Genomic DNA, 56874 nt, shown 5'->3' on the forward strand with positions numbered 1-56874 from the left:
TACAGCGTGTGTCGGACAACCCAGGATTCGCCGCTAGCCTACCAAAACGACACGCTATTCACACAATGCTTGGCGAGCAGCCCGACCTCATGGAATCGGACTATCTGAAAGCCCGAGAAAAGTTCGCCGTGGCATCGTTCATCGTCGTCGACGCAGGCGATGTTTGCACCACTCAATGCACCTTTGCCAATAGCACTAACCGAATCGACATCTTGCCGGCTTATATCACGATGAATCTGTGCGGGGCATTGAAAGCGAGTATTTACATGTCCGGTCTCATAACGGTAACGCCCGCCGGTTCGGCGTGAACGGATGGGCCGAAATACAAAAAATAGTGACGTGCTTGAGCGAGCAGCCAGCAGCAGCCGCCGGAGCGAATCCGCGCGCACATGCGTCTGTCAGAGCAGCACAGCGCCGCATGAAGTTGAGCTCCGCCTTATCCTGAGCGAGGCCTTCAGACACGTCCCAAGCATCGTGAGATGCCCCTCGGAGCCAGCGTCGCCCGTCAGCCGTTCGCCTCAGGGCGCTAACTTCGCCACGCTGTCTAGTATCTCAAGGCTATCCCACAGTACCGACTGTCCCGCGACGCTGCCGTTGATTTCCGACCGGTCGCGCGGCTGGTCCACGGAACGGACAGCAGTATGTATTCCGCGCAACATGGGTGATGTTTTCGCATTGGACAGACGCGCTCGAAAGTCTGGCTACGAGCGACGACAGAGATTTGCCTGCAAAAAAATTCCGGAAGGGCTGGCGGTTCGCCGCGAGAAGATGAGCGGCGAAGCGAGGAATGACGGACCGACGTGTGCCTGATGATTTTCCGAGAGAGCCGGACCCTGGTTCTGTAACCAGGGTTCAACCAAAACTTCTCGTTCGCGAAGTCGATGGACGCTATGAAAGCGGTCTCTCGGAGGAGCAACTGTGGGTGCGCTATGACGCGTGTGAGGACCTTGCTAGTCAGCTATCCGCGTATGCTTCGCGAAAAATGTCTAGCTCGGGTCTGTCGCAAGACGTGGCGTTGACCCGGGCCGAAAAAGGCGTGAGATTGAAGGTCGACGCTGGCGATTGGGACTTCTCCCGACGTGAGGTTGCTTGGGTCATGAAGCGCACGCGACAACTGCTACTGGATACGACCGATGACTAGCCGGCACACTCGCTGAAGCCCGGCACTTCTGGTTGTGAAGCAATCGGGTTCATAGTCAGTATGGTCGTGCTGCGCATCAGAGAGAGATACGTGAAAGAAGCAGTGTTTGTTTAGGCGCTTGCCTATCACGGAGCGCGACCACCGTCTTCAAAGCCGGGAAAGTATATAAACTCGGATAAGCGTATTGACATCGAGATTGCTCTTCCTTAATCGCTCACCCGAGTAGATGTCGCCATGAATCTTTGTCGTAGCGGTACGACAATCGAAGGCATTCAACGGGCGGGGTAATACCTGCCTGACGCCTAGCCCAAGTGAGAAGCTTTTGATTTCGGCTGGGCAGTTTCCATTGATGTCAGCTCGTGAATGATTCCGCAGTCCTCGACCGGCCGCGCACCCCCACATCTCTCGCGTAGCTTGGTCAATTGCGCCCGAAGTTGTAGCAGTTCATCGATACGCCTGTTCACGTGGTCAATGTGTTCATCGATTAGCGCGTCCACAGCACCACAGCCGATACCCGAGTTGTCGGCGGCCTCGAGCAGCGAACGAACCTCGTTGTGCGTCATGTCCAATGCGCGGCAGTTCCGGATGAAGCGCAAGCGGTCGACGTGGCCCTCGTTATAGGTCCGGTAGTTCGCCTCTGTCCGGTCTGCCTCAGGCAGCAACCCTTCCTTTTCATAGAATCTGATTGTGTCAGCGGTGCAATTAGCCAGTCGCGCCAGTTCACCGATTTTCATGATTTTCTCCTTTCCGCCTTGACCTTGGAGCTACTCCAAGGTGTTTACTACATCATAAATCAAGGATGGAAACCACCATGTCGGATGCAAACGTTTCGAAAAGGCGCCAGGAGCACGGCTCAGACGCCGTAGCCGCACATGAGCAGGACCGCGGTCGCATTGCCAGGGGCGCAGAGCGCCATGATGACCAGGGACACGAACGCGGCTGCTCGAGCGGTCACGCCCACTGCTGCGAAGACGCAGACGACCGAAAGAGTGGCCACGACCGCGACGATAGCCACGCTCGCGAACATTCGGGTGGCAAAAGCTGTTGCGCGCCTTCCACCGCCGACAGCTGTTGTGGCGCCGAGACCCTGACGTTCGGGGCGCTAGCCGAGCCAATCGCGGATGGTTCGAATGAGCAAAAGCGTGTTCATGGTCACGAACACAGCCAAGACCATTGCGAGAGTGACGCTCCCCGACCTGCGGCTGGCAATAGCTGCTGTGCGACTGCCGCTAGCGATAGCTGCTGCGCACCTCTTGCCGTATCTCTCAGCGCATTAGCCGCGCCGACTTCGGTTGGCGGCACGGTTCGGACACAAATCCGCATCCTTCAGATGGACTGCCCGACAGAGGAAGCGTTAATCCGAAAAAAGCTGACTGCCATGCGGGCGGTCACCGCGATGGAGTTCAATCTGATGCAGCGCGTGCTGACGGTTGCTCACAAGCCAGAGGCACTTACCACCGTACTCGAAGCCGTACGGTCGCTGGGCTTCACGCCAGAGCTGGCTAGCGCGGATGCTCAACCTGAGAAGGTGCCGGAACCTGAGCGCAAACCGTGGTGGCCGCTGGCGCTTGCAGGCGTTGTGGCGATTTGCGCGGAGGTCGCCAGTTGGCTCGGGCAGCCTTCTTGGCTCGTCGCCGCACTCGCTTTGCTCGCGGTATTTGGCTCCGGCCTGACGACATACAGGAAAGGTTGGATTGCCGTCCGCAACGGCAACCTGAACATCAATGCACTGATGAGCATCGCCGTCACGGGCGCGCTGCTACTCGGCCAGTGGCCGGAAGCAGCGATGGTCATGGTGCTTTTCACCATAGCCGAACTCATCGAGGCAAAGTCGCTCGACCGTGCTCGCAATGCTATTCAGGGCTTGATGAGGCTGGCGCCGGAAACGGCGACCGTTAGGCAGGCGGATGGGTCGTGGGCTGAAGTCGAAGCGAGCTCCGTCACTCTCGGTGCGGTCGTGCGCGTAAAGCCGGGCGAGCGCATCGGTCTGGACGGCGAAATCACAAGCGGCCGTTCGACCATCAATCAGGCGCCCATCACTGGCGAGAGCCTTCCCATCGAAAAGGCGGAAGGTGACGCGGTGTTCGCTGGAACCGTCAACGAGTCGGGTTCGTTCGAGTACAGGGTGACTGCCGCAGCAAACAACACGACGCTGGCGCGCATCATTCACGCAGTTGAAGAGGCGCAGGGTTCGAAGGCTCCAACACAGCGGTTCGTCGACCAGTTCGCTCGCATCTATACCCCGATTGTTTTCGTCGTGGCGCTCGCAGTTGCGATAGTCCCACCGCTTATGTTTTCGGGCAACTGGTTCGACTGGATTTACAAGGCGCTTGTCCTGCTCGTCATCGCTTGCCCATGCGCGCTGGTTATCTCGACGCCGGTCTCGATTGTCAGCGGCCTCGCGGCAGCGGCGCGTCGAGGCATCCTTGTCAAGGGCGGTACCTATCTGGAACAGGGACGAAAGCTCAAGTGGCTTGCACTGGACAAAACCGGAACCATCACCCACGGCAAGCCGGTCCAGACGGAGTTCGAACTGCGTGTGACGGACATTGATGTCGCACACGTTCGCTCGCTCGCAGCAAGCCTGTCAGGTCGTTCTGACCATCCCGTATCGATGGCCATCGCCCGAGCCGCGGACAATGACGACATAACGCGGTATCTGGTCGAAGAATTTGAAGCAATTCCTGGGAGAGGTGTTCGCGGCGTTGTCGACGGGAAAAATTATTCGCTTGGCAACCATCGGCTGGTCGAGGAACTCGGTCGCTGCTCGGCGGAGTTGGAAGAGCGACTCGATGCCCTTGAACGTCAAGGCAAGACGGTCGTGATGCTGATTGACGACATCCGGGTGCTCGCGCTCTTTGCGCTAGCGGACACAGTCAAGGACAGCAGCCGCGAGGCAATTTCAGAGCTTCACAAGCTAGGCGTACGCACCGCTATGCTGACTGGCGACAACCCGCACACCGCGCAAGCAATCGCGAAGCAGGTCGGAATCGACCAGGCTGACGGAAATCAATTGCCGGAAGATAAGCTGCGCGCCATAGAGCGGCTGTCCGCCAACTCAGTCATGGTCGGTATGGTTGGTGACGGCATCAACGATGCGCCTGCGCTCGCGCGTGCTGATATTGGCTTTGCAATGGGCGCAATGGGAACGGACACGGCAATTGAGACAGCCGACGTTGCTCTGATGGACGACGACCTGCGGAAAATCCCCACGTTTATCCGTCTGTCGAAGGCTACGCATTCCATTCTCGTGCAAAACATCACGCTGGCGCTTGGAATAAAGGCGGTCTTCTTGGTGTTGACGCTCGCCGGCCTTGGGACCATGTGGATGGCCGTATTCGCTGATGTCGGGGCCAGTCTGCTGGTAGTCGGTAACGGCCTTCGCATGCTGCGCAAATGACCACCGACATCACGCTAGTGGCCCTTTAATTCACCACTCAATAACACCCCATCTCCGCGCATCTGTGCAATGCAAGTGCACTAACGAAAAACGGACTCCGCACTGGGAGGCAACCGTCGCCGACCGGTCGGGGTCTATCATCGCCCCAATATCAAAGACAGCGCTGGAGCGGCTACCGATGCCAGTATCAGGCACGGTTCGAATAAAGAGCGCAGCAGCATTTGCGCAGGTCATTTAGAACATTTGGGTTTCGGCGAATACGGCATTCACCGACGTGACCTTGAAGTCGGCTACTTGCCCATGGTTGCTTGCCGATTCGAATCGGCGCTTCGAGTGACACGCCGTAAGTCTCAAGCTCACTGCCGGCAGTCTAACCTAGGGATTCGAGCCGAAGACACGGAGCACTGGCTTACCAGCCACATCTTTTAGCGGAAAATACGAATAATGCGTATCGGCGTCGACTGCCACGACATGCGCATTCGAACCGATATAGCCATCGCCGATTTTGGATATTGCGTCGCGCCCGATGCGGTACATGGACACGACGCCAGCCTCGCCAGCAACATATAGTAAGCCGCGACCTTCATCGTACGCCAAGACGTCAGGGTCCTTTCCTGTCCCAAACATGGCTTTCACCTGCCTCGTTCGTAGGTCCAGTACAACAAGCCGGTCGTTGTCTTCGCAAGCGATGAAGGCCAAGTTCTGTGCCGGGTCGATGAGTAGCCCATGGTTTCCCTTCGCACCAGGCAACGGGATTCGGGCCATTACCTGGTCGCTCTCTGGGTCTACTTCTACCAATTCCGAATGCGTCTGTTCGTTGACGAAAATGTGTTTTGAACCAGAGTCATATTGCGGGTTACCAACCTCTCCCCCAAGAGGAATAGATGCAACCGGCCGATTTGAACTGACGTCGATGACCGTCGCGGTGCCACCGTTTTTGTCCGACACATAGAGCTTGCGTGCTTCAGGTGCATAAGCCATACCATCGGGGTATGCGCCCGTTGGAATGCGCGCTGTCACTCGCAGCGTACCGATGTCGATTGCGACGACTTCGTTCGCGCCCGTGGCTGTCGCATACACGCGCCCTAATTGGGAAATCGCAAGCACGCCATGAACAGATGCGATGTTCGGGATGTGACCAACAACGCGGGAGGTGATGGTGTTGAAAACAATTACCTCGCTGTCACCAAGGTGCGCAATAAACAGCAAATGTCGGCCCGCATCCAGGCTCGCGTAGTCAAAACGTGTGGGGCGACCGCTCAACGGGATGTCAGCTACCTTTTGCAAAGGCAGACGGAGAGGCTTCTGGAGCCGAAACGGAATCGGTGCTCGCACCCAGAATGAGCGCGGTCAAAGCAATTCGACCGAGAACTCGCCAGTTCCTGAATAGCGTCATGTACGTTGCTCTGGCGTTTGGCATGGCGAAACTTATCCAGCAGGTGGCCAACCGTGCACTTCGCTCTGACAGTCGCGACACCAGGCGTAGAGCGCGTCATACATCACCATGCCGTGTGAAAGCATCTCCTGGTCGTGGGGAAAGATTCGAGAAAGACCAAGCGACAACGCCAGTAGCCCCGCCGCCTGCGGAGCGAGGTCGAGCCTCGCCGTATCTGCGCCTCGTACAATGATTGCAAGCCTGGCCAACGCTGGGTCCGACAATTGATACTCTTTTAAGAACGTATCGAAACTGCAAAGGTCGCCGTTATGCGAGAGCTTCACTCCCGGCACATCGAACGGCAAGGCGCCATCGCGCTCGGCGACTGCCAGAACCTGGTCCGCAGGCACAAACAGGAACTCCGCCGAGGAATCCAGGAACCCGCGGACAAGCCAGGGACACGCGATGCGGTCGATTTTCGGCCGTTCTCGGGTGACCCATTTCATGTCAACCTCCGCGTCGACTGTAGGGTGCTGAACCGTTGCGCGGCATTCTCCCAGTTCAACAACGTGAATAGCTGAGTCAGATAGTCGTTGCGTTTGTTTTGGTATCTCAGGTAGTACGCATGCTCGAATACATCGAGCACGAGGATGGGTTGCACGCCCCACGCAGTCAGCTTCTGATGATTTTCACACTGCAACACCATCAGCTTGCCGGTCGCAGGATGGTATCCGACAACACCCCAACCTGAAGCCTCCACGTTCATTGAAGCGGCGAACAGTTGCGCCTTGAACTTCGCATATGAGCCGAAATTCTTATCGATTGCTTGGGCTAGTTCGCCGCCTGGTTCAGCACCTTTACCAGAGATGCTAGTCCAGTAAATCGTATGCAGGATGTGGCTTGAGAGTTGGAAGGACAACTCTTTCTCATAGAACTTCACAAGCGCAAAGTCGTTCGACTCCCGAGCCTTTGCCAACGATTCTTCTGCCTTGTTTGCCGCAACTACAGCTGGCTTGTGATGGAAGTTGTAGTGCACTTCGACGGTACGAGAATCAATAATCGGTTCCAAGGCATCGTATGCAAACGGCAGCGGCGCCGCCGAGTATTTGCCATCAGCATCCACAAGCTCGTCGCTATAGCCGGTTGCCTCCGACGCCTGGAGTCCGATGGCGGTCGAAGCCAATACCAGGCTCGCGCCTACAGTCGCCGCTTTGGTCAGAAACTCTCTTCGTTCCGTCATATGCACCTCCTGTCCTTTGGCGGAGAGGGAACCCGCCCACATGAGACGCACTGGGCTCGGCGTTCGCGGTTCGAAACCGCTTGCTCCTGCGACGGATGGTAGGCGGGAAAGACACGCAGGGCAAAATTTATTTGTAACGCACGTAACAGTAGAGTAGTGTTTGCAACATGAATGATTTGACTCAATGGCTGCTTCTCGTGCTCACCCTCCCGACCGACAATGCCACCGCGCGTATGCGTTACTGGCGCGCGTTAAAAGCGAAAGGGTGCGCTGTACTGCGCGATGGGGTATATCTGCTCCCGGACGAAGAGAGCGCGGGCGTCGAGATGGCCGAGATGTGCGAAAGCATTAGCCAGGTAGGCGGGACGTCTTATTTGTTGAGGTTCCGCAGCCGCGACGGCGCCCAAGATTCGGAATTCCAGCTGCTGTTCGACCGGAGTGACGACTATGGGACGCTGCGCCGGTCACTAGATGAGACCCGCAAAACGCTGACGAGCCTCACACCTGCCGAAATCACCAAACTCCTGCGCAAGACCCGTAAAGAGTTTGAAGCGATTGCGGGGATTGATTTCTTTCCGAACGAGGCATCCGTTCGTGCTCAGTCTGCCTGGCAAGATTTTGTCGCGGCGGCCGATGCCGTGTTTTCCCCAGGTGAGCCACATCAGGCGGACGGCACGATAAAGCTCGTGAAGCGAGCGGACTACCAGGGCAGGGTCTGGGCGACCCGGAGAAAGCTCTGGGTGGACCGCGTCGCCAGCGCGTGGCTCGTCCGGCGATTCATCGACAGCGAAGCGCGATTTCTGTGGCTCGCATCGCCGCAGGATTGTCCAGAAAACGCAGTGGGCTTCGATTTCGACGGCGCGACTTTCTCACACATCAACGACCGCGTTACGTTCGAGGTGTTGGCAGCCAGCTTCGGCATCGAAGATGAGCCTGGCATGGCTGGACTCTCTAGCATGGTTCATTCGCTCGACGTGGGCGGTGTCTCAGTCCCCGAAGCTGCCGGGTTCGAAGCGGTGATGACGGGAGCGAAGCAGCGCGGCCTAACCGACGACGCGCTGCTAACCGAGATGAGCCCGACGCTCGATTCACTCCTCGCTCACTTTGCTGCGCAAGAGAAAGCAGCAGCCAAGCGGCGGCGATGAGCGCACTCGCATGCGTTCTGATACCGGACTGATGGGTCCGTTACGCGTGGTCCGTTCGCCACTGCGATTCGGCCACCCCTGGCTTGCGACGTGCGCTGAGTTGATTGCAGCGAACATGTCCGGGCGTAGCCACTTGCCGACCATCCGTTACTACCGCCTGTGGAGTATCAAGTGCAACAGACCAAGATGGCGCAAGACAACGAAATGAGCAACGAGCGCAACAATGCTGTAGAGGCCGTGAGCTTCGGTGAAGCGCTGTTGTATTGGCTCAAGCTCGGCGTTATCAGCTTCGGAGGGCCAGCGGGGCAGATTGCCATCATGCATCAGGACCTGGTCGAGAGGAAACGCTGGATTTCCGAGAAGCGATTCCTGCATGCATTGAACTATTGCATGGTGCTTCCAGGACCCGAGGCGCAGCAGCTCGCCACCTACATCGGTTGGCTCATGCATCGGACCTGGGGTGGCGTAATTGCAGGCGGCTTCTTCGTCCTGCCGTCACTTTTCATTTTGATAGGGCTGTCCTGGGTCTACATGGCGTTCGGCAGTGTCCCAGCCATTGCAGGCGTGCTTTACGGCATTAAGCCGGCGGTCACGGCCATTGTCGTCTTCGCAGCGTACAGAATTGGCTCTCGCGCATTGAAGAACGCCTGGCTGTGGTCAATTGCAGCGGCCGCATTCCTCGCCATCTTTGTAGCCAATGTTCCGTTCCCTCTCATCGTTTTGGTGGCCGGCATCATTGGTCACTTTGGGGGTAAGTACGCTCCGTCAAGATTCGCGGTCGGCGGCGGACACAGGTCGGGCGACAAGGCGTTTGGCCCCGCACTCATTGACGACGACACGCCCACCCCTCGACACGCGCTCTTTACATGGAAGCGATTCGCCTTCGTGCTTGCGGTCTTCCTGCTGATATGGCTCGCGGCAATCGCGGCGCTTTCGCTCATGTACGGCTGGAGGGGAACGATTACGCAGATGGCCTGGTTCTTCACGAAAGCCGCGTTGCTCACTTTCGGGGGCGCGTATGCGGTGTTGCCGTATGTGTACCAAGGCGCCGTCGATAACTACCACTGGCTTACCGGGTTACAAATGATAGATGGCCTTGCGCTCGGAGAGACGACGCCTGGACCACTCATCATGGTAGTTTCCTTCGTTGGATTCGTCGGTGGCTGGACCAAGGCTGTGTTTGGACCGGACGCAGTTCTCGCCTCCGCTGTCGTCGCATCCGTCGTCGTGACGTTCTTTACGTTCCTGCCGTCTTTCTTGTTTATTCTGCTCGGCGGTCCTTTCATCGAAACGACTCACGGCAATCTGAAATTTACCGCGCCCTTGACAGCCATCACTTCCGCCGTCGTCGGGGTTATCGTCAACCTCGCCGTATTTTTCGCACTTCACGTGTTGTGGCCACATGGCATGCATGGCGGATTCGAATGGCCCTCCTTGCTAATCGGTGTGGTCGCCGGTATTGCGCTGTTGCGGGTCAAGGTCGGGGTGATACCGGTCGTGCTTGCTTCTGGTGTAGTTGGACTCGGACTTAGACTGTTTGTCTTCTAAGGTACTCGCACCTGTATCAGTCACCGATGGTGCCTACGTTGCGGTACGTCAGACGGCATCGCCCGTTCCCGTGTCCGCGCGTCAACGGATATGGCGGTGGTGAATATCGGGGAATTGCGCGTGCGTATCGGTAGCTGCTCAGACCAACCGCTGTTAGTCATGGGCGACAGCGCAATCGCGTAGGCACTGCCGCCTTTCTTCACTGGGAACTCGATTGGCCCTGCTGCTGCGTTTGAGTCTGCTGTTGCACTCGTGGCTTTGCCTGCGCATCCTCCTTCGCTTTCTTGTTAGCCATGTGTCGGCCGATGATACAGCCGCCCGCTGCCCCAAGTACCGCATGACCGCTGCCAACAAAATGGCCGCCCACACCCCCGATTGCGGCGCCTTTAAGGCAACCGGCAGCATTGGCCTGACCGACAGAGAAGCATATTAGAAGCAAAGCAAGAGAGACTTTGATTGTGCGCATAGCACCTCCGGATGTTTGGATGGAGCACATGGGAACGAGTGTCTTAAATGCAAGATAGTTATCTGCAAGGAATCGTTAAAAAGCAGTGGTTACGGCTGAGCGCTCTGCTGCCACGCGCTGTGTAAGTGCTGGTATGGGCGGCTACTCAGGCGGCTTACAGGTCAATCATCGTCATCGTTGTGACGACGGTGCTCCCACCCGCGATGTCGGCCGTTGTCGTGCCACCGGCGTTCCTCACGATAGCCGTTATCGTTTCCGTAGCCGTAGTAGACGGGGGCCGGCGAATAGACCACTGGCGGGGGCGCTTGATAGACGACGGCGGGCTGCTCGACATATAGGGGCGCCGGAGCTCCGAGGAAGACTCCGACGTCGACATGAGCCAGAGCGGCGGTTGATGCACACGCGGTGGCGAGTACTACGGCGAGGAAAAGCGTAGCGCGCTTCATTGTTTTGTCCTATATGCGATGCGTCAACGTGAGCTTCAATATGTATTTCGCTTAACGCCGCCGAGGCCGGATTGGTGCACTCGGCTTATGTACTGGTTTGTAAGCATTTGTACCGCATTGCCTGTGTTGGTTTCGCATCGGCGTACCAAGGCTTACCCAAACGAGGTAAAAATGCGATACCCCCACCCCCTATGGTAGACTTGAGAGGTTTTAATACCCCGTGGGGGTATTTGGAGAGCGCGATGGGTCATACGATTCAGGAGAAGCAGAAACTGCTCAACAGGGTTCGCCGCATCAAGGGACAAGTTGAGGCCATCGAACGAGCGCTTGAGGAAGAGCACGGCTGCTCGGATGTTTTGCAGCGGATTACGAGTTGTCGCGGAGCAATGAACGGCCTTTTGGCGGTTGTTTTGGAAGACCACATCCGGAATCACCTTGTCGATGCGGATAAAGGTGAGGGCCATGGTGGCAGCGCGACGGAACAACTCATCGAAGTTGTGCACAGCTATTTCAAGTAGAGTCAAAAAATGAGTAATTTGAAGGACGCCACGTTCAGCGCAGGACACGACCATATCTTTCTGGGTGCTGGTCATGAAAAGAACGAGCGAAAGACGTGGGGCGTGATTGCGTTGTGCACCGCGATGATGCTGATTGAAATCGTCGGCGGCAGCTTGTTCGGTTCACTGGCGCTTGTCGCCGACGGTTTGCATATGTCGACGCATGCCGGTGCGATGCTGATTGCGGCCATCGCATACACGTACGCGCGCAAGCACGCCAACGACTCTCGCTTCGTGTTCGGTACTGGGAAACTGGGCGACCTCGCAGGGTTCACGAGCGCTATCGTGCTAGCAATGATTGCGCTGCTGATTGGCTACGAAGCGGTCTCGCGTTTCCTGTCGCCGATACCCATTCACTTTGGCGAAGCGATTCCTATCGCGGTGGTCGGCCTGTTGGTTAACCTGGCAAGTGTGTGGCTGTTGAGCGGCGGTGACCACGGACACAGTCACGGGCATAGCCACGGACACGGTCATGGTCACGACGACCATGCTCAATACGAGGTGCAGAAGATTATTACGCCGTCTGGTGTGTTTGTAGTCTCTATCTTCGAAGACGGCGTGCCGCCCGTTTTCCGGATTACACCGACGGCGAAGGGCTCTCGATTGGACGCCTCAACGGTGTCGGTTATGATGCTACGACCCGATGGGACTCAAGAGCTATTCGCGCTGGCAGACCGTAGCGGCTATCTGGAATCGAAGGAGGACGTTCCTGAGCCGCACGCCTTCAAGGCCATTGTGCGGATGCCGGACGGCGAGCATGAGGTGGAATTCGAAGAGCACGGGCACCACGACGATGAGCACGTGGCAACCGCCCGCGACCACAACATCCGGTCCGCCTACGTCCACGTGATGGCGGATGCGGCAGTTTCCGTGCTGGCAATCATCGGCCTCTTGCTGGCGCATGCATTTGGCTGGCTCTGGATGGACCCGCTGGCTGGTGTCATCGGTGCGCTGGTAATTGCAAACTGGTCGTACGGCTTGATGCGAGACACGGGCGCAATCCTGCTCGATATGAGCCCCGACCAACGGATGGCAGAGAATGTGCGTCACGCGATTGAAGGCAACGGCGACAAGGTCGTCGACCTGCATGTTTGGCGAGTGGGCCCGGGTCACATGAGTGCAGTGGTCTCAGTGGCGACGGGTGAACCCAAGCGTGATTCGCGCTTCTATCACGCGGTGCTCGAGCGCTTCAAGGGGCTGTCGCACGTCACCGTTGAAGTGCAATCGGGTGAAGTGGTGGCCTGAACTGTGGCTACTTTAACGCAAGAAGATGCGTCTGACATCGTTCGTAAATCTCGCGAGTCATCGCAGACGAAAAGTCGAGCCGCAGATTGCTGTCAAAGATGGACGCCAGAGCGCTGCCGTTGAGCGTAAGACCTGTCTCGACCTCAATAGCCTCCGCAATCGAAAGCGCACGACTCGCCAACATAACTCTGGTCAGGACATCTCCATCGCGTTGCATTGACTTCGACCAGTAGACCGACGACTCGACCGTGCTCGCGACGGACATCCACCCCCCGGTGGCGAACTTCGTCGCGAGATGGGAGATGACAATGAAGGTCAGCATTTCGGCCTGTGGGCGCAAATCGGCCCGAGCGGATAGTGTCATCTCAAAATTGCCTGGCGTTGTCACGACGACCTTCATTGTAGGATGCGGAACCTTGTTGTCCAAGAAGGCTGTATCGACCGCCTCTTAATGGACCAACACACCATGCTTGCGAGCAATAAGTTGGTTGCGGCTCGCCCGTTCGACAAACGGCAGGCCCTTTCTTTTATGCGATGGCAGCGCTGATACATCGGCGGCGAGCGGCGAAGCTTCGCAGGGTCGGTGCTGAGAAAGACGTCGAGTGCAACTTCAGGCTTGTATGTGCCACTCACAGAGACCTGCAGCTTTCTATCGCCTCAACGTCGTGACTCTTAGGGTTCCGCCACTCCGTGACCGCATAATATTGTCTTCTAAGAACTAGACGCTACGCACACTCGCATCACCGTTAGCACCCGGTATATCGTTCAGCGAGACACGACAGTGACCATCGTGCCCGAGGGCATTACGCAACGCTAAAGCGACTCGGTGTCGTTCAATACGTCTGGTTCTGCATCATTCCCCATGCCGGCGAATTCGACGGGTACGTCCACGACCTGCACCGCGAACAACCAATTCGAGGCTCAAATTCTTGACCTTGTGAAATCGTAGCCATTGCAAAGCTCTTGACCTGCCAAAAGTGAGCGGCTCGCACACCCGAGTGGGCGATGAGAGTCACCGCGACAGGTCCGCGTTCGCACTCCGGGCGACGCCGCGGTCGATACGAGGCATAGACGGCGTAGTCGTCTTCAGTCTTGCCGGCGACTACTGGACGGCTGGCAAACAAACAACTTTGGCTCGCCGAGACGACGTTTTTTGCATGGCGCGACTCCGACCTTAATGGCTCAATCGTCGATAGGCGTTCAAATGTCTAATTAGCCCGCGGCGGTCGCCGCCCTTGTCTAACAAGATGGCGAGGTTGTGATGGGCGTCGGCGTAGTCCGGATTTAGCGCCAGACACTGCTCGTAGCTCCTCCTTGCCTCATCAAGTCGCCCCATCGTGTCGAGCGCCACCGCTCGATTGAAATGCAGCACTGCATCGTCCGGGAAATGCTCAAGCGCTTGGTCGAACACGCGCAGCGCCTCACCGCATTGATGTTCGTCCTCGCACAATAAAGCGCCGAGGTCGACGTACGCAGCGTAAAAGGGCTCGGGGGATAGCTCGATGGCGCGCCTATAGTTCCGCTCGGCAGCGTCCGGGTCAGCCGCCAGCAACTGTTCAGCCAATTCGTAACGTTCCTGTGCCTGAGCAGTTGCCGTGTTTTTGCGCTCAGGCGTCGTGTCAAAGAGAACGACGTCGCCTCCGACCTTGGCCACTTCGAAGTCGAGCAGCATCTGACCTGTTACTGCGTCCCACCGCGACGGCCCCGTCTTGACGACAATCGCGTGTCCCTCGGCAGCGATGCGGATGCCGGACAACGGAAGCTCGTCAGGAAGGTCGCGTCTGAGTCGGGCCAGCGCCTCTCGCAGCTTACGCGGCGTGGTCTTCGCCGTCCGCAATTGCAATGCGGTGCGCAAAAGGACGACATCTTGGAACGTGAAGCGCAACGCGTTGCGAGGTCCTCGGGTAGGCGTCACGAGACCTAACTCGATGAGGCCATCGACGACGCCGCGCGACACGCCAAGCATCGATTGAAGCTTGGCGAGTGAGACGTAGTGCGATACGTCGCGCTTGCTCACTTTCGGGCGCGCACCTTCGCCGGAGTTTCGGCGGCAACTTTTGGCGCTCGTGCGGCAGGTTTGCGGGTCTTCGGAACCGCCGGTTCCTCCACAGCTTTCGACGCGGTCTTCCGCTTCTCTGTGGGCTTTGCCTTCTCGCCGCTCTTGGCGAGACTAGCCCGCAACGCTTCCATCAAGTCAATCACTTCGCCAGTCGGTGCAGCTTCGCCAGCCTCGGGCGCAACAATTTGTTTGCCTTCAATCTTCCGGTCGATGGCTGCCAGGACGCGCTTCTTCTCTTCGTCCTCGTACGCCGATGCGTCGTAGTTGTCTTCGGCACCCTGCTCGATGATTTGCACCGCAAGCTTCAGTTCCGATTCGGAGACCGCGGCATGTTCAATATCGAGGTCTTTAAGAGACCGGACTTCGTCTGCAAACAGAAGCTGCTGGAAGACCATGCCGTCCGGGGTTGGACGAACTTGGACAATGCGAGTCTTTCCCTTGTACGCCCACTTCGCCAACGCGCAACGGCCAGTCCGCGAAAGCGCCTCCTGTAGAAGGCTGTACGGCTTGCCACCGCGCTTGTCGGGAGCGATGAAGTACGCCTTGTCGTAGAAGAGCGGGTCGACCGACTTTTCAGGAACAAACGACACGATTTCTACAACGTGGCTCGCACCTTCCTCCAACGCCTTGAGCTCATCACCGGTGAAGACGACATATCGGTCTTTTTCAAATTGGTAGCCCTTCTGCATGGAAGCCCGCTCGACGACCTTTCCTGTAGATTCGGAGACATACTGCTGCTTAACGCGCGAGCCGTCCGGTGCCAGCATGTTGAACCTGACCTCGGACGAGCTTTCGGTAGCTGAGTAGAGTCGGACTGGAATTGAAACCAGCCCGAAGGAGAGAGAAAGCGACGCAATCGAACGGGCGACCATGACCTTCTCCTAGACGGCGGCGTTATTCGCCTGACGTAACCGGATGAGCGAGTCGTCGACCGCGACTTGCGGGCGGCGGAATGGTCAGAATAGCACTACACGTGCCGGGACATGTCCGCGAAGCGCGCTATGGGCTTTGGTCAACCTGGCGCCAGTGTTGTAGACGGAATGGCGACGACATACCCCAGAGCGGGTCAGCAGCTCCCCGCGGCGCTTTGGCGGCACGCGATTTGCAGTAATCAGCCCATCGAAACGAGGGAAACCGCGATGGTTTCATCCCGCAAACCGGCAGCGCCTGCGCCACTTGAGCGCTATCGGAATAAGCGCGACTTTGGCGCCACGCCTGAGCCGTATGCATCGAAGGCGGGTATGGCAAACGGAACGCCGACTCGATGCGGCAGCTTTGTTGTGCAGAAGCATTGGGCAAGTCGCCTCCACTATGACTTCCGGCTCGAACACAACGGCGTGCTGCTGTCATGGGCTGTTCCCAAGGGGCCGTGCTACGACCCGGCCAAGAAGCAGATGGCGGTCCACGTCGAGGACCATCCCGTGGATTACGCTAACTTCGAGGGCACTATCCCTCCCAAGCAATATGGCGCAGGCACCGTCATTGTGTGGGACCGTGGGACGTGGGAGCCGGTCGGCGACGCTGACAAGGGCATGGAAGCGGGAAAGCTGGTTTTTCGGCTGCACGGTGAAAAGCTCGCCGGCTTGTGGGAGCTGGTGCGCATATCAAAACCGGGAGACAAGGCAGACCAGTGGATGATGTTCAAGAAGCGCGATGAGTGGGCGCGTCCGCTCGCCGAGTACGACGTCATCAAGGCACTCCCCGACAGCGTCATTGCAAATCCCCTCGGACTTTTCGAAGTCCGAGAGCCTCGCACTCCCCAGACTCGGCGCCCCTCAGCGCCGGACATTGACCTTTCGGCTGCGGTTGCGTCCGCGCTTCCAGCTAAGCTCGAACCGCAGCTCGCCACGCTGGCGGCTTCGCTGCCAGCAGGCGGAAACTGGATAGTGGAGTCCAAGCTGGACGGGTACCGCCTGCTAGCTCGTGTCGACAAGAAGCGAGTGAAGCTCCTTACGCGCAATGGACATGATTGGACATCGCGATTCCCTTTGCTCGTAGCCGAACTCAAGGAGCTACAGCTTTCCAATGCATGGATGGATGGCGAAATCGTCGTGCTGAAAAACGGTATCCCGAGTTTTGCCGCTCTTCAAAACGCAGTTGACGGTCAATCGAACAAGGACATCGTCTACTTCCTTTTCGACATAATGTTCCTCGATGGGAAAGACCTTCGGACGGTGCCTCTGTGGTCCAGGCGTGCGTTACTAGCGACGATTGTTGAAAACGCAGGAGCGCGGCTGATGTTCAGCCAGGACTTTGACGCTCCGCCGGCGCAGATGTTCGAAGCGGCAACAGGATTGGGGTTGGAAGGGCTAATGCTCAAGCGGCGAGACGCACCGTATGAGTCGGGGCGTACGCAAACTTGGCTGAAGGCAAAAGCACGGCTGCGACAGGAACTCGTCATCTGTGGCATGACCGCGCGTGCCGGCAACGACGGAGAGGTCGGCAGCTTGCTGCTCGGCTATTACGTGGGAAGCAAGCTTCATGACGCAGGGAGTGTCGGAACCGGTTGGGATTCGAAGACTGCGCGCGACCTATGGAAACAACTCACACCGCTTGAGGTCGACGCAACGCCATTCAACACGCCGCTCAAGAAGCCAGGCAGATGGTCAAAGCGAGTGGTCGGGAGCGAGAGATGGGTAAAACCTGTGCTGGTGGCGGAGGTAGAGTTCACTGAGTGGACCGCTGATGAAGTGATTCGGCAAGCGTCGTTCATAGGCTTGCGCCTTGACAAGGACGCTCGTGGCGTAGTCCGCGAAGGCGGGACGACGCAGGCCCCTGAGTCTCTTCCCCAACTGAAGATAACGCATCCCGAGCGCGTGATTGACGTGTCAGCGTCCGTGACGAAAGCCGACCTCGTTCGGTTCTACGCCAGCGTCGCGGAGCGGATGCTGCCTCATCTTAGAGACAGGCCCGTTGCCCTTGTGCGCGCGCCTGAAGGCGTAGCCGGTAAACTCTTTTTCCAGAAACACGCCGAGCGCACAGCGATGCCCGGGCTGAAAGCGCATGCCCGCGACTTGTGGCCGAAGCATCCCCCGTTGCTGACGGTCGACACAGCGGACGCGCTGTTGTCCGCTGCGCAGATGAACACTATCGAATTCCATACATGGAACTCGGTAGTGCGACGGCTCGATGCGCCAGACAGGGTCATCTTTGACCTCGACCCCGGCGAAGGCGTCAAATGGGCTCTTGTCCGAGAAGCTGCTCTCCTCGTCCGGTTGCTGCTGTCAGAGTTGGGCTTGCAAGCGTGGTTGAAGACAAGCGGTGGCAAGGGCTTGCACGTGGTTGTTCCGCTGAACCCTCGACTGGACTACGCCAGGGTAAAGGCATTCTCGAAAACGTTTGTTGCTCATCTCGCAAAGACGATTCCAGAACGCTTCTCGGCGGTCTCTGGTCCTTCGAATCGCGTGGGGAAAATCTTTGTTGACTACCTTCGCAATGGGAAGGGGCAAACTACTGCCGCAGCATTCTCGGCTCGAGCCCGGCCGGGTATGGGCGTCTCAATGCCAGTTGCCTGGGAACAGCTTGCTGACCTCAAGAGCGGCGCGCAATGGAGCGTACAGACCGCTCGCGAGTATTTGAGCTTCCAAATAAGCGACCCTTGGGTCGATTACTGGACGACGAAGCAATCGCTGACTTCAGCGATGAAGCGACTGCCGTAAATCTGTAGTTCAGTCAGTCGCTTCGTACCTACGATGACGCGTTAGTCGTCGACGCGGAATCCTGCTTTCAGGGTAACCTGCCAGTGCGCAATCTTGCCGCCTTCCACATGGCCCCTGGTTTCCGTCACTTGAAACCATTCGATGTTCTTCACGGTCTCCGATGCTTTCTGAAGCGCAACCTCGACTGCTTTATCGGATGACTCGAGTGAAGAGCCAGTGATTTCGATAAGTTTGTAAACATGGTCAGACATACGAGCTCCCAAGACACAATGTGTTTTCACCGTTGGTTGTTGGTCCTGACTTCGATATAGAACTGGGCTTTGGACCGTCACTGCATGCGGTCAAACGGAGAGGCGCCGAAGCCCTTTGTCGAGCTAGCTGCGAGCTTCCGTGCCCTTCAGCTCGTCGTGCTTGTGCGAGTGAGTCGCGGCGTACTTCAACTCGAAATGCGCTCCCTTGCCGCTTCGCGTTGGGGGAAAGTGCTCGCCCTCAACACACGTAACTTCGAACGTATCTTTGCCGTCGTCGTGGACGACGGAGTAGATGCCCGACACCTTCACGCGTTCACCTGGTTTGTATGCGCTGTCGCCAGCCATATTTTGCTCCTCGAATAGATGACGAGCGCTGGACAGCAACTGCCGTACCTTGCCGGCGAGTCGGGCCCGTGTTCGCGTAGATTGCTAATTACGTCGCTTTCAGAGCCGTCGCGACAAGTACCTCTTCGAGTTGCAGCCGCAGATGACGCTGTATCGACTTTCAAAGGAAGGCCGCGGCTCGGATAAACGCGATTTTTCGCGGCCTTGGCTCCAGTTGGCGGCCTGTCACAGAGAGCGCGGTCGCGCCGTCGCTGCTGAACGGATTACTGCGCTTAATCGCGGCCAGGAAGGATGCGAATGTGTGCGGATGGCCGCAGCTGCCTGGCAAGCATCAGTGCCTTCTGTTGCTGGCTGACCACGGCAACAAACATCCCGGGCCCACGAGGAAATTCGATGCGCCACCCGCCGGCATCGCGAGGTCGAATGACGATTTCGGCGTCGTCCGCGCCTTCGAGTGTTTGCATGATGTCCCGCGCCAACCAAGTGGCGGCTCTGCATGTTCATTGTTGCACTCAAGCACTTATACATACGGAGCCTTAAGAATAATTTCTACATGCTCGGGACACGGCCGGTTTTTTTGACCGACTTTTACAATCAAAAGTGCGACAAGTAAAGCCTTGGCTTTTGACTATCCTCATTCGCGTTACGCCGAGCGTGAAATTGATTCGTCGGAGAGGCGCCGCCACTTTCAGATTTGCTCGCACTCAGAGTCACGCCGTGGATGCAGCGGAAAAGCTAGATTCCCCTGTCTGAGAGGACTCTGTGGCTCCCTTCTTGCTGACGGAAGAAAACAGTCGCCATCGGACATTCGTATGACATCCGCTTCTCTCCCTGTCCTCGTTCAACGAGAAGGAATATGGTGCTATGACGGGCGAGTTCTCCTCGACGAAATGGCAGCAATGCAAGCTCTATATTTGGGCACCGGCGAACAGTCGCGCTTCTCGCACGGTGACATAAGCTCCGCCCGAGGGCGCTTCCTCATTGCTCGAACCGCGAAGGGTGAGGCTGTCGGTTGTGGTGCGTTCAAACGGCTCGATTTCGGCGTCGCCGAGCTCGTCTGTATCTATAGTCGAATGCCCAACGCTGGCATCGGGCGCGCCGTGTTGACGGGACTGGAGTCGAATGCCGCGAAAGCGGGCTACCACACGCTCATGGTCGATATGTCGAGAACGAGCCGGTTGGGAAAGCGATTTTTTTGGCGCATGGGATTCGAGCCGGCGTTTTCCACCGGCGCGGACCTGCAGGCGGACCAAGGCCTTTTTCTCGGGAAAAAGGTGGTTTAGCCAAATTTAGCCGCGCCTGCATCCTGTGCAGTTGGTTTAAGGAATCGGCGCTCGAACTAAATCGCACCAGAAAAGGTCGACTAGCGGTCTTCGAAGCGAGCACCAACCAAAGCGTCGAACTCCGCCTCTGGTGTTGCGACAATTTTGCGCATCATCGCGTCCAGTCCCGTGTGGTTCGCTAGTTCACGGACGAGCACTCGTGCAGTGCGTAGCGTGATGGAGTCCGTTCGCGCCTCGGTACCGCCGTTCTCTACTAGAAAGTTGAAACAATGCGATTCTTTGTCCCCATTCTCCGCGGCAGTGTGCGCAGTAATAGTGATTTTCATGGTCAGCCTTCGAGAACACGAGCGCTAACCACGTTCAGCACGACGCGAGCCTGAATGCCGCCAAAGCCTTTACCTGACTTCTCTAGGCAAAGTCATCAACTCCTCGTCGCTTGCTCGCAAGAGGAAGCTCGTCGTGCAGTGTCTCCGAAGACTCCTCGGCGGGAGCAGACAAGTTTGGCCTTTGGGGCATAGTCGTCGTGCTAGCGACAACGCTTCGTCCTGGTCGTTTGCTTCTTTTACCAAGACGCCGCCGTCGCGGGGAACCTCAACACGCCAGGCCCCACCTACGCAGGTCGAATGATGACTTCGGCGTCATCCGCGCCCTCGTTCGTCAACATGTTGACCCGCCTTTCCTCCTCGCCAGTTGTGGTATTTTCCCAGTCAGGAGCAAATTGCAGTCGGCGATACTTGAAAGCACTATCGACTGATTTTTGTCCACGGCGCGCGGAACATTGGAGGACAATCGCGACTCGCGACTGCTCAAAAACGAGCATGAGGCATGCAGCTCCACGTATTGGAGTGCGGCCGAGTTGCAAATGCCGCCCGTATTCGCCACGTGCCTCAGCAAAAATTGCGGCTCACCGTTGTTAGCCCGCCGAGCAAGTGAGACATGTCGACGAGTCTCTGCGCAACAAGATGTCGTACTTCGCCTTCGCACTGCCACGTTCCGTACACCGTGAGTAGCGCCGCGCCAAGCGCTTCACGCCGAAACTTCTCGAGCAGAGAAGGCCAAATAATCACGTTCACATTTCCCGTCTCGTCTTCGAGAGTCACGAACATGACGCCCTTTGCCGTACCTGGCCGTTGCCGCACGGTGACAAGCCCACATCCGCGGGCGAGCCGGCCATTCGGATAGGTCATAAGCGTCGACGCAGGCACAAGACGTTGCTCAAGAAGGGTTGGCCGCAAGAGCGAAAGCGGATGGCGGCCGAGCGTAAGGCTCATCGAGTTGAAGTCAGCAACGATGTCTTCCGCTTCGGACGGTGCGCCGAGCACGGGCGTTTCATCATCCACGCGCGCATCGAGAAGAATGTCGCGGTCTGGCACCGCGGCGACCGCCTGCCAGAGCGCTTCGCGACGATTGCCGGCAAGCGATGAAAGCGCGTTCGCGGCGGCAAGAACCTGAAGGTCCTTCCTGTCCAGTTGAGCGCGTTTTGCCAAATCGCTGACGCTTGAGAACTTCTTAACCGCTCGTGCTGCTTCAATTCGCTCTGCGGCCCCATCCTTCATTCCCTTCAACAGCGAAAGGCCCAGACGCACTGCTGGCTTCGCTCGAGCGTCATGGCTCTCGAGCACCGACTCCCATCCGCTGATAGCAACGTCAGCCGGAAGGACCTTGACGCGGTGACGTTGAGCGTCCTGAATGAGTTGCGATGCCGAATAGAAGCCCAACGGCATGCTATTCAACATCGCTGCAAGGAAAGCCTCCGGCTCATGGCACTTCAGCCAACTGCTCGCGTACACAAGTAACGCGAAAGATGCCGCATGACTCTCTGGGAATCCGTATTCCCCAAAGCCATGAATCTGCTGAAAGATGGACTCAGCAAAATCGCGTTCGTACCCGCGCTCCATCATCCCGTTCACGATACGGTCGTAGTAGCGGTCGAGGCCACCCTTGCGTTTCCATGCTGCCATGGCCCGGCGGAGCTGGTCCGCTTCGCCCGGAGTAAACCCGGCGGCCAGGATGGCGACTTGCATGACCTGCTCTTGAAAAATGGGCACGCCGAGCGTCCGACCGAGGGCGACCTTTAGCGCCTCACTCGGATACGTGACAGGTTCGATACCTTGTCGTCGCCGCAAATAAGGATGCACTGCGCCGCCCTGAATCGGGCCCGGCCGCACGATGGCCACTTCGATGACCAGGTCGTAGAACTCTCGCGGTTTCATGCGAGGAAGCATGCTCATCTGCGCGCGCGACTCAATCTGGAAAACGCCCATGGTGTCTGCACGAGAAATCATCTCGTATGTCGCGTCGTCCTCAGGCGGTATGTCCTGCATCTCGAAGCGTTCGCCGCGTTGCTCGGAGATGATGTCGAGTGTGCGACGAATTGCGGACAGCATGCCGAGCGCTAGTACATCAATCTTCAGAAGACCGAGTGCCTCCAGGTCATCCTTGTCCCATTGAATCGCCGACCTGTCCGCCATTGCTGCGTTCTCGACGGGCACGAGACGCGTGAGCTTGCCGCGACTGATGACGAAGCCACCAGAGTGCTGCGACAGATGGCGCGGAAAGTTGAGGATTTGCGCTGCCAACGACGCCCACAAACCGATGAGCGGATTCTCAGGGTCCAGGCCAGACTCCGCGAACCGTCGAAGAAGGTCCTGCGAATGGTCGAACCACTGATGCGACTTCGCGACTTTATCGACGATTTGCGGGTCGATACCCAGCGCTTTCCCAGTTTCACGGAGCGCACCACGCGGACGATATGTCGAGACAGCTGCTGCAATCGCGGCTCGGTCGCGCCCATACTTTCGATAGATGTATTGAATGACCTCTTCCCGTCGTTGATGCTCGAAATCGACATCGATGTCAGGTGGCTCACCGCGTTCCTTGCTGATGAACCGTTCGAAGAGCATGTTGCCGCGCGACGGGTCCACCTCGGTTACGCCGAGGCAATAACAGACCGCACTGTTCGCAGCTGACCCGCGGCCTTGACACAGGATGTGTTGACTGCGCGCAAAGCGGACGATGTCATAGACCGTGAGGAAGTAGGCCTCATACTGGAGTTCGCGAATGAGTTGTAGCTCATGCTCGATTTGCTCTTGAACCGCGTGCGGAATGCCAGCCGGAAATCTTCGGTGCGCGCCGATGTAGGCTTCTTGACGTAGGTAAGCTTCATGAGTGAAGCCTTCTGGCACGAGCTCATCCGGATACTCGTATCGAAGCTCATCCAGGGAGAAATTGCATCGCTCAAGAATGTTGAGCGTCTCTGACAGGGTATGCGGAGGATACAAATTCGCCAGACGCAGCCGAGACCGCAGATGTCCCTCAGCGTTGGGCGCGAGGTCATATCCGCAATCTGCAACCGGCTTGCCAAGTCGGATTGCCGTCATCGTGTCCTGCATCGGCTTCCTTGAGCGCACGTGCATGACGACGTTTCCTGTCGCTACGACGGGTACCCGGTATTGGTCCGCCACGAACTCGACGGCGCCGCGATGAATGTCGTCCATCGCGCGCTGGTGCAACGTGAGCCCCACCCAAGCACGCTCAGCGAAAACGTCGTTCATCCATTCGAGTTGAACAGCGAGCGCGTCTTCCTTCGCGGGAAAATCGGGCACCAGAATAGCGAGACAATCAGGCATACCTTTGAGATGCGCGTACTCTCTCTCGGGCTTTGAGATGTCATGCGGCGTCAGAAGGTACTCGCCCTTGGCTGCCCGCATGCGCCCTAACGTGATGAGCTCGGAAAGATTGCCGTAGCCGTTGCGATTCTGGGCAAGCAGGATGAGACCGAACGCTGGACTCTTGTCTGCGTTCACAAGCTGAAAGAATGACCCGATGATGAGCGGAAGCTTTTCCTCTTTCGCCTGGACATGAGCGCGGACTACGCCGGCGAGCGAACACTCGTCGGTGACGGCAAGTCCCGAGTAACCGAGTTGCGACGCACGCAACACCAGTTCCTCGCCATGGGAGGCGCCACGGAGGAAAGAGAAGTTAGTGAACGCGAATAGCTCCGCGTAGTCCGGCAACGCCAACGAGGGAAAGTCCACGACGACACCTGCTTATCCGAACAGGCCGTGGAGGAACCAGCGCGTTTCGTCCGACGTCACGCTCGGCCGCTCACGGTAAATCCAATAGCAGCTCCTGTCGGCCGCTTCGGCAACGTAATAGTCGCGTGTAACCAGTTCGCGGTCATGCCAACCGGCTTCAATGCGCTCGCCAGTTGAAACGAGCTTGAGCGGCGAGCCATAGAACGGGCGATGGTTCTTCACCATGAGGCGAACGGGCTCGTCGAGCAACCAGGTTGGCCGTGGCAGTCCTGCCGGCGGCACGGTCGGCTTTGCGTCGCCCTGAACCGGCACCCATCGATTCGCGTGCTCAGGCCTGTGGTCGGAGGTCGGCGCCGGCCGCAACACGTTCTCTGCTCCAAGTCTCGCAACGAGAAGTTCGATGAGGCGGTTGTGGTCTTCAGAAGACCCGCCGGGGTCAGGAAACAGCGAGTCGCTCGGCGGCTCGGCCGGCTCTACTTTGGAGGCCGTCAGTCGAACGGCAAGCACAGCAGCCGGCAGTTCGGTGCGCCCGAGCCGCTCCTTGAGCAAGCGCATGAGGTGCTCTTCATGCCAGGTCGGCTCTGCAAGAGCGATTTCAAGAATGGTGGGCTCGACGGCTTGTCGGCCTCGTTCGTGCTCGAGGGATACAGTGGCGTGTGTCAGTGCGAGTTGCTGCGCGCTCAACCAACCGCAAAGCTGCACGATGAGGCGTCGCGCGGAGAAAAGCACAGCCTCAGCGTGTTCGACGCGGTCGGGCAGTTCGGTTCGGGCGCTGAAGGTTGGAGGCACATCGAGCCACTGATACAACTCGGGCGAAAGACCATAGGCACGGTCCAGAGAGTCGAGCAAATCCACACCGCACCTCTTCTTCAGTCCAGCGCGCGGAAGGCGCCGGATGTCACTCAGGGCTCGGCAGCCGAGACCTTGAAACCAATCCGCGTAGGCGCGAACCTCTTGCACGACCATGAACGGAAGCGCATCGAGATTTCGCTCGAGCGAGCGCATCTTGAGCACGCGGCATCGGCCACGCTTGGCCAGCAGCCATGCGCCCTGCCCTGTCGGCGCAACGCTCGTGCGGGCCGTCACGCCTATCGACTTCACAACGTTTCGCAACTGAGAACAGATACTGCGGATGCCGCCAAACAGACGCAGGCTCGCCGTCACGTCGACTACGATGGTTTCTTCGTCGCAAAGAGCAACCTGCGGCGAGAAGCGCAATAAGCCGAAAGCGACTTCGCGCTGCATCTCCCGCTCGCGCTCAACATTTCGGTCGTAGACCGCCGCGTCAGGCGAAAGCGTTGTCACTCCGCCTCGCTTCATTCCTGGGAGCACCCCAGCTTCTCGCGCTACCGAGTCCATCACAATCACCTTGTCGCGCTCCAGCACGACGCACCCGTGCTCAGTCAGCGGTGACCACCGCGGACGGAACACCTCCAGCGAAAGCCGGGGCAGGAAGATGGCGACGAACACGGCCATAAGGGCTGAGCAGAATCGGTGACGGTTGCAGGGTGACGGACAATGTTTCGGTTCGTGTCGGGCCTCGTCGCTTTACAACATCGACGACGAGGCCGCCGTCAGCCGGTCTGACTCCCAATCGAAGCGTCGCCGGCGACGCGTCTTGGGCGCCGGCCAGCGGCCTGATTAGCACCAGCAAGGTTTCCGTCGCCTGCGCTGCGAGGTGAAGCCGTCGCAGCGCCTCGGCCCGAATGTGCTGCTGCCAGAACACGAGGGCGCCGCAGGTTTTTGCCTGAAGCACGCGCTCGGCGCACCAGAGCGCGTCCGCCGTCTTCGGCGCTCGCAGTCTCATCAGCTTGTTCATCGGCAGCCCGAGAAACGAAAAGGCCAACGCGTTAGGAACGTGCGGAGGCTGCAAGAGCACCACCGGTCGGGCACTCAATTCGGAGAGCGCTGGCCTCAACAACCGCATCTCGCCTGTCCCCGGTTGCTGGACGAGCAACTCCACCAACGCTCCCAGTGGCCAGCCGCCGCCGGGCAGCTCGGCGCTCAGGGCCGCATACCCCGTGTCGACCGTCTTGCCGTATGCACGAGCGAGCTGAGACCCGCGCCAGAGGCTGGGATGAATCGACTCGATGGGTTGGGGCAAGGCGGCCATAGCGCGAAAACACTGTATATTTATACAGTATCGTAACTCAAAATTCGAAGCAGTGAATTGCCCCTTTTAAGTCGCCACCGGAGACGCGAATGGATATGCTTGGGCGGAAGCACCCAATGATTGCGGATTTCGTCGCAAACCTGCGTGAAGCATTCGGCGATGCGACCATTGACGAGGCTGTCGCGCGCGGCAAGGCGGGAGAGCCGAACTTCTTCGAACGGTCGGCACGAGGTCTGTTGACGATTTCAACCTGTGGGTCGCCGACGGTAGCGTGCGCAACCGGCATTATTGCAACGGATGCGACGGCTCATGTGTCGGGACGGGTGTGCGCTGCAGCCAGCGAAGGTGATTGGGCGGCTCCAAGAGGTTGATTCTCGCCGCCTCGTCCGCACCTCCATCGAAATGGAATGAAGCTTGGAACAATCAAGCGGAACGAGCAGCCAGAACAATGGACAAACTGGATATTGACGAAATCCCCGGTGCGCGCGCCGACCTTCTGTGCTTCCTTGTGGCCACGCTCGCTGCATCCCACTCCCTAACGTACGAGTGGCGCGTTGACCACCTCGTCGAGAGCGGTCGAATCTGGCTGGCGCGTAACCTCATCAGGATGCACTGGCTCGACCGAGTGCTTCTCGGGCAGCTTGCACTGAAGATTGCGAAGCGCGAGCTGAAAGACGCCGGCATCGCCGTTCGGCAGAGCGACGTGCAAGCTCTCTTCACTGGCGAGATGACGCTGAACCACGCGAGCACTGTGGTCCAGAAGATGATGAAGTTGTGCAAGGAATCGCTCTGACCTGTCCATCCACCGAATTGATGAACGGAGACATTGCATGTGCTACTCGGCGCAAATCCAGGCGGACTATCGCAAGTACGTCAAGACCTTCGGTGCGCACATGGACATCGAGGAATTTGCGCGCCTTTACTTCGAACGAGCCGAGGGCAGCAAAGCGAAGATTCCGAAGGCGGTCGATGACAGTTTCCGCGACGCACAAACCGACACTGAACGGCAGATAAAGGCGTCCATCGACCGATTCGACGCGGAACAGACGACAAAGCTCGAGCAAGAGCTCTTCAAACAACGGACTCGCCTAGCAGACGCTGAGCGAACTCTGCAGTCCAAGGTGACCAAGGCTGCGACCGAAAGTAAGCGCATCGCAACCGACAAAATCGAAGCCTCGTTGCGACGCCTTGAGGACATCAACCGAACCGAGCCGCAACCAAGAGACTCTCGGATTTTTCCTGGGACCTACGCACCCGTGCTTGTCATGGAGAACGGCAAATACTTGGTTAAGCCGATGCGTTACCAGTGCCGAATAGCTGGCAAACCGGCGAACTACGACGTGAAGTATCCAGGCACCTACAACGCACGACGCGACAATCTTGAAGGGTTCTGGAAGCCATGCTTCGGCTACACGCATGGAGTGATGCTCGTGGACGTCTTCTACGAGAACGTCAGCAAGGCGAAGATGGAAGGCACGCTACTGGAGACTCATGAGAAAGACGAGAATGTCGTCCTCGAGTTTCGTCCGAACAACGGCCAGTTGATGCATGTCGCTTGCCTGTGGTCGCGATGGACCGCGCCAGGGCAACCCGACCTGCTGTCCTTCGCTGCCATCACCGATGAGCCGCCGCCGGAGGTTGAAGCTGCTGGCCACGACCGGTGCATCATCCCCATTAAGCCAGAGAACATCGAAGCTTGGCTCAATCCGAGCGCATCGAGCCTGGACGCGATGTACGCGATACTTGATGACAGGGACCGGCCATACTACGAGCATCGACTGGCTGCATAGTAGCCAGCATATATTTTCATTCGCGTTTCGCAGCTACCGCGTCCGTAGCCCGTCGAAGGAAGACTTGATACTCTCTTGCCTCGTTTTTTAACGATGGCGGAAACGACATGGCATTGTTCGAAATCAGCGGCGACAATTTGCAGGCTATTCCTTTGGGTAGAATGCTCGCGTCGCAGCTGGGTGTTGCGATAGAACACGCGACCGGCAGAGATGTCAACACGGAGCAGCTCGGCGCTCGGGTCATGCAAGCTATCTACGCTCTATGATTCGTGCTTGCGCTGCCTAGTGAGGTGGCGTCGCCGCTCGGCCTTGCCCGCACTGCAAAGTCAGGGTGCCAGACGCCGACGACACTGTTCGCTCGGCGGGTCGCTTTTCATCCTCCAATGCAGGTCAGCCGGATGCTGGCTGCATTAGGCTTACTGGTCGGGCCCTATCCAGCGGAACGCGGCTTAGGCGGTGCAGCGACGCTAATGCGCTCTTCGCAAGTGCTCGGCCAGGACTTACGACGCGGCACGAGCGTTTTCCGTTAGGGCGAGCGCCACGGCCTGCGCCGCAAGCTCGCTATACCGCGAACGCGGATGCACATCCTGACCCAGCCACCGGGGAACGAGATTCCCCTGCGACTTGAAGTGCTCGACGTGAACGACCACGACTTTTCCGTCCGTGTAGGCGACGTCGTTGATGCGCTTCCACTGCCCGCCTCGAGCGTGACGGAACAAGTCGAACGACGCTTCAACGTAGTTGAGGTTCGTGCCCAGTCCGAACATGACGATGAGGCGGGTTCGCGCCGGCAGGTCCTTCAGGAAGCGCTCCGTGCAGTTGCGCGAAACCTCCTTCCCGAATGGAACCATCGTAAATTTGTCGAGCATGCCGCCGCCCGAGCTCTTCCAGCTGCCCTTATCGAACCGCTCGACAGTACAGCGAACGAGCGACCCGAAGTGGAATCGGCCACGCCGGTCAGCGATGAGGCGGTCGACGGTCGGCACCAGCTCGTGCTCCTGCACGCCAGGCAAAAGACCAAGGCGCTTCAGGATTTTGCCGACGTTCTTGCGGCCGCCCTTGTACGCGATGTCGTCGAGAGGCGCGCTTGCAAGCGCGTTTGCCTGCGTCGGGCCCTTCCAGAAGCCTAGAACGACCACCTCGGGCTCAGAGTTCCCCCATGCGAGGGGATTGGCCGTAATGCGCCATTTACCTTCCGTGCGCTTCGTTGCATCAAAGTCGATGGCATCGCAGGAGTTGAAGCAACGTTGGCATTCGACCCGACCGTGGGCAGGCAGGGAGTTGAGTGCTTTGTCCATCGCTTTCCTCTTTTGTTTTAATTGTTGATGGCCGCCTCTGCGTATAAGACGGCAACTCAGGCTACGAACTGCGTCGAGTGGACTCGACGGTCCTGATGCATGACCGTGATCACTTTTTCATCCGGCGACTTAAAGACTGCGAGCTTGTCTAGCCCGTCGAGAGCTCGACGTATTTCTCGAAGCGTCTCCGCTGAAAGACGCGCGAGCGTGCATCCACCTTTCTGATACCGGTGTGAACCGAATGCGGTGATTAGCTGTATTTGCATTTCGGAAACGCCACGTTGCTGCCTACGCTTTTGTGCATGCTCAGTCAGGTTTGCGCTTCGCATTATTCGCCTCCCTCACCGCGGTCTGCGTTCAGAGCGCGCAACTCGTCGCTGAAGAAGACGCGCATCACGCAGTCGAGAAACTTCTTTCGGTCAACCTGGTAGTACGCCGCGAGTGGAAATACAGTATCAAGTGGCAGGGTGAAGAGGCCAGATTCCAACTCCTTGACAGAATCGGCGTTGACGCTGGGGTGGAATACGACCAGCTTATCGGTCTCGCCGCTCAGACCAATACGAGCACGCTGAGCAGCGAGGAAAGCCGCAAATTCGCCAGGGGTGCAGACCTGCTCAAGACTCCGACGCTCCGCATCTGTGCTGGAGACCGTGGGCTTGAAGCCCTTGCGCCCAAGCAACCAGCGCCGCGCCGACTCGTTCTCGATGTACACGCTGTCACCAGTCTTCCGCGACTCAAGCGCGCCGGCGCTGATAGCGTTGCGAACAGTGCGGACGTCCACATTTGCCATCAGGGCCAAGGTCGATAGTTCAACGGATTGCCCGTCGTCCAAGCCGTAGCGTCCGTCGGCCATCTTGACAAGGTGATTCCACTCTTCGGAAGGCCAGAAGTTTTCAGACGTTACTAACTTCAAGACTTGCGCCCCGTCAATGACGATGGCATCCGTGTCGTAGCCCTTTGCTTCAATCCCGTTGACCGCATAGTCCCGCAGTCTTACCAAGGTTGCCCAAGGGTGCGAGGACCGGAGCTTCACCTTTTGCGCATCCTCATTGCCAGTTCCCAGCACTTGCTCGACCACGCCCTTTAGTTCAAACCCGCTCTCCAAAGCGCCCATTGCCTCCCGAGTAAGAACGAAGAATTCCTCGAACAAGCGGTCCATCTGGTCGGTCTTCTTGCCTGCCGCTACTTTTTTGTCAGTTTTTGCCATTTTGTGAGTTTTTCATGGAAATAGTCATCTATGCGTGAAGTATCCGATGGGCAGGCGACGTTGTCAAACGTAAAATGACGTTTTCAAAGAAAAAATCACTGGTCACGAGTAGGCCACATTAAGGGCGAAGGCTGTCGATTTTGCCGCCGATACAGTAATATCAACCGATGGTTTCGCGTAATGCGAAAGGTTGACCGCATCGGCTCGATGACGGTCCGAAAAAACTATCAGTACACGGGGCCAGCGCTCCTTTCACCGGAACACGATATGAAAAAGGAAGACCTGCTACGCATAGTCGCGGAGAGCGGGTACAACGTCGGATTTGGGGCGAAACTGCATTTTGCGACCTTGGACATCGTCGAAAAGGCGCCAGGTTGGGTCAACGTCATTGGTTTCGTGGTGGGGGTGTACAGCCTCATCTTTCCGGCGCTCGCCCTCGCGGGTGTCTCTGCCACGTTGGTGATTGCTTCGTCGCTGACCCTTTACATCAACTTCTACAACTCCGACAAAGAGAAGTACGACAAGGCCGGTACCGCGCTGACGCGCGCCTATCACTCGCTTCGACAACTCTACGCCGAGGTTAAAGCACAACCTGAAAGTGCGGACATGAGCGCATTCGCGCAAAGGCGAATGGACATCGTAGACAGTGCGTCAGGGGTCTCCCTTAGCAAGCAGATTTTCCTTGCCGCTTGGTACGCCCATGTGAAGTTCTTTTGGGAGCATCAGGTTGGTTGGGTCAACGATGAGTTGGAACTCAGCTTCTGGCGGGACAAGGTACCGCTCGGAGCATGGGTGACCTTGGTCATGCTGCTCGGCTTCGGCATGGCCATCTACCTTCATCCCGGTCTTCTGGCTGTCCTTTTCAATTCGCCGCCCTGTAATTCATGAGCTCAGCCCTGTTCGAACAATTCCGGAAAAACATTTCCGTCGGCAATGCGTCTGACATTTCGACGTCTTACCAGAGCATCACAACGCGTCTGAACAAGGACTTTTACGGGTCCGATTCGGATAGTGCTCATTGCCTACAAGTCGGCTCGTACGGCCGCCATACGGCCATCCGTGGTATCAGCGACCTCGACATGCTTTTTGAATTGCCCTGGGACCTCTATGAGCGCTATCGCCAACGCGAGGGCAATGGGCCCTCGCAACTATTGCAAGCGGTGCGCGACTCCCTGAAAACACGCTATGCCAGCACAGAAATAAAGGGTGACGGCCAGGTGGTTGTCGTTCAGTTTCGCAAATTCAAGGTTGAAGTCTTGCCAGCGTTCTATCGCAGAGATACGAACGACTACTATCATCCTGACACCAATAATGGGGGAAGCTGGAAGGTCACTTACCCACAGCAAGAAATGGAGGCGATGCGCGAAATGAACACGCGCACTAATCGCAATTTCCGCCATGCTTGCAAGATGCTCCGGTCGTGGAAGAACGAACACGGTGTGCCGATGAGCGGCATTCTCATTGACACGCTCTGCTACCGATTCTTCGAAGGCTGCAAGGACTTCGACCAAAAGTCGTACGGCGCGTACCCTGAGCTCGTCGCTGCTCTTTTTAGCTATCTCGCGGACCTCGAACAAAAGGATTACTGGCGCGCACCTGGCAGCCAAGCACACATCGCGAGCAAAGGCAATTTCCATCGAAAGGCCAAGAAGGTGGCGCAAACCTGCATCCAAGCGCGGGATGAGAAAGACGAGCGAAAGCGAGCAAAGCTCTGGCGTGAGGTGTTCGGCCGTGAATTCCCGGTCGATGTCAAGGTCGTCAAGGCCGCGGCCACCGAGAGTTTCTCCTTCAAGCGGGACTCCGGAGACGCAGCCGAGGAATTCATCGAGGATAAATATCCCGTGGACATCCGGAGAAAGCTCGAAATCGACTGTGACTATGCGGGCACCACCCAATATGGGCATCTGCGGGCACTCGCCGAGACTTTCCCGTGGCTCAAGCACGGAATGTCATTGCGCTTTCACATCGCAGAGTGCGACGTCCAGGAGCCTTATGAGGTGATGTGGAAGGTGCGAAATGTCGGTGACGAAGCCGTCCGCCGGAACCAGATTCGCGGCCAAATCGTTCGTGACGGAGGCCGTCGCGAACGCAAGGAGACAGCGAACTTCAACGGGCCTCACTATGTAGAATGTTTCGTAATAAAGAACGACGTCTGCGTCGCTCGCGACCGGATTGACGTCCCTATCGAATAGGTTTGCCGCTGATACCGCGCGACTGTAAAAAGGACGTGCGCTTCGCCCTCCGCTGGCCGCAATCGTCACTTTGCTATGTCGCAAGACGCATAATTATTACTGTCGAAGAAGCGGTGCGCTCGCTCCTCGGCAAGCGGCAAGCCGCGCATTCGCGGCGCATGACGAGGCAGCGGGTGGTGAGATTGGAGTCGGCGCCGTTTCTTGATACTGTGTCTTGTGAAAGATAATGCAATGTCGGCTCTTGCCGAGGGTCGCGACGGAACTGGCGCAGGTTGTGTCAACGCAAATAACAATCGAGAGAAGAAGGTGAAAAATGGGCGAAGGGGAGTGGTTTGCTCAGTTTTGCGGTGCGCTTCGCATCAATGCAGAAAAGCGCGGCTCAATTAGTTACCGCACGGGGCGCATCGTTGGCCAGTTGAACTATGACCTCCGGAACAAGCTTGACTCGAAGTCCGCTTATCGGTTTTATGTCGGCTCGTACGGTCGCAGCACTGCCATCCCAAGTGTTAGTGACGTCGACCTGCTCTACGAGCTTCCGTATGCTCTCTACCAAAGGTTCCATGGGCACACCGGGAATGGCCAGTCCGCACTGCTCGCGCTTGTCAAAAACTCAATCCGGAACACCTATCGAGTCTCGGACATGGCTGGCGATGGCCAGGTGGTCGTCATCAATTTCGATGATGGCGTGCGATTTGAAATTCTGCCTGCGTTCGAGAATACCGACGGGAGCTACACGTTTGCAGACGCAAACGGTGGAGGGTCATGGCGCATCTGCAAGCCGAAACATGAGATGAACGCGTTTTCTGCGCGGAATACTGCCTCCAATGAAAATCTGGTCGAGTTGAGCCGGATGGCAAGAGCATGGCGCGACACAAACAACGTTACGATGAGTGGGATGCTAATTGACACGCTCGCCTATCAGTTCATCGCCAACTGGGAGCATCGGTACAAGTCATATGTCTATTACGATTATCTAACCCGCGACTTCTTCAACTATCTCGCGAACCTGGATACGTCGCAGATATATTGGCATGCACCGGGCAGCGGCTCATATGTGTACCGAAGCGATGTATTTCAGTTCAAGGCTCGCTCTGCGGAGCTTAGGGCAATTGAGGCTATCGCCCATCAAGCGAAGGGCGAGAACTGGTCCGCAAGGCAAAAATATCGGGCAATTTATGGCACAGCATTTCCAGCCTAACGATGCACAGGTAGGGCCGGCCACCTCACTGGAAGGGCAGTTGAGGGAGATGTACGCGCGAGCTGCGTACACCCACAAGACCCACGAGAAGATGGCCGACCGATACATCTCGCGTTACAAGGTCATCAAGAACGCGGAAATTGTCCTGTCGGCAGTGACGACGAGCAGTCTGTTGCTGGCAGTTCTTGGGGACACACATCCGTTCACGCTCATTGGTGCAGTGCTCTCGACAGTCCTGTTAGGCTTCACGCTCTATTTCAAAGAGGCCAGTCTCGGAGAGCAGGCACAGAAACATACCATCGTCGCCTCTAAGCTATGGGGTGTCCGCGAAGCGCTTCTGTCGCTTCTGGTCGATATGAACGATGGACGACCCGTGGATGAGATTCGCGCTGCCCGAGACCGATTGAACGAGTCGCTTGAGGACATCTACAAGGCTGCACCGAGGACGAACAGCAAAGCCTACGCAGATGCCCAAAAGGCACTCAAGCAGGCTGAGGAGCTCTTCTTCACTGATGATGAGCTGAACCGACTTCTCCCGAAAGAACTGCGCTCGAAACGTAGCGAGCCGTAGATGCATTGGCTGCTTCGCCGGCCGTTCTTCACCATAAGTGAGACGGAACCCATGACGTACGCCGAGGCGATTCGCCCAATCCGCAACCAGCTCCGGAAATTTTCCTACGGGAGCGTTTTGGCCGAACTGTCACAGTTCATCAAAGCCGAATCGACAGCAGATGATGGGAAGCCACACGCCCCATGGCTCGCCGAGCGCGTCGCAGTTTGGGTGTTGCGCGATGAGCCGCGTATGTATGGTTTTGCGGACATCTCCCAGCAAGCGTTGCGGCGGTGTATCGACCAAGCCTGGAAGCTTGCTGATTTGGCATTCACTGGATTCGGGCCTGGTCGCTCGTTTCATCTTGCGCTTCGGTCGTGGCTTCTCCCGCAGATTCCACACCAACGAGAGCAAGAGCTGGGACCCTTCGCACGTCAGATTGACCTCATCAATCAACTGCAACCGAACTCGCACCTCTACCGTCTGTTCGAAGACAGCTTGGGCATGCCGCCGATTGACTTTCTTGGCATCGCGACCCTCTTTCGCAAACATTCACTCGAAGATATTTCGACAGTCATTGCACCGAGATACCGAGCTGGTCTGCAAGATATGTTTGGCCGAGTTCCTGTCGAGCGTTTCTATCAAACCATGCTCATCCCCCGCGAGGTGACCGCGAAACAGTTCGACGAGGTCAGCACGGACGAATGGTTCCAACCAAACCTGCTTTACAGGTCGCCCTTCACACGGCTGCGCAATGATGCTTGGTATTTTTGGGGGCGCTGTTGCCTTGACCGCAACTTGGGATACGCGTTGAGTGACATCGTTGGTCGCAGCGAGAATCCTGGGATTCGACAGAGCTTCGAAAAGCTATTCGAAGAGTACGTCGGGCGCAGCCTAAATCTGAGCGGCCTCGAGATTCTGAGCGAAGAGCAAGTTCGAACCCGTTTTTCGGTCGGCGGTAAGTGCTGCGATTTCGCCGTTTTAGATGGGGCTGATGTGGTGTTGCTCGAGGTCAAAAACAAAGCCTTGACTCATACGCTTCCCGCTGCTGGAACAGTACGCGATTACGCGTCAAAACTCAGTGCAACCGTGAGGAAGGCGGATGAACAACTGAGGAACGTCGAGACTTTCGTACATAAGGCCAACCCGAACGCAAATGTGCACAAGGTCGTCGTCACCTACGGCGACCTCTTTGCTGCTGAGACGGACCAGCTATTCACTGCGGGGGCAGACCGCTTCGCATCGGGTAACCCGGTCTACATTCTCAGCGTCGACCATGTTGACCGGCTCATTGAAGCCGTTCGCATGAAAAAATGCGGATTCGCAATGTTCTTTGAAGACTACACGAGGCGTCGCAGCATCCCAGAAAAGCGTCTTTTGCTGCTATCCGACCTTCTGAACGAGGCCCCTTACCACAGCCCAGAACTGCCACCTCACCTTTTTGATGTCTACGCTCGGTTTCACGGGAAGTTGATGGAGCGAGCAAAGCAGAAGCAGCTGGCGACAGCTCCCTGACGATGCCGACAGGCGACACTTTCACAGGCACAGGTGGATACAAGGCGATGCCCTGCTAGCGTTCGGGCATACTTTCTTTGATTGCCATAATTGGATTCGAGAAGAACAACGGCCTGGCTGCAGGCGAAAAGGCGCTGGGGTGATTGCCGAACGCGCAGGGACCATATGCAACGTATGAAGACGCCGAATATCCGAACCTTCGACATGAAGCTCGTCGATGACCTATTCGAAATGAATGGCGGGTATGTGCTCAATTTCTCGGACCGCACGATGGCCATCTTCTTCCTCGAAGAGCTCAATGTCGACATTGACGACCCCGCCTACCTTGACAACGGTACATCCAAAGCGAAGCGCCTGAGGTGCTTTCTGAACAAGGTCGACTTGGCCACAGCCGTTACGACGCTCAAGGCGCTGTAGAAATATCGCGAACGCGTTCGGCAGTCGGACGGACGGGACGACTGGGTCACCAACGCGGAAGGACAGTTCCTCTCCCTGATTAACCGTCTCGAGGGTAAGCCCGAGGGCACCGCTAGTCCGAATCCGCCGCCCAAGCCGGCGCTCGATACTGGCCGGATTCTGGCGCTCAAGACCAAGCTTATCGAGCTGTCGTCATTACCTCCGCATCCTCGCGGTTACGCGTTTGAAACATGGCTCAAGGAGGCGTTCGACTGCTTCGCTCTCGAAGCGAGGGAGCCGTTTCGCCATCGCGGAGAGCAGATAGACGGCAGCTTCGCCCTGCAAGGCGAAACCTATCTCGTCGAGGCGAAGTGGCAGTCCGCCCAGACTCCCGCGGCTGATTTGCACGCTTTTCACGGGAAGCTGGAGCAGAAAGCCGCATGGGCACGCGGTCTGTTCGTAAGCAACAGCGGCTTCACCCCGGACGGGTTGGTAGCCTTCGGTCGTGCAAAGCGCGTTATCTGTATGGACGGACTCGACCTGTTTGACGCCCTCGACCGGCAGATTCCTTTGAACCATGTGCTCGAACGGAAGGTTCGACGTGCCGCCGAATCGGGGCTCCCTTTCGAGCGCGTGCGCGACCTCTTTGCCTGACCGCAACTAGATACGAACGGCGCGCCAGCTGCGCGTTGGCGAGCGCCTAATACTTGCGTGGAGTCATCGAATGGAAATCATCGTTGAGACGTACATGCCGTCTGGCGAACCCTCGTCGGCAGGTTTGCGCGTGAGGCCACTTCCTGGACAGGGCGTCAGCCCAGCGCTTAAAGTCGAGTGCAGTCGCTCCATGCGGCAGCAGTATCCGGCCGGCTCGTTGTTCCGGCTCACGGTGAAGCTTACTGACCGAGAAGGCACACAATTTCTCTACGCCCACCATGCCGCGCCGTTCGAGCATGTGAGCCGCGAAGAAGCAAAACGATTTATTTCGACCATGTTCGGTGCGTGACTTGTCGAAGCACCTCCATAGGAACACGAAGACGATGCAGCAGGCCACCTATAAAAATTACGTGCTATGGGGCCATGCCATCGAGCAGCAGGACGAAGTTCTCGCACACGAGCGCTTCGCGCGAGCGGGACAATCACCCGAGACCGGAAATTCGTCGAAGCCTCGGGAGTCCTCGGCGTCTTTGACACCGAGGAAGAGGCGCAGGAAGTCGGACTCTCGTGGGCTAGAGCATGGGTTGACTCGCACGGGTAGCCCAGCGGGCCGCCCGTTGCTCTGTCACTGGCGCTCTACGACTACGACCGCGTCTGGTTAAGTAGCGCAAACTCTACGTGCGCGCGCCGGAATGCGCTCAGGATTACATGGTGTCCAGTTTTGCTTTCCAGATACGCGATAAGCTCGTCGAATCGCGTCTCCGCGACCGGAAAGCCCGTATCTCTCTTGATGTCGTGAGCGATGTCGCCGACCTGGTCCCCACGGTCGGCCTGTGCGACAAGCCATCGATGGAAGGCGCTACGCGAAGCCTCTCGCAACGCAGCCTCAGCGCGGAACCTGCGCACCTCCTCGTCTAGCGCGTTCACAGCATTCGCGGGTCTGCGATGAGTTCGATGCCACCCGGTTGGCCGCGCATCCGCAGTCTCCAGCTGTCGAATATAGCGCTCCACGGTCGTCGGGCCATGCTCGGCCGCGAAGTGCCCCAAGAGAAACGACAAGTCGCAGTGTACGCAGTAGTACAGATTGGCGTCCTCTTCCTTCTGGTCGCCATGAAAATAGTAGCGAACACGGGAATCCGCCTGGACGGACGGTTGCGGCAGGATAGGTTCGCGATTGGGAGTGTGCTTCTTCAACAGCGCCCAGTTCGAGAAACCATGTTGCTGAGCGAGCCGGTCCTGAGCTTCATTCAGTGGAATAGCTTCCCGGCGCGCAAGGCGTTTGGCGTTGCGGCGCAGTTGCTCGAGTTGAGGGGCAGAAAGTGGGTTGCTCATGGCGTTGTCCTTAGCCGCAAGAAGCCTATGCGCCCACACACGGATTCAACTGCAGCCAAAAGAGTCGGCCATGCACCATAAGATTTTTACGCTGCCGCGGCCGGCTTCGCCTATGTGGGCGGGCGAGTCTGCGTCAAAGACTCATTAACGAAGGATAGCACGAGCAACGACAAGCCAAAACCACGGGCGTTCTGTCCTGAAATCGCGAAAAGACATGGGCTGAATGCCCGTACCCGCAACCGAAGTCTCGCCACTCCGTGTTCAAAACGCGGCCGAAGGGATTTTGTCGCAAATAAACAACGAAATACCTTGGCAAAATTGCTATTCCATTTTATACGGGACCAAAAAATAAAATAGGGCTCGAACAAAATCGTTCGATTTTAATTTAGGATTTTTTGAGACAAACCAATTCGATGAGGTGTCTCAAGATGCGGCCCAATCTATATTTTTTCAATTCAAGTCTTTTCGACAAACTCTCCAAGAGAGAACGGACAGAGTTTTTGAAAATGCAGAAAAGCATTGGTCTCCCAGATGGGCATCCATTTTTTTTGGGTGTGGACCTAAGTTTTGATAAGGAGCTGAATGGTTTCTGTCGATTCTTGGTAGTGGGGCCACGCAGACGTAGCTTCCATACTTGGAGAAGCTACGGCTATGCCGGCGCTGAGTACCTCGATTTTTGTGATGCGCGAGGCGTGAATTGGATGACTGCAACTGAGGAGCATCTCACCGACTTCTATACCATCAAAACTGACGGAACGGAAATATTAGCGGGGGTTGATGGAAAATCCTGGAATCAAACCTCGGTGGTGTTAAGTCATCTATACAAGTACGCGAAGCGGAAGAAATTGCGCGACGATATTCCCGTAACTTATCGCCCTTCCCGCTCATCCTACAAACACGATAACGGTGAGACGTCGGAGCTAAATGTCTCAACCACAGATAAACCATTAAATTATATAGCTTTAGACCAATACAAAACACATTGGCGGCCCTTTCTTCTGAACAAGGAGCACGCTCAACGCAACATATCGCTCATCGAACTTCTTATCTGTAGCGGATTCCGTATTGAGGAGGCACTCGGGTTGAACACATACAACATTCCAGACCCAGATTCAGCAGCATATTCGGGGAGGGCCGTTGTACCGGTCACAGTGATTGGGAAGGGAAGGAAGAAGCGCACGGTTCCCGTGCCCAAGCGCATTACCAGAGCCATTCATTTCTACATCGACGAGGACCGAAAGGTCGCTGCCGCAAAGTATCGGTCGGGCAATCGTGGCAAAGAGGCCACCCGGTTGTTCTTGGCAGAGACGGGAGAGCCGCTAAGTAAGCGGATGGTCGAAGAAGTGTTTCAGCAGGCGTCTGAAGCAACAGGCCTCAAGCTCGTACCACACGGGTGCCGTCATACCTACGCAACGATTATGCTCGACGCATTGATTAAGTTTGTGGGTTTGAAGAACGGTATTGCTGACGGCACAGTCGCCGACAAATATGAAAGCATGATTGGCGACCCGTTGCTAATTCTAAAGCAACTGCTGGGACATAAATCGATTGTGACGGTGTTCACCTATCTGGAGCTGACTTCAGAAGCCCAGATGGTGATTGAGGATGCCCTTAATGAATGGACTGCCACCTTAGCTTAACACTCCGCAAGTAGAAACCAAGACGATTTTTTCTACTCGCTTCACTGAAGCGAGTGGCTAATGGCGCCCCTTCACAGTAATACTGACGATTTATGAAAATACGACAATCGAAATTCACGAATCTCCCGCCTGTTGTAACCAATGTTATTACGCTGGGAAGCTTGGTCTTCAATCACCCCAAATTGCAAGGGCCAGGAGCCGTTCTTGATTTAACGAAATTCGAGCATCCTGCTTTTGCTCGTGATTTGGTGGCATCCCTGTACAAGCGAGTTGATGTAGCAAAGATTAAATCCAAAGGGAGTCTCGGTGCGTATTTCGCTTGCGTTCGCGACACATTGGAATACGTTGATTCGGAGAAACTTCCGAAGTCTTTTCGAATGATAGATATAGATGCCGAGTTTCTTCGGCACTTCAAAATATATCTCTTCGATAGTACGTTGCATCGTAAATCAGAACGCCGTCGTCGCCGATATGGTGACCTTACGCGGCTCCTTGAAGCCGGTAAGAAGTTGGGGCTGTGGAGAAGCGATTTTACTCCCCCGCGAAACTTCGCCTGTGTCGACGACGGCGACAAGACACAGCCGTACATGGCTTCTGAGTTGATTGACATCGAGAAGCTCTGTCGGGAACAGATTAGCGCACTTTGCTCGCGAATCGAACGCGGAGAAGAGTTGCTGGCACAAGGCGTAGACCCCCGAGGACGTCTAATGCCTCGCACGTATGTGAACGGTCGGCAGGCTCCCGTTCACGTCAATCTACGGCCATGGAACCAGTTACCCAACCTGCTCTGGTACGTCAAAAACGTGCTTGGCGGTCGCTATCTAACGCACAAAGAGCTGGACAACGGCCATAGCTCGTTCAAACAAGCGGGAAACGGAGGTCCGAATGGTGAAAAGATATATACCAAGGATGTTATCTATGGCCATTTTTATCCACTGAACGTGGACATGCTTCCTTTTTTGAATCTTCTGGAAAAAAAGCTTGGCATCAACGAATCGTCTCTCGTTGGGTTGAAACGAAATTGTCTCGTGCCGGTCAAGAGTGATAGCTATCGACTTGACTATGAGAAAGGGCGCAGTAAGAAAAAGCAGCTTGAGCTCACCCTTAACGACGACGGTCCGAATTCCGCTGTGGCAATCATTAAAGCGCTCCTGCGCTTGACCGAACCGCTTGTGGAGTTTGCCAACCCATCAGACAAGAATCAGCTCTTTCTCTGTCTCACACCCGGCCCGAATAGGACGAATCCGGTAAAGCCTATAGATGCCTGCTACGCCAAATCGATGATGAATCGCCCCGGCGGGTGGAGTGAGCGACATGAACTCAAAGACCAACACGGCAAAAAGCTCAGAATGAGTGCCCGGTCTTTGCGCGTATCGAAGCTCAGCGCCAACTATCGGAAAGATGGGAACTATAAAAAAACGATGAGGCAAGCAGCCCACACTCTTGCCGACACGACAGTAAACCACTACTTGGATAACGATAGCACCAAAATCCTCCACGATTTGGCTGTCACCGACGGAATCAATGCGCTCAGAGCGCTCAGCCGACCAAAAGTGCTTCCGACGGACAAGGTCGAGGCGGCCGCGAAGGTTTTGGACTTACCCAAGACCAAAGCCCGCCAGATTCTCAACGGCAAGCAGGACGTCTTCATCGCCGCTTGCCGCGACTTCCTGAACAAACCAGGGGGCGAGCCTGACACGCCTTGCGATGAACCGTGGGGCTGCTTAGTTTGCGGTAACGCGGTCGTGACACGTCACATTCTGCCGAGGTTGATTGCTTTTCGAGACTTCCTCATTGGAGAGCAGCAGAAAGATGCCGAGGCGTTCATCGCTAAGTTCGGCGACGCCTTGGACATTATTTGCCGCGAGATTCTGCCGGTCTTCCAGGCTTCAGTGATTAAAGAAGCCGAGCGCTATGCGGCCAATGGTGATTTTTATGTTCCCATTCATTTCAAGTCGATGCAATGAATATAAGGTTTGCTAGACGTGTAAAGCTGGATACGGGGCCGCTTTCATTGGCGCCGAGCATGATTTACGCCGCCAACACTAAAGTATCGAGCACGTCCGTGTTTCAGGATGCCGAATGGCGCACCGCAGAGTATCGCGACCTTCCTGGACTCGGGCCGAAGCACGATTCGTGGGATTTCTCCCTCATACCAGGGTTCCCGTCCGGATTTGCGCTGGCTGGCGCTGAGCTGGCGTACTCGATGTTGAAGGACCCGGTGGACTCCCACAGACATCTCGAGTGGTTGAGCGTCGTTCAGGAGCTCTACTCGCTCAACGATTTCGCCGACTTCGCGGCGTCTATGGGTTGCTTTAGCTTCTCAGATGTCACCAATGAGCTCCTTGAGCAGTATGTAAATGTCCTGATGCATGGCAGCGACGACCGCGAAACTAAATCGGACGAGCGGAGCAGGAAGCTTATTACATTCCTCTACAAGGTCTGGGACTTCTCGCCTCGTCTCTCCGAGCCGCTTCGAGAAATGCCTTTTGGCGTTGAAAAAGAAGAGATGGTGTCGCGCATTCCGAAAGAAGGGGATTCGAATGTCAATAGGACACCACCAATTCCCGATGAAATCATGGGACCGTTGATGGATGCAAGTCTGGCCTATGTCCTTGAGCATAGCAGTACCATAATAGGTGTGTGGCAAGAGCTTCAGGCTGAATGGGATACGGATATTGCGGACGCCAAGCTCACTGACAGTGGTAAGGAGAAGCGCCTCAGGAAAAAAATGACTAAGATTTTGGCGAAATATCCTTCGGTATGGAGGAAAGAAGAGTGGACTGGTAGACGAGAACTATACGTTGAACTACATCGTCTTCGGGTCGCTTGCATTTTGGTTATCCTCGCCTACTCTGGCGTTCGCGCCTCTGAGCTATTTTCAATCGAGGAAGATTGTTGCGTTGTTGACGAAGCTGCAGACGGGAGAAGACTCGTTTACTTGAATACGGTTTTGCGGAAGCATCGGCGGCGCGGCTCCAAAGATACTTGGGTCATCATTGACGATGTCGTAGTCGCAATTGACATCCTGCAACAACTGACCAAACATGCCCGCAAGGCACTTGGAACAAAGCGGTTGCTTTTGGGCGGCACTGACAACCATTTCTTTGCGGTTCAATTGACGGGTGACGATGCCCGAGCGACTGAGCTTACTTCAAGCACGGTATTGCAGAGCATCGAGCAGTACCGCCGGCACATTAACGAGAAGACCAAATTCGCCTCTATCCCAAACTGGACCGATGAGGACGGAATTGAGAAGCCGTGGCTTTTCAACACGAGACAGTTTCGCCGAACACTCGCGCGTTTTATAGCTCGACAGAAATACGGAATCATCGCCGGAATGCGCCAATACAAGCACGCGCAGGTTGCGATTTTCGAAGGCTATGGAAGCGTCGATACCGAGTTTTTGAATATGGTCCGCGACGAGGGGGGCCTCGGCTATTTTGATTTCATGGATGAGTTCGCAATCTCATTGTCGTCCGGAGCCGTCGCAGGAAAGGCTGCATCAGAAATCAAGCGCGCCTTTGAAGCCGAGTTTAAAGGTAGAGCGGAAGATTATCCTCCTTCGACCATTGCCAAGTGGCTTGCGAGCACAGATAAAACACTCTATATCGCAACCCTGAACCTTTGTTACTTCGAGCCCAAGGCTGCCCGCTGCCTCAAAAATTCACAGGTAAAAGACGCGCCGATTCTGAATAGGTGCGAACCAGGTAACTGCGATAACGCTTGCGTTACTAAAAAGCATCTCCCATTGTGGACGGCGCAACTGGCACAGGTGAAAGATGCAATCCGACACCCGAAGACATCAGTGATTACAAAGCAACTGTTGTCTAAGGAAGCCGACAAAATCGAGAAAATCGTCAAGGAGGCAGGCGGTGAGGCAATCTAACTATGACGCCATCGATTGCGCTCTCGACCGCCACAAGAGCGGCATGACAAGACACAGCGATGGGAAAGTTACCGTAGTGAACGTGGCCAAAGAGGCACGTGTTGGTCGCGCCACGGTTTATCGATGCTTCGCCGAACACACGGATTTGAAGACCAAGTACGACGACTTGTGCACGTACGGGTCAAGCAAGGCAGCCGAGCCGCCACAAACCCCTCACGAGGCGTTCCTCCAGGCGAGAGACGAAATCAAACGTCTTCGTCAAGAGCTGAAAGACGTAAGGCGGCAGGTCGAAGAGCAACGGACGCTGAGCGCTAACATGATTTTTGTGCTGAAGCGGAAGATTGATGTAGTGGAGACGGAGAACAAGAATCTGCGCGATAGGCAATCTCAGTCCACCGTCATCCAGATGCCACTATCACGCCAACCCGACAGCGATTCCGAAGACGTTCTGAAAATAGAGCTCCGTGTGACGGGCTGCTCGTTTTCACGCTATACGAGGCACAAGCAACCACAGCTGTTGCCTGCAGGAGGATAGCCATCGCGAAGTTGGTAAAATTCCGCCTCACGAGGGCTCGGCACGCTAGCTCCCCTCACCTTCGTCAAGTGCTCTGTCCCCTCAGGTAGATACATGCATCGAAAAATTGAAGCGCGCATCGTCAACAAACTGCTTGGCCACAAAATCCCCGTTCCGTCGTATGCGACCGACGGTTCAGCGGCAATGGACCTCCGCGCTTGCATCGAGGGCCCACTGACCATCAAGGCTGGCGGAAAGGAACTTATAACGACTGGGCTGGCCATCAACATGATGGACCCCGGACTCGTCGCAATCGTCGCCTCTCGGTCCGGTCTATCGCTGAAGCATCACGTCCACGTCGCGCAAGGGATAGGCGTGATAGACGCCGACTATCACGGAGAGATTGGCGTTATCCTCGCGAACGCTGGAACCGAGGACTACACGGTGCAGCCTGGTGACCGAATCGCTCAGCTGATGTTCCAGCCTGTGGTTCAGGTGGGGCTCAGCTTTGTTGACACGTTCTCGACCGAGACGGAACGTGGAACGGGCGGATTCGGAAGCACCGGCAAGGCGTAACCCACGGCCGGGTGGGCGCCTCAGGGGTGAAAAGTGAGACACTTTCTGAGGTAGCCCGGCCGGAGAGCCCGACTGTGTCGGGGTCCCAGCGGATTGAGACACTCTAGGGTGCGCATAGCCATCGGGCTGATCGATTCGGATTATCAAGGCCAACTGATGGTCTCGACATGGAATCGCGGCGATACCGCGTTCACGCTCAACCCGATGGAACGCCTCGCGCAGATGGTGATCGTGCCTGTCGTGCAGGCGGCGTTCAATATCGTCGATGACTTCGAGGCGAGCGAGCGCGGCGCCGGCGGTTTCGGCAGCACCGGCAAGCACTGAGCTTTCTCGGCACGAAAAAAAACGGCGCGGTCGAAACCGCGCCGTTTTCACTTCCAAAGACCCCAACGATTAATCCACTTCGATTGCTTCCGGATTCGGATTGCGCGGCGGCGTCGAGTTCTCGTCGAACGTGAGCAGCACCTTGTCGTCCGCATCGACATCCACCGTCACGCGGCCGCCGTTGAGCAGCTTGCCGAACAGCAGCTCGTCGGCCAGTGCACGACGGATCGTGTCCTGAATCAGACGCTGCATCGGGCGCGCGCCCATCAGCGGATCGAAACCGTGCTTCGCAAGATGCTTGCGCAACGCATCGGTGAAGACTGCATCGACCTTCTTCTCGTGCAACTGATCTTCCAGTTGCATGAGGAACTTGTCGACCACACGCAGGATGATTTCCTCGTCCAGCGAGCGGAAGCTGATGATCGAGTCCAGACGGTTACGGAACTCCGGCGTGAACATGCGCTTGATGTCGGCCATTTCGTCGCCCGACTCGCGGCGCGACGTGAAACCGATCACCGACTTGCCCATCGTTTCGGCGCCCGCATTCGTCGTCATGATGATAATGACGTTGCGGAAGTCCGCCTTGCGGCCGTTGTTGTCCGTCAGCGTGCCGTGGTCCATCACCTGCAGCAGCACGTTGTAGATGTCCGGATGCGCCTTCTCGATTTCGTCGAGCAGCAGCACGCAATGCGGCTTCTTCGTGACGGCTTCAGTCAACAGACCGCCCTGGTCGAAACCGACATAACCCGGCGGCGCGCCGATCAACCGGCTCACCGCATGACGCTCCATGTATTCGGACATGTCGAAGCGCAGCAACTCGATGCCGAGCGTGAACGCCAGTTGCTTCGCGACCTCGGTCTTGCCGACGCCCGTCGGGCCGGAGAACAGGAACGCGCCGATCGGCTTGTCCGTCTTGCCGAGGCCCGCGCGCGCCATCTTGATCGATGCCGACAGCGCATCGATAGCCGGATCCTGACCGAACACGACGGCCTTCAGATCGCGATCGAGCGTCTGAAGCTTGCTGCGGTCGTCCTGCGACACGCTCTGCGGCGGCACGCGCGCGATCTTCGAGATGATCTCTTCGATCTCGCTCTTGCCGATGGTCTTCTTCTGCTTCGACTTCGGCAGGATGCGTTGCGCGGCGCCCGCTTCGTCGATCACGTCGATGGCCTTGTCCGGCAAATGACGATCCGTGATGAAGCGCGCCGACAATTCAGCCGCCGCCGACAGCGCACCCGACGAATACTTCACGCCGTGATGCTCCTCGAAGCGCGTCTTGAGGCCGCGCAGGATCGCGACGGTCTGCTCGACGGTCGGCTCCGTGACATCCACTTTCTGGAAACGACGCGACAATGCCGCGTCCTTCTCGAAGATGCCGCGATATTCCGTGAACGTGGTCGCGCCGATGCACTTCAACTGCCCCGACGACAGCGCCGGCTTCAGCAGGTTCGATGCATCCAGCGTGCCGCCCGAAGCCGCGCCCGCCCCGATCAGCGTATGAATTTCGTCGATGAACAGAATAGCGTGCGGACGCTCCTTCAGTTCCTTGAGCACCGTCTTCAGGCGTTGCTCGAAATCGCCGCGATACTTCGTGCCTGCGAGCAGCGCGCCCATGTCGAGCGAGTACACCTGCGCGTCAGCCAGAATGTCCGGCACTTCGCCACGCGTGATTCGCCAGGCGAGGCCTTCGGCGATCGCGGTCTTGCCGACGCCAGCTTCACCGACGAGCAGCGGATTGTTCTTGCGCCGGCGGCACAGCACCTGCACCACGCGCTCGACTTCCAGCTCGCGGCCGATCAGCGGATCGATCTTGCCGTCCTTCGCAAGCTGATTGAGGTTCTGCGTGAACTGCGCGAGCGGCGTTTCCTTCTGCGCGGCAGCGTCTTCCGATTCCGGATTGGCTTCGCTGTTCGTCTTCGCGGCGTCGCCCGTGTTCGTCTTGGCGATTCCGTGCGAAATGAAATTCACGACATCCAGACGCGTCACGCCCTGCTGCTGCAGGTAGTACACCGCGTGCGAGTCCTTCTCGCCGAAGATCGCCACCAGCACGTTCGCGCCGGTCACTTCCTTCTTGCCGTTCGAGGTCGATTGCACGTGCATGATCGCGCGCTGGATCACGCGCTGGAAACCAAGCGTCGGCTGAGTATCGACGTCGTCCGTGCCCGGCACGGTCGGCGTGTTGTCATGAATGAAATTGCGCAGGTTCTGACGCAAATCTTCAATGTTGGCTGCGCAGGCGCGCAACACTTCAGCCGCGGTCGGATTGTCCAACAGGGCGAGCAAGAGATGCTCGACCGTTATGAACTCGTGCCGCGCCTGACGTGCTTCCATAAACGCCATGTGCAGACTGACTTCCAGTTCCTGGGCAATCATGCTTCCTCCATCACGCACTGCAGCGGATGTCCCGCTTGCCTTGCATGGCTAACGACTTGCTCAACTTTGGTCGACGCGATATCCCGCGTGTAGACCCCACAAACTCCCCTGCCTTCGCGATGAACCTTCAGCATGATCTGCGTCGCAGTCTCACGATCTTTATTAAAGTATTCCTGCACGACCATCACGACGAATTCCATCGGCGTGAAGTCATCATTCAGCAGCACCACCTTGTACATAGCCGGCTTCTTGAGCTTCTGCTCCTGCCGCTCCAGTACAGTGCCATCCTGCTTGTTGGGATTGATCGCCATACACCCATTCTAAACAACACGGACGTCCCCGCAATCACCGCTCCAGCACCAACCGCCCGGTCGGAATGAAACGCTGAAAACTGCAATTGCGCAGCTACCGTCCATCGAATCCTGCCGCTGCCCAACGCTTCGGCGCGGCCCGCTTGCACCTCGTCAAAACGAGTATCGCACAGCTTCAAAAAAAACAAACCGAGCACCAGGCGCCGCGGGCCGCCAGGTAACACACAAGTGAGTCGATTATGCGACTTTTCAAGATGGCGTGCTTGGACGGCAGCGCACACGCAAAGCAGGAATTACCCTACGAATGCGCTCTTTGCAACGAGCTTAACGGCCATCCCAAAAATTCCTTGACACCCGATTTAAGAGATTTAACAATCAAACTGGCACTTTTTTCCGGGGGCCAACCACGGACGAAAAAAGAGGCCGAGGTGAGCTTGTGAGGAGGGGGCGGTTCACATTGTGGGGTGGCCGCATTTCGAGCGTGCTCTGGGTGCGACAAGAGTTAGAGGGGAAGTACGAATGTCTACTGGTACGGTCAAGTGGTTCAACGACGCGAAAGGCTACGGATTCATCACGCCCGATGAAGGCGGCGAGGATCTGTTCGCACATTTCTCGGCGATTCAAATGAACGGTTTCAAGACTCTCAAAGAAGGCCAGAAGGTCAGCTTCGAGATCGTCCAGGGACCTAAGGGCAAACAAGCTTCGAACATCCAGGAATCGGCCTGACCGTTCGATCGGACTTTGCCTCGTGAAACCCGGCCCTGGCGCCGGGTTTTTTTGCGCCCCGCGCTTTCTCGCATATGAGGCACGGGCGCAATTTAAAAACCCCGAAAGGCGTAGGCCTTCCGGGGTTTTTATTTAACACATCGAACCGAGGTGAGTCCTCACATATTCTCGATCATCACCTGTCCGAAGCCCGAACACGATACCTGCGTCGCGCCTTCCATCAGGCGTGCGAAGTCGTAGGTGACGCGTTTCGAGAGAATCGACTGCTCCATCGACGCGATGATGCGATCCGCCGCCTCGACCCAGCCCAGATGCCGCAGCATCATTTCGGCCGAGAGGATTTCCGAGCCCGGATTCACGTAGTCCTTGCCCGCGTACTTCGGCGCCGTGCCGTGCGTCGCTTCGAACATCGCGACGGAATCCGACATGTTCGCGCCCGGCGCGATGCCGATGCCGCCCACCTGCGCCGCCAGCGCGTCCGAGATGTAGTCGCCGTTCAGGTTGAGCGTCGCGATCACGTCGTATTCGGCCGGGCGCAAGAGGATTTGCTGCAGGAACGCGTCGGCGATCACGTCTTTCACGACGATGTCGTTGCCGGACTTCGGGTTCTTCACCTTCATCCACGGACCACCGTCGATCAGCTCCGCGTTGAATTCCTTCTGCGCGAGCGCGTAACCGTAGTCGCGGAACGCGCCTTCGGTGAACTTCATGATGTTGCCCTTGTGCACGAGCGTCACGGAGCGGCGGTCGTGGTCGATCGCGTATTGAATCGCCTTGCGCACGAGCCGTTCCGTGCCCTCGCGCGACACAGGCTTGATGCCGAGCCCCGACGAATCCGGGAAACGGATCTTCGTCACGCCCATTTCCTCGCGCAGGAACTTGATGACCTTCTTCGCCTCCGCCGATTCCGCCGGCCATTCGACGCCCGCATAGATGTCTTCGGAGTTCTCACGGAAGATGACCATGTCGATCTTTTCGGGCTCGCGCACCGGCGACGGCACGCCCTTGAAGTAGCGCACCGGCCGCAGGCACACATACAGGTCGAGCTGTTGACGAAGCGCCACGTTCAGCGACCGGATGCCGCCGCCGACAGGCGTCGTGAGCGGCCCCTTGATCGACACGACGTGGTCCTTCACCGCGTCGAGCGATTCGTCCGGCAGCCACACGTCCGGGCCGTAGACGCGCGTCGCCTTTTCGCCCGCGAAGATTTCCATCCATTGAATCTTGCGCTTGCCGCCGTAGGCCTTTTCCACCGCCGCATCGACGACCTTGATCATCACCGGCGTGATGTCGACGCCCGTGCCGTCGCCCTCGATGTACGGGATGATCGGCTGATCCGAAACGTTGAGCGAGAAATCCGGGTTGACGGTGATCTTGTCACCGTCCGCCGGAACCTTGATGTGCTGATACGGCATGGTCGACTCCAAATAAGGCCGGACTTGAATGGGAGCAAACAAACTGGATAGAGAGCGATGCGATGCAGCATGCGGGGGCGACGACGCACAGCCCCGATGTTGGTCACGACATCATTCTAACCATGCTGGCCTGCCCCGGCGCGCCCGAGGCGGCCATGCGCATGCATTAAGATGCCGCATCCGATCACGCCGCGCGCCGCCTCGCATGTCACTCATCGCCCTCAACAAGCCGTTCGGCACCATCTGCCAGTTCTCCGCGCACGAAACGCGCGCGTCGCTCGGCGACTGGGTGAAGACGCCGGGCGTGTATCCCGCGGGCAGGCTCGACGCGGACAGCGAAGGCCTGCTCCTGCTCACCGATGACGGCGCGTTGCAGGCGCGCATCGCGGAGCCGCGTCACAAGCTCGTGAAGCGCTACTGGGCGCAAGTCGAAGGCGCGCCCGACGAAGCCACGCTCGCGCGTCTCGCGAAAGGCGTCGATCTCGGCGACTATGTGACGCGCCCCTGCCGCACCGCGTTCGTCGATGAACGCGACACCGGCGCGCTTTGGCCGCGCACGCCGCCGATCCGCTATCGCGCCGCCATCCCGACGACGTGGATCGAACTCGCCATCACCGAAGGCAAGAACCGGCAGGTCCGACGCATGACCGCGGCCGTCGGCTTTCCGACCTTGCGGCTCGTGCGTGTCGCGATCGGCGCACTCGATATCTTCACGCTCGACATCGCGCCGGGCGAGACCGTTGAGGTTCCGCCGGGCGCGCCGTGGCAACGCCTTCGTTGAATCGCATTCAACTATCCCGAAAATAAGCGACATTGCCCGCTTCATTGCGATGTGCTTAAAGGCAATGTCATGAAGATCGAGTAGCGCGTGTCGCGAATCGAATATTTTTTTGGTCTGCTGCGCAATTCTCTGTAAATCGCGTCAACCGGCTCCTCGCGCGATGCGTTAAGGGCGTCAGATGCCGCGTAAAGCTATCCGGCATGAGCGAAAAACTGATTACAACAACCTGTGTGCTCCAGGGAGTTTGAAAGGTTCAAGCGTTCACAGTCGTATCGCGATTAATTTATCGAAGCGACTGTCAACCGAAAGGTAGGTGGCTCGTTTACCGACATGACTCAATGACCGGGTCGTTTGGTTAATTAACTCAAGCTGAGGATTCACAAGATGAACAAACTGATCGCTGCTCTCGTCGCTGGCCTGTTCGCAACTGCCGCTTTCGCACAAGAAGCTTCGGCTCCGGCCGCTGCTGCTCCGGCAGCTGCTTCGTCGGCTCACAAGTCGACGGCGCACAAGAAGTCGCACAAGTCGTCGCACAAGTCGCACAAGAAGGCAGCCGCTTCGGCTCCGGAAGCCGCTTCGGCAGCTCAGTAAGTTCGTTGTAAACGGCGGTATAGCGAAGTCAAGAACGAGCATTACCGCCGTTTTTACGGCGTTGAAGGGCAGATGGCCGCAAGGCGTCTGCCCTTTTGTTTTGTCCTTGCGCATCGAGTAACATGCGCGGGGCCGCCGGCTTTCCGGCACAACGTTTGTCTTGAGAGGAGCATCGTCGTGAATCTGTTGTTGCGTGCCTTGGTGTCACCATTCAGTTCGACGGCTTCGGCCCGGCGCTCGCGCATCGCCGCCATGATTCGCGCATGTGTGATCGCGTTGTTGCTGCCACTCGCAGCCGCGCCGCTCGCGCAAGCCCAGACGATGCCGCCCGGCGCCAAGCAACCATCCGATTTCCCGCGCGCGAAGCTCACCGCGGGCATGTACGTGATCGATGCCGCCGTCGCCGCGAACGATGCCGATCGCGAGCAAGGCCTCATGTATCGCACGAAGCTCGCGCCGAACGAAGGCATGCTCTTCGTGTTCAACGAAAACGCCGTGCATTGCTTCTGGATGAAGAACACGCTGATCCCGTTGTCGATCGCGTTCATTCGCGCGGACGGCACGATCACCGACATCGACGAAATGCAGGCCGAAACAGAGAACAATCACTGCCCGCGCAACAACGGCGTGTACGCGCTCGAAATGTCCAAGGGCTGGTTCGCCGCGAAGGGCATCAAGCCCGGCATGCAGCTCAAGGGCTTGCCGCGCGCGCAGTAAAGCCTTTTCGCCCGATCGGCAAACCGGCGTCGTCGCAAGGCACGCCGGTTTTTTTCGTCCGAAAAGTCCCTTCCTCCGGGCTGGCAGGATTCCTGCAAAGAGCTTGCCGACGCGCTATCCTAAAAAGATTCAGCGCGACGCATCTCACCACTTCAGGTCGCGCCGATGGCCGCCGCATGGCGGCCAGGGTCGACACATCCACAGGAGGTTCACGTGCCCCGCAAGACTCCCATCGAGCGCTATCGGAATATAGGAATCAGCGCTCACATCGATGCCGGCAAGACGACGACTACCGAGCGCATCCTTTTCTACACCGGCGTGACGCACAAGATCGGCGAGGTTCACGACGGCGCGGCCACGATGGACTGGATGGAGCAGGAGCAGGAACGCGGCATCACGATCACCTCCGCGGCGACGACGGCCTTCTGGAAAGGCATGGCGGGCAACTATCCGGAACACCGGATCAACATCATCGACACGCCGGGACACGTCGATTTCACGATCGAGGTCGAGCGCTCGATGCGCGTGCTCGACGGCGCGTGCATGGTCTACGACTCGGTCGGCGGCGTGCAGCCGCAGTCGGAAACCGTGTGGCGTCAGGCGAACAAGTACAAGGTGCCGCGTATCGCGTTCGTCAACAAGATGGACCGCGTCGGCGCGGACTTCTTTCGCGTGCAGCGGCAGATCGCCGAGCGCCTCAAGGGCGTCGCGGTGCCGATCCAGATTCCGATCGGCGCGGAAGAGCATTTTCAGGGCGTCGTCGATCTGGTGAAGATGAAGGCGATCGTCTGGGACGACGACAGCCAGGGCATCAAGTTCAACTACGAGGAGATTCCCGACAATCTCAAGGAGCTTGCGCACGAGTGGCGCGAGAAGATGGTCGAGGCCGCCGCCGAATCGAGCGAGGAGTTGCTCGAAAAATATCTCGAAGATCACGAGAGCCTGACGGAAGATGAGATCAAGGCGGCGCTGCGCAAGCGCACGATCGCCAACGAGATCGTGCCGATGCTGTGCGGCAGCGCGTTCAAGAACAAGGGCGTGCAGGCGATGCTCGATGCGGTGATCGACTATCTGCCCTCGCCCGTCGATGTGCCTGCGATTCTCGGCCACACGGAAGACGACAAGGAAGCGGAACGCCATCCGAGCGATGACGAGCCGTTCTCCGCGCTCGCGTTCAAGATCATGACGGATCCGTTCGTCGGCCAGCTGATCTTCTTCCGCACCTATTCGGGCGTCGTGAATTCGGGCGACACGGTCTACAACCCCGTGAAGGAAAAGAAGGAGCGACTCGGCCGCATCCTGCAGATGCACGCGAACGAGCGCAAGGAAATCAAGGAAGTGCGCGCGGGCGACATCGCGGCAGCGGTCGGTCTCAAGGAAGCGACGACCGGCGACACGCTGTGCGATCCCAATCACGTGATCATCCTCGAACGCATGATCTTCCCGGAGCCGGTGATCTCGCAGGCCGTCGAGCCGAAGACCAAGGCCGACCAGGAGAAGATGGGCATCGCGCTGAATCGGCTTGCGCAGGAAGATCCGTCGTTCCGCGTGGCGAGCGACGAGGAATCCGGCCAGACGATCATCTCCGGCATGGGCGAGTTGCACCTCGAAATTCTCGTCGACCGGATGAAGCGCGAATTCGGCGTCGAGGCGACCGTCGGCAAGCCGCAGGTCGCGTATCGCGAGACGGTGCGCAACAAGGTCGAGGACATCGAAGGCAAGTTCGTCAAGCAGTCGGGCGGGCGCGGCCAGTACGGTCATGCGGTGATCGCGCTGGAGCCGGACCCGGGCAAGGGCTACGAGTTCGTCGACCAGATCAAGGGCGGCGTGATTCCGCGCGAGTTCATCCCGGCCGTGGACAAGGGCATTCAGGAAACGCTCAAGGCGGGCGTGCTCGCGGGCTATCCGGTCGTCGATGTGAAGGTGCGGCTGACGTTCGGCTCGTATCACGACGTCGATTCGAATGAAAACGCGTTCCGCATGGCCGGCTCGATCGCCTTCAAGGAAGCGATGCGCAAGGCGAGGCCCGTGCTGCTCGAACCGATGATGGCCGTCGAAGTCGAGACGCCCGAGGAATTCATGGGCAACGTGATGGGCGATCTGTCCGGCCGGCGCGGGCTCGTGCAGGGCATGGAAGACATCGCGGGCGGCGGCGGCAAGCTCGTGCGCGCGGAAGTGCCGCTCGCCGAGATGTTCGGCTACTCGACCTCGCTGCGTTCGCTGACGCAGGGCCGCGCGACCTACACGATGGAGTTCAAGCACTACGCCGAGACGCCGACGAACGTGTCCGAGGCGATCATCAACTCGAAAGCGAAATAATCGCGATCGAACCGTGTAGTATCGGAAGTCCGTTGCTCGCTCTGTTGGTGGCGGCAACGGACTTTCCTTATCCGCAGACGATAAACCGACATGAGCGACCCACATCAGCATACCGATTGGCGCGAACACGGCGTCAAGGTCATCAAGGGCGATCAGCTCGACACCAACACCCCGCAGACGCCGGGCATGAACCGCGCGGCCGCCATCAACGCGGCGCGCGTCGGCGCGCAGAAGATCTGGGCCGGCACGGTCACGATCCATCCGAATGCGAAGACGGGCGCGCATCATCATGGCGCGCTCGAGAGCGTCATCTATGTCGTGCGCGGTCAGGCGCGCATGCGCTGGGGCGAGCATCTGGAATTCACCGCCGAGGCCGGTCCCGGCGATTTCATCTTCGTGCCGCCCTACGTGCCGCATCAGGAAATCAATGCCAGCACCGACGATCCGCTCGAATGCGTGCTCGTGCGCAGCGACAATGAAGCGGTGGTGGTGAATCTCAACATCGATGCCGTGGAAAAGCCCGAGGAAGTCTATTGGGTCGATCCGATTCACAAGCATCCGCACGATCACTGAAACGGGCGCGAGACGCGCGCGACGCAGACTCGGCGCGCGCCTTGCTACCGGCCAAAGACGCGGCGGCGCTTTTCGGCGCGGCTAACCTGATCGCTCGCGCGGCGCGAAGCCCGGGCGAGCACGACAACTACAACATCCGCACACGATGAAAAAACCTTCGACCGACGCGCATCTCCTCGACCTCGCCCGCCCGCATGCGGGCGAACTGGGCAATCACGCGATCGACGAGTTCCTGGCCGGGCGCCTCACGCGCCGCGAGCTGCTGCGCCATGCGAGCATGCTCGGCGTTGCGCTATCGGCGGGCGGCCTTCTCGGCATGCCGGGGGCGCGCGCGCAAGGGGCGGGCAAGCCCGGCGGCACGATCCGCGTCGCGCATCTGATGCCCGCGGGCGCCGTCGATCCGCTCACCGTCACCGACGCGGCCGGTCTCGCGCTTATCAATCAGACGGGCGAATTCCTGATCGACGACGACAGCGAACATCTGACGCTCAAGCCCGCGCTCGCGCTGTCGTGGTCATCGAATGCGAAGGGCGACGTGTGGACCTTCAGGCTGCGCCCGAACGTGAAGTTCCACGACGGCCAGCCGATGACCGCGAAGGACGTCGTCGCCACGTTCAATCGCCTGTCCGATCCGGGCGCCGGTTCGGCGGCGTTGTCGGTGTTGAAGGGGGTGTTGTCGAAGGATTCGGCGAAGGCCATCGACGATCACACCGTCGAATTCCATCTCGACGCGCCCAATGGCAATTTCCCGTATTACGTTTCCTCGGATACGTATAACGCGGTGATCCTGCCGGCGAATTTCACCGGGCCCTACGAAAAGACGTTCATGGGCACGGGCGCGCTGAAGCTCGAAAAGTACACGCCGAAGGTCGGCGCGTCGTTCGTGCGGAATCCCGACTACTGGGGCGAGAAATCGCTGCCCGATCGCGTGACCTTCTCCTTCTACGCCGATCAGCAGGCGCAACTCCTCGCGATGCAAGGCCGCCAGGCCGACGTGATGGGCGACTTCACCGTGCAGGGCGGCGTTTCGATACTCACGAATCCGCAATTCAAGGTGCTCGGCACGAAGTCGAGCTCGCATCGCCAGATTCACATGCGCTGCGACATGGCGCCGTTCAAGGACAAGCGCGTGCGTCAGGCGCTCGCGCTTTCCATCGATCGCGAAGTCATCGTGAAGGGACTGTTTCGCGGCCGCGCGACCGTCGGCAACGACAGCCCGTTTGCGCCGGTCTTCCCGTCGAGCGATCTCACGGTGCCGCAACGCAAGATCGACATCGCGCAGGCCAAGAAGCTGATGAGCGAAGCCGGCGTCGCCAATGGCTTCGACGTCACGCTCACGACCGAGAAGTACATGGAGATTCCCGATCTCGCGGTCGTCGTGCAGAACGCGGCGAAGGCGATCGGCATTCGCATCCAGTTGAAGGTGGAGAGCCAGGACCTGTATTACGGCTCGGGCGCGTTCGGCAAGTCGGACTGGCTGGATTCGCCGCTCGGCATCACGGACTACGGGCATCGCGGCGTGCCGAACGTGTTCCTCAACGCGCCGCTGACGAGCGCGGGCACCTGGAACGCGGCGCACTTCAAGAATCCCGACTACGACAAGCTCGTCGCGCAGTTCGTCGCGGCGCTCGATGTCGCATCGCAGAAAAAGCTGTCCGGGCAGATCCAGCGCCTGTTGCTCGA

General features: G+C 57.7%; 54 protein-coding genes and 2 pseudogenes (1 of these 56 only partly in view). 36 read left to right on the plus strand and 20 right to left on the minus strand.

Annotation, left to right across the window (positions count from 1 at the left end; genetic code table 11):
* Positions 1-308, plus strand: a 308-nt coding sequence (locus tag PQR08_RS29650; RefSeq protein ID WP_408163251.1) for a hypothetical protein, incomplete at its 5' end; no start/stop codon positions are given.
* A gap of 1135 nt (positions 309-1443) precedes the next feature.
* Here PQR08_RS29650 and cadR read toward each other — a convergent pair.
* On the minus strand, positions 1444-1875 hold the full coding sequence (cadR, locus tag PQR08_RS29655) for a Cd(II)/Pb(II)-responsive transcriptional regulator (RefSeq protein WP_408163253.1): 432 nt from the start codon (positions 1873-1875) through the stop codon (positions 1444-1446).
* Between the two features lie 77 nt (positions 1876-1952).
* Here cadR and PQR08_RS29660 point away from each other — a divergent pair, with 77 nt between their 5' ends.
* Positions 1953-4541, plus strand: a complete 2589-nt coding sequence (locus PQR08_RS29660; RefSeq protein WP_408163254.1) for a heavy metal translocating P-type ATPase — start codon at positions 1953-1955, stop codon at positions 4539-4541.
* A gap of 375 nt (positions 4542-4916) precedes the next feature.
* Here PQR08_RS29660 and PQR08_RS29665 read toward each other — a convergent pair whose 3' ends face one another.
* The 3 genes from PQR08_RS29665 to PQR08_RS29675 form a co-directional block, all read right to left on the minus strand.
* Positions 4917-5876, minus strand: a complete 960-nt coding sequence (locus tag PQR08_RS29665) for a YncE family protein (protein WP_408163256.1) — start codon at positions 5874-5876, stop codon at positions 4917-4919.
* A 93-nt stretch (positions 5877-5969) separates the two neighbouring features.
* Positions 5970-6422 carry a chromate resistance protein ChrB domain-containing protein gene (locus tag PQR08_RS29670; RefSeq protein WP_408163258.1) on the minus strand — a complete coding sequence of 151 codons (453 nt, stop codon included), beginning with the start codon at positions 6420-6422 and terminating at the stop codon, positions 5970-5972.
* A complete protein-coding gene (locus PQR08_RS29675; protein ID WP_408163260.1) occupies positions 6419-7156 on the minus strand; it encodes a superoxide dismutase in 738 nt (245 codons plus the stop codon). Before PQR08_RS29675 ends, PQR08_RS29670 begins: the two co-directional genes overlap by 4 nt.
* 167 nt (positions 7157-7323) lie before the next feature.
* On the opposite strand from PQR08_RS29675, the gene PQR08_RS29680 reads away from it, so the two are divergent.
* The 5 genes from PQR08_RS29680 to dmeF all read left to right on the plus strand — a co-directional run bounded on the left by PQR08_RS29680 (position 7324) and on the right by dmeF (position 12563).
* The gene (locus PQR08_RS29680) at positions 7324-8301 is read left to right on the plus strand and encodes a chromate resistance protein ChrB domain-containing protein (RefSeq protein ID WP_408163262.1); all 978 of its coding nucleotides are present in this window, start codon (positions 7324-7326) and stop codon (positions 8299-8301) included.
* A 204-nt stretch (positions 8302-8505) separates the two neighbouring features.
* Positions 8506-9849: a chromate efflux transporter gene (chrA, locus tag PQR08_RS29685; protein ID WP_408163344.1), complete on the plus strand. Its 1344-nt coding sequence runs from the start codon at positions 8506-8508 to the stop codon at positions 9847-9849.
* Positions 9850-10063: 214 nt separating this feature from the next.
* On the plus strand, positions 10064-10282 hold the full coding sequence (locus PQR08_RS29690) for a hypothetical protein (protein ID WP_408163264.1): 219 nt from the start codon (positions 10064-10066) through the stop codon (positions 10280-10282).
* Positions 10283-11003: 721 nt separating this feature from the next.
* On the plus strand, positions 11004-11279 hold the full coding sequence (locus PQR08_RS29695; RefSeq protein WP_408163265.1) for a metal/formaldehyde-sensitive transcriptional repressor: 276 nt from the start codon (positions 11004-11006) through the stop codon (positions 11277-11279).
* 9 nt (positions 11280-11288) lie between these two features.
* The gene (gene dmeF, locus PQR08_RS29700; RefSeq protein ID WP_408163267.1) at positions 11289-12563 is read left to right on the plus strand and encodes a CDF family Co(II)/Ni(II) efflux transporter DmeF; all 1275 of its coding nucleotides are present in this window, start codon (positions 11289-11291) and stop codon (positions 12561-12563) included.
* 7 nt (positions 12564-12570) lie between these two features.
* Here the strand turns inward: dmeF and PQR08_RS29705 are convergent, their stop codons facing one another.
* Complete coding sequence (locus PQR08_RS29705; RefSeq protein ID WP_408163269.1) at positions 12571-12963, minus strand: hypothetical protein; 393 nt, start codon at positions 12961-12963, stop codon at positions 12571-12573.
* A gap of 134 nt (positions 12964-13097) precedes the next feature.
* Here PQR08_RS29705 and PQR08_RS29710 point away from each other — a divergent pair, with 134 nt between their 5' ends.
* The gene (locus PQR08_RS29710) at positions 13098-13232 is read left to right on the plus strand and encodes a sigma 54-interacting transcriptional regulator (RefSeq protein WP_408163271.1); all 135 of its coding nucleotides are present in this window, start codon (positions 13098-13100) and stop codon (positions 13230-13232) included.
* A gap of 505 nt (positions 13233-13737) precedes the next feature.
* Here PQR08_RS29710 and PQR08_RS29715 read toward each other — a convergent pair.
* A complete protein-coding gene (locus PQR08_RS29715) occupies positions 13738-14580 on the minus strand; it encodes a tetratricopeptide repeat protein (RefSeq protein WP_408163272.1) in 843 nt (280 codons plus the stop codon).
* Entirely contained in the window at positions 14577-15494 is a 918-nt protein-coding gene (gene ku / locus PQR08_RS29720; RefSeq protein WP_408163274.1) for a non-homologous end joining protein Ku, read from the minus strand. Before ku ends, PQR08_RS29715 begins: the two co-directional genes overlap by 4 nt.
* 267 nt (positions 15495-15761) lie before the next feature.
* On the opposite strand from ku, the gene ligD reads away from it, so the two are divergent.
* Positions 15762-18281, plus strand: a complete 2520-nt coding sequence (gene ligD, locus PQR08_RS29725; protein ID WP_408163346.1) for a DNA ligase D — start codon at positions 15762-15764, stop codon at positions 18279-18281.
* 41 nt (positions 18282-18322) lie between these two features.
* Here the strand turns inward: ligD and PQR08_RS29730 are convergent, their stop codons facing one another.
* The 3 genes from PQR08_RS29730 to PQR08_RS29740 form a co-directional block, all read right to left on the minus strand.
* A complete protein-coding gene (locus tag PQR08_RS29730) occupies positions 18323-18532 on the minus strand; it encodes a dodecin (protein WP_408163276.1) in 210 nt (69 codons plus the stop codon).
* A gap of 123 nt (positions 18533-18655) precedes the next feature.
* Positions 18656-18877 (minus strand): hypothetical protein, encoded by a 222-nt coding sequence (locus PQR08_RS29735; protein WP_408163278.1) that lies wholly within the window; start codon positions 18875-18877, stop codon positions 18656-18658.
* 272 nt (positions 18878-19149) lie between these two features.
* Positions 19150-19341, minus strand: a complete 192-nt coding sequence (locus tag PQR08_RS29740) for a hypothetical protein (protein ID WP_408163280.1) — start codon at positions 19339-19341, stop codon at positions 19150-19152.
* A gap of 435 nt (positions 19342-19776) precedes the next feature.
* On the opposite strand from PQR08_RS29740, the gene PQR08_RS29745 reads away from it, so the two are divergent.
* Positions 19777-20160, plus strand: a complete 384-nt coding sequence (locus PQR08_RS29745) for a GNAT family N-acetyltransferase (RefSeq protein ID WP_408163282.1) — start codon at positions 19777-19779, stop codon at positions 20158-20160.
* Between the two features lie 80 nt (positions 20161-20240).
* Here PQR08_RS29745 and PQR08_RS29750 read toward each other — a convergent pair whose 3' ends face one another.
* From PQR08_RS29750 to imuA, 4 genes are all read right to left on the minus strand, one after another.
* Positions 20241-20486 (minus strand): hypothetical protein, encoded by a 246-nt coding sequence (locus PQR08_RS29750; protein ID WP_408163284.1) that lies wholly within the window; start codon positions 20484-20486, stop codon positions 20241-20243.
* Positions 20487-21047: 561 nt separating this feature from the next.
* On the minus strand, positions 21048-24197 hold the full coding sequence (locus tag PQR08_RS29755) for an error-prone DNA polymerase (RefSeq protein ID WP_408163285.1): 3150 nt from the start codon (positions 24195-24197) through the stop codon (positions 21048-21050).
* Between the two features lie 12 nt (positions 24198-24209).
* Positions 24210-25673 carry a Y-family DNA polymerase gene (locus PQR08_RS29760; RefSeq protein ID WP_408163286.1) on the minus strand — a complete coding sequence of 488 codons (1464 nt, stop codon included), beginning with the start codon at positions 25671-25673 and terminating at the stop codon, positions 24210-24212.
* Positions 25597-26310 carry a translesion DNA synthesis-associated protein ImuA gene (gene imuA, locus PQR08_RS29765; protein ID WP_408163288.1) on the minus strand — a complete coding sequence of 238 codons (714 nt, stop codon included), beginning with the start codon at positions 26308-26310 and terminating at the stop codon, positions 25597-25599. Before imuA ends, PQR08_RS29760 begins: the two co-directional genes overlap by 77 nt.
* Positions 26311-26399: 89 nt before the next feature.
* On the opposite strand from imuA, the gene PQR08_RS29770 reads away from it, so the two are divergent.
* From PQR08_RS29770 to PQR08_RS29785, 4 genes are all read left to right on the plus strand, one after another.
* A complete protein-coding gene (locus PQR08_RS29770) occupies positions 26400-26681 on the plus strand; it encodes a hypothetical protein (RefSeq protein ID WP_408163290.1) in 282 nt (93 codons plus the stop codon).
* A gap of 77 nt (positions 26682-26758) precedes the next feature.
* A complete protein-coding gene (locus PQR08_RS29775; protein WP_408163292.1) occupies positions 26759-27103 on the plus strand; it encodes a hypothetical protein in 345 nt (114 codons plus the stop codon).
* Positions 27104-27140: 37 nt separating this feature from the next.
* The gene (locus PQR08_RS29780) at positions 27141-28100 is read left to right on the plus strand and encodes an SOS response-associated peptidase family protein (protein ID WP_408163294.1); all 960 of its coding nucleotides are present in this window, start codon (positions 27141-27143) and stop codon (positions 28098-28100) included.
* 107 nt (positions 28101-28207) lie between these two features.
* Positions 28208-28366: a hypothetical protein gene (locus PQR08_RS29785; protein WP_408163295.1), complete on the plus strand. Its 159-nt coding sequence runs from the start codon at positions 28208-28210 to the stop codon at positions 28364-28366.
* A 234-nt stretch (positions 28367-28600) separates the two neighbouring features.
* On the opposite strand, the gene PQR08_RS29790 is transcribed toward PQR08_RS29785, so the two are convergent.
* Both PQR08_RS29790 and PQR08_RS29795 read right to left on the minus strand, forming a co-directional pair.
* A complete protein-coding gene (locus tag PQR08_RS29790) occupies positions 28601-29398 on the minus strand; it encodes a hypothetical protein (protein WP_408163297.1) in 798 nt (265 codons plus the stop codon).
* A gap of 328 nt (positions 29399-29726) precedes the next feature.
* The gene (locus PQR08_RS29795; protein WP_408163298.1) at positions 29727-30605 is read right to left on the minus strand and encodes a hypothetical protein; all 879 of its coding nucleotides are present in this window, start codon (positions 30603-30605) and stop codon (positions 29727-29729) included.
* 267 nt (positions 30606-30872) lie between these two features.
* Here PQR08_RS29795 and PQR08_RS29800 point away from each other — a divergent pair, with 267 nt between their 5' ends.
* The 9 genes and pseudogenes from PQR08_RS29800 to PQR08_RS29840 all read left to right on the plus strand — a co-directional run bounded on the left by PQR08_RS29800 (position 30873) and on the right by PQR08_RS29840 (position 37711).
* Positions 30873-31493: an SLATT domain-containing protein gene (locus tag PQR08_RS29800; RefSeq protein ID WP_408163299.1), complete on the plus strand. Its 621-nt coding sequence runs from the start codon at positions 30873-30875 to the stop codon at positions 31491-31493.
* Complete coding sequence (locus PQR08_RS29805; RefSeq protein WP_408163301.1) at positions 31490-32797, plus strand: SMODS domain-containing nucleotidyltransferase; 1308 nt, start codon at positions 31490-31492, stop codon at positions 32795-32797. Before PQR08_RS29800 ends, PQR08_RS29805 begins: the two co-directional genes overlap by 4 nt.
* 313 nt (positions 32798-33110) lie before the next feature.
* Positions 33111-33995 carry an SMODS domain-containing nucleotidyltransferase gene (locus tag PQR08_RS29810; protein WP_408163302.1) on the plus strand — a complete coding sequence of 295 codons (885 nt, stop codon included), beginning with the start codon at positions 33111-33113 and terminating at the stop codon, positions 33993-33995.
* Positions 33973-34566: an SLATT domain-containing protein gene (locus tag PQR08_RS29815; RefSeq protein WP_408163304.1), complete on the plus strand. Its 594-nt coding sequence runs from the start codon at positions 33973-33975 to the stop codon at positions 34564-34566. Before PQR08_RS29810 ends, PQR08_RS29815 begins: the two co-directional genes overlap by 23 nt.
* Positions 34567-34617: 51 nt before the next feature.
* Positions 34618-36060 carry a hypothetical protein gene (locus PQR08_RS29820; RefSeq protein ID WP_408163306.1) on the plus strand — a complete coding sequence of 481 codons (1443 nt, stop codon included), beginning with the start codon at positions 34618-34620 and terminating at the stop codon, positions 36058-36060.
* Positions 36061-36264: 204 nt separating this feature from the next.
* The gene (locus tag PQR08_RS29825; protein WP_408163308.1) at positions 36265-36477 is read left to right on the plus strand and encodes a hypothetical protein; all 213 of its coding nucleotides are present in this window, start codon (positions 36265-36267) and stop codon (positions 36475-36477) included.
* A gap of 186 nt (positions 36478-36663) precedes the next feature.
* Positions 36664-37110, plus strand: a complete 447-nt coding sequence (locus PQR08_RS29830) for a restriction endonuclease (RefSeq protein WP_408163347.1) — start codon at positions 36664-36666, stop codon at positions 37108-37110.
* A 70-nt stretch (positions 37111-37180) separates the two neighbouring features.
* A complete protein-coding gene (locus PQR08_RS29835; protein WP_408163309.1) occupies positions 37181-37459 on the plus strand; it encodes a hypothetical protein in 279 nt (92 codons plus the stop codon).
* Between the two features lie 34 nt (positions 37460-37493).
* Positions 37494-37711 (plus strand): annotated as a pseudogene (locus tag PQR08_RS29840) (DUF6566 family protein).
* A gap of 41 nt (positions 37712-37752) precedes the next feature.
* Here PQR08_RS29840 and PQR08_RS29845 read toward each other — a convergent pair.
* The gene (locus tag PQR08_RS29845; protein WP_408163311.1) at positions 37753-38442 is read right to left on the minus strand and encodes a YozE family protein; all 690 of its coding nucleotides are present in this window, start codon (positions 38440-38442) and stop codon (positions 37753-37755) included.
* 506 nt (positions 38443-38948) lie between these two features.
* Here PQR08_RS29845 and PQR08_RS29850 point away from each other — a divergent pair.
* The 6 genes and pseudogenes from PQR08_RS29850 to PQR08_RS29875 all read left to right on the plus strand — a co-directional run.
* Entirely contained in the window at positions 38949-40082 is a 1134-nt protein-coding gene (locus PQR08_RS29850) for a tyrosine-type recombinase/integrase (protein WP_408163313.1), read from the plus strand.
* A gap of 92 nt (positions 40083-40174) precedes the next feature.
* Positions 40175-42049 (plus strand): hypothetical protein, encoded by a 1875-nt coding sequence (locus PQR08_RS29855; RefSeq protein WP_408163314.1) that lies wholly within the window; start codon positions 40175-40177, stop codon positions 42047-42049.
* A 59-nt stretch (positions 42050-42108) separates the two neighbouring features.
* Positions 42109-43971 (plus strand): site-specific integrase, encoded by a 1863-nt coding sequence (locus PQR08_RS29860; protein ID WP_408163316.1) that lies wholly within the window; start codon positions 42109-42111, stop codon positions 43969-43971.
* Positions 43958-44506 carry a hypothetical protein gene (locus tag PQR08_RS29865; protein WP_408163318.1) on the plus strand — a complete coding sequence of 183 codons (549 nt, stop codon included), beginning with the start codon at positions 43958-43960 and terminating at the stop codon, positions 44504-44506. The genes PQR08_RS29860 and PQR08_RS29865 overlap by 14 nt, the downstream gene beginning before the upstream one ends.
* A gap of 93 nt (positions 44507-44599) precedes the next feature.
* Positions 44600-45061, plus strand: coding sequence for a dUTP diphosphatase (dut, locus tag PQR08_RS29870; protein WP_408163320.1), 462 nt, complete (start codon positions 44600-44602; stop codon positions 45059-45061).
* Between the two features lie 87 nt (positions 45062-45148).
* Positions 45149-45385 (plus strand): annotated as a pseudogene (locus PQR08_RS29875) (dCTP deaminase/dUTPase family protein); the annotation flags it as partial.
* A gap of 69 nt (positions 45386-45454) precedes the next feature.
* Here the strand turns inward: PQR08_RS29875 and clpA are convergent.
* Both clpA and clpS read right to left on the minus strand, forming a co-directional pair.
* Positions 45455-47758 carry an ATP-dependent Clp protease ATP-binding subunit ClpA gene (gene clpA, locus PQR08_RS29880; protein ID WP_238209925.1) on the minus strand — a complete coding sequence of 768 codons (2304 nt, stop codon included), beginning with the start codon at positions 47756-47758 and terminating at the stop codon, positions 45455-45457.
* On the minus strand, positions 47755-48069 hold the full coding sequence (clpS, locus tag PQR08_RS29885) for an ATP-dependent Clp protease adapter ClpS (protein ID WP_014190611.1): 315 nt from the start codon (positions 48067-48069) through the stop codon (positions 47755-47757). Before clpS ends, clpA begins: the two co-directional genes overlap by 4 nt.
* Positions 48070-48588: 519 nt before the next feature.
* Here clpS and PQR08_RS29890 point away from each other — a divergent pair.
* The gene (locus tag PQR08_RS29890) at positions 48589-48795 is read left to right on the plus strand and encodes a cold-shock protein (protein WP_035497884.1); all 207 of its coding nucleotides are present in this window, start codon (positions 48589-48591) and stop codon (positions 48793-48795) included.
* Between the two features lie 158 nt (positions 48796-48953).
* Here PQR08_RS29890 and icd read toward each other — a convergent pair whose 3' ends face one another.
* Complete coding sequence (gene icd, locus PQR08_RS29895) at positions 48954-50210, minus strand: NADP-dependent isocitrate dehydrogenase (protein WP_408163322.1); 1257 nt, start codon at positions 50208-50210, stop codon at positions 48954-48956.
* Positions 50211-50415: 205 nt separating this feature from the next.
* On the opposite strand from icd, the gene PQR08_RS29900 reads away from it, so the two are divergent.
* The 6 genes from PQR08_RS29900 to PQR08_RS29925 all read left to right on the plus strand — a co-directional run.
* On the plus strand, positions 50416-50991 hold the full coding sequence (locus PQR08_RS29900) for a pseudouridine synthase (protein ID WP_238209923.1): 576 nt from the start codon (positions 50416-50418) through the stop codon (positions 50989-50991).
* A 384-nt stretch (positions 50992-51375) separates the two neighbouring features.
* On the plus strand, positions 51376-51582 hold the full coding sequence (locus PQR08_RS29905; protein WP_075583803.1) for a hypothetical protein: 207 nt from the start codon (positions 51376-51378) through the stop codon (positions 51580-51582).
* Positions 51583-51834: 252 nt separating this feature from the next.
* Entirely contained in the window at positions 51835-52299 is a 465-nt protein-coding gene (locus PQR08_RS29910; RefSeq protein WP_408163349.1) for a DUF192 domain-containing protein, read from the plus strand.
* A 213-nt stretch (positions 52300-52512) separates the two neighbouring features.
* A complete protein-coding gene (gene fusA / locus PQR08_RS29915) occupies positions 52513-54618 on the plus strand; it encodes an elongation factor G (protein ID WP_371880113.1) in 2106 nt (701 codons plus the stop codon).
* A gap of 90 nt (positions 54619-54708) precedes the next feature.
* Positions 54709-55191, plus strand: a complete 483-nt coding sequence (locus tag PQR08_RS29920; RefSeq protein WP_187607346.1) for a cupin domain-containing protein — start codon at positions 54709-54711, stop codon at positions 55189-55191.
* Between the two features lie 145 nt (positions 55192-55336).
* Positions 55337-56874, plus strand: the 5' portion of a protein-coding gene (locus PQR08_RS29925) for an ABC transporter substrate-binding protein (RefSeq protein WP_408163324.1). The gene runs 124 nt beyond the window's last position; 1538 of the gene's 1662 nt are visible here — the first part of the coding sequence; it begins with the start codon at positions 55337-55339; the stop codon falls past the right edge of the window.

It is taken from the genome of Caballeronia jiangsuensis, assembly GCF_046030135.1.
Classification (GTDB): Bacteria; Pseudomonadota; Gammaproteobacteria; order Burkholderiales; family Burkholderiaceae; genus Caballeronia; species Caballeronia jiangsuensis.

Excerpts from the sequence above, each read along its gene's own strand:
- cadR (WP_408163253.1), bottom strand. The coding sequence starts at position 1,875 with ATGAAAATCGGTGAACTGGCGCGACTGGCTAATTGCACCGCTGACACA.
- PQR08_RS29660 (WP_408163254.1), top strand. The coding sequence starts at position 1,953 with ATGTCGGATGCAAACGTTTCGAAAAGGCGCCAGGAGCACGGCTCAGAC.
- PQR08_RS29670 (WP_408163258.1), bottom strand. The coding sequence starts at position 6,422 with ATGAAATGGGTCACCCGAGAACGGCCGAAAATCGACCGCATCGCGTGT.
- PQR08_RS29675 (WP_408163260.1), bottom strand. The coding sequence starts at position 7,156 with ATGACGGAACGAAGAGAGTTTCTGACCAAAGCGGCGACTGTAGGCGCG.
- PQR08_RS29680 (WP_408163262.1), top strand. The coding sequence starts at position 7,324 with ATGAATGATTTGACTCAATGGCTGCTTCTCGTGCTCACCCTCCCGACC.
- chrA (WP_408163344.1), top strand. The coding sequence starts at position 8,506 with ATGAGCAACGAGCGCAACAATGCTGTAGAGGCCGTGAGCTTCGGTGAA.
- PQR08_RS29695 (WP_408163265.1), top strand. The coding sequence starts at position 11,004 with ATGGGTCATACGATTCAGGAGAAGCAGAAACTGCTCAACAGGGTTCGC.
- dmeF (WP_408163267.1), top strand. The coding sequence starts at position 11,289 with ATGAGTAATTTGAAGGACGCCACGTTCAGCGCAGGACACGACCATATC.
- PQR08_RS29705 (WP_408163269.1), bottom strand. The coding sequence starts at position 12,963 with ATGAAGGTCGTCGTGACAACGCCAGGCAATTTTGAGATGACACTATCC.
- PQR08_RS29710 (WP_408163271.1), top strand. The coding sequence starts at position 13,098 with ATGGCAGCGCTGATACATCGGCGGCGAGCGGCGAAGCTTCGCAGGGTC.
- ku (WP_408163274.1), bottom strand. The coding sequence starts at position 15,494 with ATGGTCGCCCGTTCGATTGCGTCGCTTTCTCTCTCCTTCGGGCTGGTT.
- ligD (WP_408163346.1), top strand. The coding sequence starts at position 15,762 with ATGGTTTCATCCCGCAAACCGGCAGCGCCTGCGCCACTTGAGCGCTAT.
- PQR08_RS29730 (WP_408163276.1), bottom strand. The coding sequence starts at position 18,532 with ATGTCTGACCATGTTTACAAACTTATCGAAATCACTGGCTCTTCACTC.
- PQR08_RS29735 (WP_408163278.1), bottom strand. The coding sequence starts at position 18,877 with ATGGCTGGCGACAGCGCATACAAACCAGGTGAACGCGTGAAGGTGTCG.
- PQR08_RS29740 (WP_408163280.1), bottom strand. The coding sequence starts at position 19,341 with ATGCAAACACTCGAAGGCGCGGACGACGCCGAAATCGTCATTCGACCT.
- PQR08_RS29745 (WP_408163282.1), top strand. The coding sequence starts at position 19,777 with ATGCAAGCTCTATATTTGGGCACCGGCGAACAGTCGCGCTTCTCGCAC.
- PQR08_RS29750 (WP_408163284.1), bottom strand. The coding sequence starts at position 20,486 with ATGAAAATCACTATTACTGCGCACACTGCCGCGGAGAATGGGGACAAA.
- PQR08_RS29760 (WP_408163286.1), bottom strand. The coding sequence starts at position 25,673 with ATGGCCGTGTTCGTCGCCATCTTCCTGCCCCGGCTTTCGCTGGAGGTG.
- imuA (WP_408163288.1), bottom strand. The coding sequence starts at position 26,310 with ATGGCCGCCTTGCCCCAACCCATCGAGTCGATTCATCCCAGCCTCTGG.
- PQR08_RS29770 (WP_408163290.1), top strand. The coding sequence starts at position 26,400 with ATGGATATGCTTGGGCGGAAGCACCCAATGATTGCGGATTTCGTCGCA.
- PQR08_RS29775 (WP_408163292.1), top strand. The coding sequence starts at position 26,759 with ATGGACAAACTGGATATTGACGAAATCCCCGGTGCGCGCGCCGACCTT.
- PQR08_RS29780 (WP_408163294.1), top strand. The coding sequence starts at position 27,141 with ATGTGCTACTCGGCGCAAATCCAGGCGGACTATCGCAAGTACGTCAAG.
- PQR08_RS29785 (WP_408163295.1), top strand. The coding sequence starts at position 28,208 with ATGGCATTGTTCGAAATCAGCGGCGACAATTTGCAGGCTATTCCTTTG.
- PQR08_RS29790 (WP_408163297.1), bottom strand. The coding sequence starts at position 29,398 with ATGGACAAAGCACTCAACTCCCTGCCTGCCCACGGTCGGGTCGAATGC.
- PQR08_RS29795 (WP_408163298.1), bottom strand. The coding sequence starts at position 30,605 with ATGGCAAAAACTGACAAAAAAGTAGCGGCAGGCAAGAAGACCGACCAG.
- PQR08_RS29800 (WP_408163299.1), top strand. The coding sequence starts at position 30,873 with ATGAAAAAGGAAGACCTGCTACGCATAGTCGCGGAGAGCGGGTACAAC.
- PQR08_RS29805 (WP_408163301.1), top strand. The coding sequence starts at position 31,490 with ATGAGCTCAGCCCTGTTCGAACAATTCCGGAAAAACATTTCCGTCGGC.
- PQR08_RS29810 (WP_408163302.1), top strand. The coding sequence starts at position 33,111 with ATGGGCGAAGGGGAGTGGTTTGCTCAGTTTTGCGGTGCGCTTCGCATC.
- PQR08_RS29815 (WP_408163304.1), top strand. The coding sequence starts at position 33,973 with ATGGCACAGCATTTCCAGCCTAACGATGCACAGGTAGGGCCGGCCACC.
- PQR08_RS29820 (WP_408163306.1), top strand. The coding sequence starts at position 34,618 with ATGACGTACGCCGAGGCGATTCGCCCAATCCGCAACCAGCTCCGGAAA.
- PQR08_RS29825 (WP_408163308.1), top strand. The coding sequence starts at position 36,265 with ATGAAGCTCGTCGATGACCTATTCGAAATGAATGGCGGGTATGTGCTC.
- PQR08_RS29835 (WP_408163309.1), top strand. The coding sequence starts at position 37,181 with ATGGAAATCATCGTTGAGACGTACATGCCGTCTGGCGAACCCTCGTCG.
- PQR08_RS29845 (WP_408163311.1), bottom strand. The coding sequence starts at position 38,442 with ATGAGCAACCCACTTTCTGCCCCTCAACTCGAGCAACTGCGCCGCAAC.
- PQR08_RS29850 (WP_408163313.1), top strand. The coding sequence starts at position 38,949 with ATGCAGAAAAGCATTGGTCTCCCAGATGGGCATCCATTTTTTTTGGGT.
- PQR08_RS29855 (WP_408163314.1), top strand. The coding sequence starts at position 40,175 with ATGAAAATACGACAATCGAAATTCACGAATCTCCCGCCTGTTGTAACC.
- PQR08_RS29860 (WP_408163316.1), top strand. The coding sequence starts at position 42,109 with ATGATTTACGCCGCCAACACTAAAGTATCGAGCACGTCCGTGTTTCAG.
- dut (WP_408163320.1), top strand. The coding sequence starts at position 44,600 with ATGCATCGAAAAATTGAAGCGCGCATCGTCAACAAACTGCTTGGCCAC.
- clpA (WP_238209925.1), bottom strand. The coding sequence starts at position 47,758 with ATGATTGCCCAGGAACTGGAAGTCAGTCTGCACATGGCGTTTATGGAA.
- clpS (WP_014190611.1), bottom strand. The coding sequence starts at position 48,069 with ATGGCGATCAATCCCAACAAGCAGGATGGCACTGTACTGGAGCGGCAG.
- PQR08_RS29890 (WP_035497884.1), top strand. The coding sequence starts at position 48,589 with ATGTCTACTGGTACGGTCAAGTGGTTCAACGACGCGAAAGGCTACGGA.
- icd (WP_408163322.1), bottom strand. The coding sequence starts at position 50,210 with ATGCCGTATCAGCACATCAAGGTTCCGGCGGACGGTGACAAGATCACC.
- PQR08_RS29900 (WP_238209923.1), top strand. The coding sequence starts at position 50,416 with ATGTCACTCATCGCCCTCAACAAGCCGTTCGGCACCATCTGCCAGTTC.
- PQR08_RS29905 (WP_075583803.1), top strand. The coding sequence starts at position 51,376 with ATGAACAAACTGATCGCTGCTCTCGTCGCTGGCCTGTTCGCAACTGCC.
- PQR08_RS29910 (WP_408163349.1), top strand. The coding sequence starts at position 51,835 with ATGATTCGCGCATGTGTGATCGCGTTGTTGCTGCCACTCGCAGCCGCG.
- PQR08_RS29920 (WP_187607346.1), top strand. The coding sequence starts at position 54,709 with ATGAGCGACCCACATCAGCATACCGATTGGCGCGAACACGGCGTCAAG.